The sequence below is a fragment of the Paenibacillus marchantiophytorum genome, from assembly GCF_014640555.1.
Classification (GTDB): Bacteria; Bacillota; Bacilli; order Paenibacillales; family NBRC-103111; genus Paenibacillus_E; species Paenibacillus_E marchantiophytorum.
In genome coordinates, this window is sequence record NZ_BMHE01000006.1 from 173,015 (window position 1) to 230,685 (window position 57,671).

At 43.4% G+C, this 57,671-nt stretch carries 42 protein-coding genes and 2 pseudogenes (2 of these 44 running past the window's edge); 38 read left to right on the forward strand and 6 right to left on the reverse strand.

Annotated features, from left to right (window positions below; genetic code table 11):
* Window positions 1–1,231 carry the 5' portion of a cellulase family glycosylhydrolase gene (locus IEY34_RS08875; protein WP_189010417.1) on the reverse strand. 281 nt of this gene lie to the left of the window's left edge, so only the first 1,231 of its 1,512 coding nucleotides appear in the window; its start codon is at window positions 1,229–1,231; the stop codon falls past the left edge of the window.
* Between the two features lie 314 nt (window positions 1,232–1,545).
* Between IEY34_RS08875 and IEY34_RS08880 the strand changes: the two genes are divergently transcribed.
* The 13 genes and pseudogenes from IEY34_RS08880 to IEY34_RS08940 all read left to right on the forward strand — a co-directional run bounded on the left by IEY34_RS08880 (window position 1,546) and on the right by IEY34_RS08940 (window position 16,357).
* Window positions 1,546–1,914, forward strand: coding sequence for a hypothetical protein (locus tag IEY34_RS08880; RefSeq protein WP_189010419.1), 369 nt, complete (start codon window positions 1,546–1,548; stop codon window positions 1,912–1,914).
* Window positions 1,915–1,963: 49 nt separating this feature from the next.
* On the forward strand, window positions 1,964–3,004 hold the full coding sequence (locus tag IEY34_RS08885; RefSeq protein WP_189010421.1) for an SGNH/GDSL hydrolase family protein: 1,041 nt from the start codon (window positions 1,964–1,966) through the stop codon (window positions 3,002–3,004).
* A gap of 310 nt (window positions 3,005–3,314) precedes the next feature.
* Entirely contained in the window at window positions 3,315–5,003 is a 1,689-nt protein-coding gene (locus IEY34_RS08890; protein ID WP_189010424.1) for an amylo-alpha-1,6-glucosidase, read from the forward strand.
* 135 nt (window positions 5,004–5,138) lie between these two features.
* On the forward strand, window positions 5,139–6,890 hold the full coding sequence (locus IEY34_RS08895) for a cache domain-containing sensor histidine kinase (RefSeq protein ID WP_189010426.1): 1,752 nt from the start codon (window positions 5,139–5,141) through the stop codon (window positions 6,888–6,890).
* Window positions 6,887–8,275 (forward strand): response regulator, encoded by a 1,389-nt coding sequence (locus tag IEY34_RS08900; protein ID WP_189010428.1) that lies wholly within the window; start codon window positions 6,887–6,889, stop codon window positions 8,273–8,275. The genes IEY34_RS08895 and IEY34_RS08900 overlap by 4 nt, the downstream gene beginning before the upstream one ends.
* A gap of 169 nt (window positions 8,276–8,444) precedes the next feature.
* Window positions 8,445–10,202 (forward strand): type 2 periplasmic-binding domain-containing protein, encoded by a 1,758-nt coding sequence (locus tag IEY34_RS08905; RefSeq protein ID WP_189010430.1) that lies wholly within the window; start codon window positions 8,445–8,447, stop codon window positions 10,200–10,202.
* An 87-nt stretch (window positions 10,203–10,289) separates the two neighbouring features.
* The gene (locus tag IEY34_RS08910; RefSeq protein WP_189010432.1) at window positions 10,290–11,186 is read left to right on the forward strand and encodes an ABC transporter permease; all 897 of its coding nucleotides are present in this window, start codon (window positions 10,290–10,292) and stop codon (window positions 11,184–11,186) included.
* Between the two features lie 15 nt (window positions 11,187–11,201).
* The gene (locus tag IEY34_RS08915) at window positions 11,202–12,086 is read left to right on the forward strand and encodes a carbohydrate ABC transporter permease (protein WP_189010434.1); all 885 of its coding nucleotides are present in this window, start codon (window positions 11,202–11,204) and stop codon (window positions 12,084–12,086) included.
* A gap of 104 nt (window positions 12,087–12,190) precedes the next feature.
* Window positions 12,191–12,757 carry a helix-turn-helix domain-containing protein gene (locus IEY34_RS08920; protein WP_189010436.1) on the forward strand — a complete coding sequence of 189 codons (567 nt, stop codon included), beginning with the start codon at window positions 12,191–12,193 and terminating at the stop codon, window positions 12,755–12,757.
* 210 nt (window positions 12,758–12,967) lie between these two features.
* Window positions 12,968–13,114 (forward strand): annotated as a pseudogene (locus tag IEY34_RS08925) (MFS transporter); the annotation flags it as partial.
* A gap of 144 nt (window positions 13,115–13,258) precedes the next feature.
* A complete protein-coding gene (locus tag IEY34_RS08930) occupies window positions 13,259–14,077 on the forward strand; it encodes a MerR family transcriptional regulator (protein WP_189010438.1) in 819 nt (272 codons plus the stop codon).
* 89 nt (window positions 14,078–14,166) lie between these two features.
* Window positions 14,167–15,336 (forward strand): agmatine deiminase family protein, encoded by a 1,170-nt coding sequence (locus IEY34_RS08935; RefSeq protein ID WP_189010440.1) that lies wholly within the window; start codon window positions 14,167–14,169, stop codon window positions 15,334–15,336.
* A 181-nt stretch (window positions 15,337–15,517) separates the two neighbouring features.
* Entirely contained in the window at window positions 15,518–16,357 is an 840-nt protein-coding gene (locus IEY34_RS08940; RefSeq protein ID WP_189010442.1) for a methyltransferase domain-containing protein, read from the forward strand.
* Window positions 16,358–16,365: 8 nt separating this feature from the next.
* Here IEY34_RS08940 and IEY34_RS08945 read toward each other — a convergent pair whose 3' ends face one another.
* Window positions 16,366–21,321: a beta strand repeat-containing protein gene (locus IEY34_RS08945; RefSeq protein WP_189010445.1), complete on the reverse strand. Its 4,956-nt coding sequence runs from the start codon at window positions 21,319–21,321 to the stop codon at window positions 16,366–16,368.
* Between the two features lie 896 nt (window positions 21,322–22,217).
* Between IEY34_RS08945 and IEY34_RS08950 the strand changes: the two genes are divergently transcribed.
* Entirely contained in the window at window positions 22,218–22,640 is a 423-nt protein-coding gene (locus IEY34_RS08950) for a hypothetical protein (protein ID WP_189010447.1), read from the forward strand.
* A gap of 174 nt (window positions 22,641–22,814) precedes the next feature.
* Here IEY34_RS08950 and IEY34_RS36645 read toward each other — a convergent pair.
* Both IEY34_RS36645 and IEY34_RS08960 read right to left on the reverse strand, forming a co-directional pair.
* Window positions 22,815–22,943 (reverse strand): annotated as a pseudogene (locus tag IEY34_RS36645) (transposase); the annotation flags it as partial.
* A 318-nt stretch (window positions 22,944–23,261) separates the two neighbouring features.
* Window positions 23,262–23,837 carry a TetR/AcrR family transcriptional regulator gene (locus IEY34_RS08960; protein ID WP_189010449.1) on the reverse strand — a complete coding sequence of 192 codons (576 nt, stop codon included), beginning with the start codon at window positions 23,835–23,837 and terminating at the stop codon, window positions 23,262–23,264.
* A 146-nt stretch (window positions 23,838–23,983) separates the two neighbouring features.
* Between IEY34_RS08960 and IEY34_RS08965 the strand changes: the two genes are divergently transcribed.
* The 16 genes from IEY34_RS08965 (at window position 23,984) to IEY34_RS09045 (ending at window position 45,543) form a co-directional block, all read left to right on the forward strand.
* The gene (locus IEY34_RS08965; RefSeq protein WP_189010451.1) at window positions 23,984–25,096 is read left to right on the forward strand and encodes an alpha/beta fold hydrolase; all 1,113 of its coding nucleotides are present in this window, start codon (window positions 23,984–23,986) and stop codon (window positions 25,094–25,096) included.
* A 181-nt stretch (window positions 25,097–25,277) separates the two neighbouring features.
* Complete coding sequence (locus IEY34_RS08970; protein ID WP_189010453.1) at window positions 25,278–26,228, forward strand: hypothetical protein; 951 nt, start codon at window positions 25,278–25,280, stop codon at window positions 26,226–26,228.
* Entirely contained in the window at window positions 26,225–26,572 is a 348-nt protein-coding gene (locus IEY34_RS08975) for a helix-turn-helix domain-containing protein (RefSeq protein WP_189010455.1), read from the forward strand. The genes IEY34_RS08970 and IEY34_RS08975 overlap by 4 nt, the downstream gene beginning before the upstream one ends.
* A 141-nt stretch (window positions 26,573–26,713) precedes the next feature.
* Window positions 26,714–27,712, forward strand: coding sequence for a glucosamine inositolphosphorylceramide transferase family protein (locus IEY34_RS08980; RefSeq protein ID WP_189010457.1), 999 nt, complete (start codon window positions 26,714–26,716; stop codon window positions 27,710–27,712).
* Between the two features lie 180 nt (window positions 27,713–27,892).
* Window positions 27,893–28,837, forward strand: a complete 945-nt coding sequence (locus IEY34_RS08985; RefSeq protein WP_189010460.1) for a peptidylprolyl isomerase — start codon at window positions 27,893–27,895, stop codon at window positions 28,835–28,837.
* Between the two features lie 24 nt (window positions 28,838–28,861).
* Window positions 28,862–30,139 carry a hypothetical protein gene (locus IEY34_RS08990; RefSeq protein ID WP_189010462.1) on the forward strand — a complete coding sequence of 426 codons (1,278 nt, stop codon included), beginning with the start codon at window positions 28,862–28,864 and terminating at the stop codon, window positions 30,137–30,139.
* 462 nt (window positions 30,140–30,601) lie between these two features.
* A complete protein-coding gene (locus tag IEY34_RS09000) occupies window positions 30,602–32,401 on the forward strand; it encodes a sensor histidine kinase (RefSeq protein ID WP_189010464.1) in 1,800 nt (599 codons plus the stop codon).
* Window positions 32,394–33,995 (forward strand): response regulator, encoded by a 1,602-nt coding sequence (locus tag IEY34_RS09005; RefSeq protein ID WP_189010466.1) that lies wholly within the window; start codon window positions 32,394–32,396, stop codon window positions 33,993–33,995. The genes IEY34_RS09000 and IEY34_RS09005 overlap by 8 nt, the downstream gene beginning before the upstream one ends.
* A gap of 127 nt (window positions 33,996–34,122) precedes the next feature.
* The gene (locus IEY34_RS09010; protein ID WP_189010475.1) at window positions 34,123–35,496 is read left to right on the forward strand and encodes an ABC transporter substrate-binding protein; all 1,374 of its coding nucleotides are present in this window, start codon (window positions 34,123–34,125) and stop codon (window positions 35,494–35,496) included.
* A 75-nt stretch (window positions 35,497–35,571) separates the two neighbouring features.
* The gene (locus IEY34_RS09015; protein WP_189010477.1) at window positions 35,572–36,456 is read left to right on the forward strand and encodes a carbohydrate ABC transporter permease; all 885 of its coding nucleotides are present in this window, start codon (window positions 35,572–35,574) and stop codon (window positions 36,454–36,456) included.
* A 27-nt stretch (window positions 36,457–36,483) separates the two neighbouring features.
* On the forward strand, window positions 36,484–37,317 hold the full coding sequence (locus IEY34_RS09020) for a carbohydrate ABC transporter permease (RefSeq protein WP_189010479.1): 834 nt from the start codon (window positions 36,484–36,486) through the stop codon (window positions 37,315–37,317).
* Between the two features lie 31 nt (window positions 37,318–37,348).
* Window positions 37,349–39,724, forward strand: coding sequence for a glycoside hydrolase family 95 protein (locus IEY34_RS09025; protein ID WP_189010481.1), 2,376 nt, complete (start codon window positions 37,349–37,351; stop codon window positions 39,722–39,724).
* A 562-nt stretch (window positions 39,725–40,286) separates the two neighbouring features.
* A complete protein-coding gene (locus tag IEY34_RS09030) occupies window positions 40,287–41,561 on the forward strand; it encodes a hypothetical protein (protein ID WP_189010483.1) in 1,275 nt (424 codons plus the stop codon).
* 431 nt (window positions 41,562–41,992) lie between these two features.
* A complete protein-coding gene (locus IEY34_RS09035; RefSeq protein ID WP_373291212.1) occupies window positions 41,993–42,802 on the forward strand; it encodes an ABC transporter permease in 810 nt (269 codons plus the stop codon).
* 24 nt (window positions 42,803–42,826) lie between these two features.
* Complete coding sequence (locus tag IEY34_RS09040) at window positions 42,827–43,738, forward strand: carbohydrate ABC transporter permease (RefSeq protein WP_189010484.1); 912 nt, start codon at window positions 42,827–42,829, stop codon at window positions 43,736–43,738.
* Between the two features lie 122 nt (window positions 43,739–43,860).
* Window positions 43,861–45,543, forward strand: coding sequence for an ABC transporter substrate-binding protein (locus IEY34_RS09045; protein WP_373291202.1), 1,683 nt, complete (start codon window positions 43,861–43,863; stop codon window positions 45,541–45,543).
* Window positions 45,544–45,677: 134 nt separating this feature from the next.
* Here the strand turns inward: IEY34_RS09045 and IEY34_RS09050 are convergent, their stop codons facing one another.
* Together IEY34_RS09050 and IEY34_RS09055 are read right to left on the reverse strand one after the other, a co-directional pair.
* On the reverse strand, window positions 45,678–46,463 hold the full coding sequence (locus IEY34_RS09050; protein WP_189010487.1) for a phytanoyl-CoA dioxygenase family protein: 786 nt from the start codon (window positions 46,461–46,463) through the stop codon (window positions 45,678–45,680).
* A complete protein-coding gene (locus tag IEY34_RS09055; protein ID WP_189010489.1) occupies window positions 46,456–46,746 on the reverse strand; it encodes a hypothetical protein in 291 nt (96 codons plus the stop codon). Before IEY34_RS09055 ends, IEY34_RS09050 begins: the two co-directional genes overlap by 8 nt.
* Window positions 46,747–46,800: 54 nt before the next feature.
* On the opposite strand from IEY34_RS09055, the gene IEY34_RS09060 reads away from it, so the two are divergent.
* From IEY34_RS09060 to lacZ, 8 genes are all read left to right on the forward strand, one after another.
* Complete coding sequence (locus IEY34_RS09060) at window positions 46,801–47,739, forward strand: helix-turn-helix transcriptional regulator (RefSeq protein ID WP_189010491.1); 939 nt, start codon at window positions 46,801–46,803, stop codon at window positions 47,737–47,739.
* 141 nt (window positions 47,740–47,880) lie between these two features.
* The gene (locus IEY34_RS09065; RefSeq protein ID WP_229757539.1) at window positions 47,881–49,935 is read left to right on the forward strand and encodes a methyl-accepting chemotaxis protein; all 2,055 of its coding nucleotides are present in this window, start codon (window positions 47,881–47,883) and stop codon (window positions 49,933–49,935) included.
* A gap of 242 nt (window positions 49,936–50,177) precedes the next feature.
* Window positions 50,178–51,722 carry a response regulator transcription factor gene (locus tag IEY34_RS09070; protein WP_189010493.1) on the forward strand — a complete coding sequence of 515 codons (1,545 nt, stop codon included), beginning with the start codon at window positions 50,178–50,180 and terminating at the stop codon, window positions 51,720–51,722.
* Between the two features lie 20 nt (window positions 51,723–51,742).
* On the forward strand, window positions 51,743–53,521 hold the full coding sequence (locus tag IEY34_RS09075) for a sensor histidine kinase (protein WP_189010495.1): 1,779 nt from the start codon (window positions 51,743–51,745) through the stop codon (window positions 53,519–53,521).
* Between the two features lie 181 nt (window positions 53,522–53,702).
* On the forward strand, window positions 53,703–55,010 hold the full coding sequence (locus IEY34_RS09080) for an ABC transporter substrate-binding protein (protein WP_189010497.1): 1,308 nt from the start codon (window positions 53,703–53,705) through the stop codon (window positions 55,008–55,010).
* 111 nt (window positions 55,011–55,121) lie between these two features.
* Window positions 55,122–56,000: a carbohydrate ABC transporter permease gene (locus IEY34_RS09085; protein ID WP_189010499.1), complete on the forward strand. Its 879-nt coding sequence runs from the start codon at window positions 55,122–55,124 to the stop codon at window positions 55,998–56,000.
* The gene (locus tag IEY34_RS09090; RefSeq protein WP_189010501.1) at window positions 55,997–56,821 is read left to right on the forward strand and encodes a carbohydrate ABC transporter permease; all 825 of its coding nucleotides are present in this window, start codon (window positions 55,997–55,999) and stop codon (window positions 56,819–56,821) included. Before IEY34_RS09085 ends, IEY34_RS09090 begins: the two co-directional genes overlap by 4 nt.
* Window positions 56,822–56,873: 52 nt before the next feature.
* A protein-coding gene (gene lacZ / locus IEY34_RS09095) for a beta-galactosidase, LacZ type (protein WP_189010503.1) crosses the window boundary here: on the forward strand, window positions 56,874–57,671 show its 5' end (the start). It continues 2,253 nt past the right edge of the window; only the first 798 of its 3,051 coding nucleotides appear in the window; its start codon is at window positions 56,874–56,876; its stop codon lies off the right edge, out of view.

The following is a 57,671-nucleotide window of genomic DNA, read 5'->3' on the forward strand; positions in this document are numbered from 1 at the left end:
CTGAACTAATCTTAATGGCTTTGGCTCCGTTCTTAACAATCGACGTGCTAACAGACGCTTGCCCCCAGTTATTCCAATAGGTCAAATTATCTTCAAAGAAACCATTATTCATGATGGGGAAATTGTGTTGGGGTACAGGTGTGCTTAACGAACTTCGGTTATCATCCCAAATCAAGCTGCCCATCCAGGTCAGGTTGGATGGTTTGACGCCATCTGTGCGATTAATTTCGTAACCGCCTCCACTGGTTGATCCTGTAGTCATATTGAAATTATCATCGCCCTCGCTTACCCAATGCCACGCAACTCTGCCGATATGATTCGGAATGGCTACGTTGAGCACAGCCTCCATAGCTAAGGCTGTAGAAGCGTTAGAGCCGCCATACTCCCCAATAATGACAGCCAAATTCTGATTATGTGCTTGTGTCATATAATTGTTCAATCGCGTTGCGCCATTACTCCAATTGTCGTAGGGATGAAGCGAGAAGATAAGATTCGAGTATTTATTCTTCAGATAGGCGCCTTGTGAAATGATGGCACTATCCGAATTCCCGCCAAGATAGCCGTTTGCTTGTCCCCAATTGTGTTCATCGACAACGATAATATTTTGAGCCCCTGCAGCTCGGATAGCACCAATAATGTCATCATGGAAGTTTTTCCATTTGGTGATCGAATCGGCATTTGAATAGCTTCCTAGTCCAGGTTCATTGGCAATATTAAACCAGACATAGGGATTATTTTTATACGTATTCGCAATATTAACCCACCAATCTTTCATCTCCTGCACCGAAGGAATCCGGCTTCCGCCAGAATCATAAGTGACGCTGCTTTCTGCCCAAGTGCCATAGATGTCGTGGTTTTCAATCATGGATACGACGCCTTTGGCTGTAAATGCATTCACAATGGCATTCATATCCATATTGTTGGCCACACCATACTGAGCCATCCGTGGAAAGGTGTTGATACGTACCGTATTGAATTTCCATACATTGGAGATTAAAGTGGCATCTTGTGTTGTTTCACGGGTATAAGGCCATCGCGGACCGTTAACATTCACACCTTTGACGATAAATTCATTGCCGTTTGGATCATTGATCGTGGTGCCATTCACTACGAATTTGCCTGTGCCCGCTGCGTGGGCAGTCGTACTTGTAATCAAAGAGAACGGGACAATCAATAGGGCAGCCAACACCACCAGGATGCTTCTTGCATACGCTTTCAAGCTTGATTTCAATTGAATTTCCTCCTTTAGAATGAAGATCAGATACCAATGAGTTAACGGTAAGACTTACCTCCTTCCGTTGAAGTGATAACCAGCAAATTGGATTGAAGGTTATACCTTTAAAGTAACATAATGGAAGATAATTCATGGTTAGACAATGTGATGCCAATGGTAGGGGAAATGTCTACATTTGATATTGATGTCTGCATGTGGAAGGGGCACTTTCACTCGAATGTCCTACCTTCAGCAATCTGATGTCTCTCTCGGACATTCCAGGTAGCCACCTATAATGGATGTCAGATCATCATGTGAAAAGAGGGTGTACCATGAGTAAAATGTACGTCAATGTTATTCATCGAGGGGATCGCGGTGCCTTGACGAGTCGTGACGATTACTTTGCTTCACATCCTGCGAATGTGATGAGAGCGAAGGCAAATGATGGACCGAATAGTCCGTATATGCGCCGTTTTATCGATCAATGGATTGAGCAGAAGAATTACAATGGCTTCGCCTATTACAGTGTATTTGTTAGCACGCTGTGGGTTGTGCCTGACAATATCTTCGTCGACGCCGTGAATCACTCACGTGCGATGTATATCGATTCCCTGCAATATTTAAAAGAAAAGAGAGAACGTGGCGAAGTCGACTTTGTGACGATGTCCGAGTTTGCCGATGTGTACAATCGCATTCCGTAATGAGAAGTACAAGCTCTACAACAAGTAAAACAAGGAAGGGGTGGCAACGTTGATCTATAATAATCTGGCCTTTCATAATGTGACTGAACTTACCCCGGTCGGCCAAGGCACGGCGGTGCAGCTGTGCCGCATTCCCACGGAATTGCGTCTTCAACTGCACCCATTCGCACATGACTCGGGTCTGAAGACGGGAGGTGTGGAGATTCGGTTCCACATGATAACCGATCGCGTGACCTTACACCTTGAAGTATTGAATGCCGGGCAATTAACGAGCGAGCATACGGTTGCCCAGGTGTATCATGGCACATTTCAGGAAACATCGCCGCGTATTCTTGGCACGCATGTGACAGAAATCGTGATTGAACGCCCTGGTGAACTCGCTTTAATGAAGCAAATCGCGGACGAGGAAAGGCTTGTGTTTGCGCCGGATCTTGTTCGTGTCATATTGCCCTATGAGAGTCAGATTGCATTCGTGCGTGTTGAAGGGGAAACTGAACCGCCAAGAGCATGCAGTGTACCGGACAAACGGCTGCTAGTCTATGGTTCTTCGATCTCGAATGGTGCATCCGCGGTTCGTCCAACGGGTTCATACGCCATGCGAACGGCTGCAGGGCTGCAGGTGGATCTGCTGAATGTATCCTTTGCGGGGGGCGCGATGGTCGATGCTGTGATGGCTGATTATTTGGCTGCATTATCCAACTGGCATGCGGCTTTCATTGAGCTCGGGATTAATATGATTTGGGATGTTGGGCAAGGAAGACCAGGCTCGCCAGACGAATTCCGGGAGCGGGTTGATTACTTCATTTCCCGAGTAGCGGATGCACATCCAGACAAATGGATTTTCTGCACCGATCTTTTCACCTTCAAAGGAGATGTGAGTCAGGGAGAAGATCGACTTGCCTTCCGTTCAGCCGTAGCCGATAAAGTGAAGCAAATGAATAGATCCAAGCTTGTCTATATTCCGGGAACGGACCTATTAACGAGAGCGTCGCTGCTGACATCTGATTTAATTCATCCTTCGGAAGAGGGTTTAATGGAGATTTCAGATCGGTTAATGGACATCATTCGGATGTATGGGTCTTTTGAATAAGCTTGTGACAGGAATTCCCACACTTGAAAGGGATTCACTCCATCCGATACGATGAGTTGTCCCGCTAGACAACGGATGATTCGCAAGAAAGCAAGCAAGGAAGGATGATTGTCATGAGTTTCAACCAAGCTTGCTCCAAATCATATCAGGATTCGATTTATATGCAGGCAAAATAAGCAGATTCCCAAAAATCGAACGATTTTCCACTACATTCGTTCGATTTTGCTACGTTTCAGATGACAATTCCTTCTATACTAAATGTAACTAATTTATGCACGTTCAGAATCGACACATAGAGGGAGGCATCACCATGCAAGTAGATGTGTCCAGAATCGCGTGGAGCTATCCAGGTTCCTACTACGCTTTTTCGCAAATGTCTGCCTATCAGGACGAGCCTGAGGGGCTATATATAAGAACACTTCATAAAGATGTGTATCGTTCACGTATTGCCAGATTTGTTGTGCTTCATCAGGGACAAGTGATTCCCTATCGCGAAGAAGCGACGGCGACGAGTTTATCACTATATTCTGATTTCGGCAGTGTTAAGCTTATTTTCGAAGGCACGAATACCATTCAGTTCTACGGAGAGAACGTAGGGCTGGGTGTGGAGTTTATACGAGCTTCACATGTCGTTCCTGCAGGATATCATCAGTGTGATGTGAACTGTGACGGGCAGCGTGAACGCGTGAGATTAACTATGCTGCAAGGGGAAATGGCTATTGAATCACCGTGGAACCGAGATAACGCTGACTATGTTCATGTTCGATGCGAGGCACGGCCGACCGATTCAAGCTTTGAAGGTGTGTTCGAGCTGTATCGTGACAGCATCGTTTGGCCGGCGAGAACGTATCCTTCCTTCGCAGAGAGTCTTGCTGGCGTGGAAGCGACATTCGCGCATTATCTGGACGCGGCGCCTAAGCTGCCAGAGCACTATAGCGATACAAGAGAATTAGCAGCTTATGTCAATTGGATGAGTGTGGTGAAACCCTATGGACATATCCAAAGACCAACGATGTATGCTTCCAAGAATGGGATGAGCGGGATATGGAGCTGGGATCATTGCTTCCACGCGATGGCTGTAGCGGAGCAGGATCCAAAGCTTGCTTGGCATCAATGGATGACGTTGTTCGATCATCAAGATGCGTTTGGGGCGCTGCCCGATACGATTTCAGACGGGTATATCATTCGAAGCTATGTGAAACCGCCGATTCATGGATTTGCCTTGCAATGGATGATGACCCATACAGACGGTATTACGAAAGACATGCTGGCAGAAGCCTATTCGCCTCTAAGTAAATGGACCCATTTCTGGTTGAAGTATCGGGACAGCGATGACGATGGTATTCCGGAATATCATAATGGCAATGATAGCGGCTGGGATAACAGCACGATTTTCTATGATGGCATTCCACTCGAAAGTCCAGATTTGTCGACCTATTTAATCATTCAAATGGAGACGTTAGCCAAGATCGCCCACCAGCTTGGGAAAGTAGAAGAAGGCAGGCAGTGGACGCAGCAAGCCGATCAATTACTCGCCAACATGTTGGAACACTTCATCGTTGGTGGAGTGCTTCGTGCCAAACGTTCAGGCAGTCATGAGGTCGTCGACAGCAAATCACTCATCATGTTCATTCCGCTCTTGTTAGGCGAACGATTGCCGAAATCAATCCGAGATCGTATGATAGAAGAATTACAAGTAGAAGGAGCATTCCTAACGAAATACGGTCTATCCAGCGAACGCTTGGATAGTGACCGATATGAAGAAGATGGGTACTGGCGAGGGCCAATTTGGGCACCGCCCATGTTCATCCTTTCGCATGCGCTTCGTGAGATTGGCGATATTACTTTTTCGCGTGAGTTGGCTCGAAGATTCTGTGATCTTGTGGCGCTAAGCGGGATGGCGGAGAATTTCCAAGCAGGGACAGGGAAGCCTCTTCGAGATCCGGGTATTGTATGGACGTCGAGCGTATTTTTATTACTTGGCAGTAAATACTTGTGAGATAGGTAGGGAAATCATTTAGGGGATGTCTCCTGGTTATGTGAGCCTTGTTGAGGAAGGACCACGTAGCTGTGAGGCGTCCTTTTGATATTAGGAACGTGTTCCGATTTAGGCGAGAGACTGGGGAAGATACCGATGATAACTAAGTTAGGCAGATTGGCTCATACAAATACACTGAGGTTCAAACTAGTGGTCATTATGATAGCTAATGTATTGATTCCTATCTTGCTCCTGGGGAGTATTTCTTACTATTCGATCTATTCGATCCTTCAGAACAATATTGAGAAGGGTGTTCAAAGTCGAATGAAGGAGATTGTGCATACGATGCAATCTTCGCTCGACAATCTGGGGTATGCTTCCCGCCAGCTTACGCTGGACGGTGACATCGGTGGACGATTAGAGCAGTATATGAATCCTACCCTTCCGAATAATATGAAATCGGACATCCAGAGTGATATCGAATCTCGACTTACCCTGATCAGTTATGCGAATCAAGGGCTTGGCGCGATGTACTATTTCATTCCCGAACAGAAACTGAATCTCTTTGAGACGATGCTCATCAAAAAAAATGTAAATCCGATGGATTTTCCTGTACTTCGCTCGGAACCCGTGACCGTATATCAGGGGCCGCACCCTAGTATGTATTTATACAGTGATAATATGGTTTTTTCCATCATTCAAGAAATGACAGGCAATAAAAACTTGCCGAAAACCTACGTCTATATTGAAACGAACTTCAAAGTGTTTCGTGATTTATTTCCGAAAGATGCCTTCGGTTTTCATGTGAATTACTTGATCACAGATGGTTCGCATCATATTCTCTACAGCGATATGGCGAAGACTTATCCCGTTCATTCGCAGTTGGCCCTAACCGATAATAGGGCGAGCCAAGTGGTCTCCAATCAAGGCCAAAAGCTATTCGCTGAGCGTGGTGAAGGGGATTGGTCCATTGTAGCCGTTGTTAATAAAAGTGATTTATCCAATGAAATTATATCATGGTCTACAAGGTATACGTTGATTGCCATAGGTTCGCTCGCGATTAGCTTAATATTAGCTTGGATGACATGGCGCATTATTCATCAGAAGCTGCATCTGTTGAAAAATGAAATAAAAATGACCGCAGATTTACAATTTGATCGCCCTTATGTGCCTATGAATATTGTGGAATTCGACGAAGTAATCGATCGTTTCTACCTGATGCGCACTAGAATTCGTGATCTGATTATTGAAGTTGAGGAGAAAGAGAAGAATAAACGCAAGCTGGAAGTTCAGAAGCTTAAATATCAAATTAACCCGCACTTCATTCACAATACATTAAATACGATACAGTGGATTGCCAGGATGCATAAGCAGGAGGAAATCGTCAACCTGGTATCCGTTTTCTCTCGCATATTGCACTATAATTTAGGCAAAGAGGGCGACATGGTACAAATTCGCGAAGAAATCAATGCTTTGAAGGATTATGTGGCCTTACAGAAGATTCGATATAACCATCACTTTCAAGTCGATTTTCATATTGATCCGCTGGCAGAAGAACTAATCATTGTCCGATTCTTGATTCAGCCGCTTGTGGAGAATGCGATGTATCATGGGTTTGCGGAAGATGATGGGCAAATTAGTGTTCGCGTCTACAAAGAATCGACAACTTTCTTTATTATAGAAGTCGAAGATAACGGGCAAGGTATGACATTAGAGACCAAAGAGAAGTTATTGTATGCTAACAGCGATGCTCAAAAGAGCGGCTTAGGGATTGGGTTTAATTTTGTAAATCAAACGATTCGCGAATATTTTGGCGAGCAGCATGCCGTTGATATTCAAAGTGAAATCGGTAAGGGAACCTTAATTCGGATTCGATTGCCAATTCTAAGCAGGGGGAAGACAGAATGAGAACATTGATCGTAGATGATGAGCATTTTGTGCGAAAAGGGTTAATACTAACCGTGCCTTGGCAAGATTACGGGTTCGAAATTGTGGGTGAAGCAGAGAACGGGCAGCGAGCGCTGCAGCAGTTGGAATCGCAGCTTATTGACGTCTTGATTACAGACTTAACCATGCCGAAGATGGATGGATTTGAACTTATGAAAGAAGTTCAACATCTTTACCCTCAGATTAAGATTGTTGTATTAACCTGTCATCAAGATTTCCAATATGCGATTGAAGCGATGCAGTATGGCGCAATCGATTATTTGGTGAAAACACAAATCGAAGAAGGCAAAATGGAAGAAGCCTTGGCGAGAATCGAGAAACGGATACGCGAAGACAAGCAGCGGGAGCCTCACAATGCCGTTAAAGGGAAAGAAGAGATCCCACTGGATTTATTCCTATTCCCCCTCGTTACTGGCGCATCGCCAGTCCATATTACCTGGGAAATAAAACCGACGATTATCCCTATGGAACAGGAATGTTATCGCATAACCGAGCATGCTTACAAGTCTTGGCAGGAGATTCATCGCATATGGGAAGCCAACGATTTATACGAAACATGGATACCTATCATCTCTGAATCCGCGGATACGGAAAGCTATTATGCGAGCAAGGATTGGGTGAAAGGCATAATAGAAATGATCTTTTATGCCTATCGGGAGGATCATCCAACACCACTTGTTTTTAATGTTCAACAGTCGATATCAACGAATAAGAAGCTCAAGGATCAGGGGGAAATGGATAAGATTTATCGGCTCTTTCAATCTCTCCATTGGATTTATGATACGAGTTTGTTTCAAACTTGGCTGCAACTGGTTGATGAGCATCAACCAGCATCGAAGGAATTCCGCTTAATGGTCATTGGTTTTTTGAAAGCGATATCTCATCTAACATGGATTCCCCAGAAGATATGGCGAACTAATACGCGATTAGAGGTGATGTGTTGGCATGAATTAAGTACCATGCTGACACAACTAAGGGACGTCCTTCAGACGAGCTCCTTTTCGGAAGAGGCAGCCATCGGCATTTATAAAGCGATTCTCGTCATGCAGAAAGACATCGCGGAGAATTTAAATCAAGAGAACGTTGCTCAGCGAGTGGCGCTAAGTCGAAGCTACTTTGGACAATGTTTCCGTCCTATTGTCGGCGTATCTTTTCATGAGCTTTTGACCGAACTGCGGATTCGTAAAGCGGAAGAATTATTGCTAACAACGCATGATTTTATTTATGCGATCGCGGAGCAAGCGGGCTTTAAGGATGAGAAGTATTTTAGCAAAGTATTCAAGCATCATCGTCAAGTTCTCCCGACCGAATATCGAGACAAGCATCGTCATTCGAACCATAGATAGACAAATGAGTGATTTGAGTAGGAAAAGTGAATGTGATGTGTACATGCGAAGTTGGAATGTCGATCTTTTATCTACCAGAGTACGCCCACTACTCTGATAGGGAATTCGCCAAAAGTAAGTACAATAAAGGTGTAAGAGAAAGATTATGTGACTAGGGGGCAAACGAAACATGAATCGAAGCAACAAGTTTCTTTCCATCGTCTTTGCAAGCAGTATGTTGGTATCCACGGTAGCGTGCTCAACAGATACTAAGAACACGTCTACTGAAAAGCCAAAGGAATCGCCGTCGCAAACTGCTGCTGCAAGTCAAGCAGAACCGATGGCACCTTATAAAGAAACGGTTGAATATTCCGTCGTTCGCAGTATTAATCAGGACCCTAAGTTCCCTGCCGGTGAAAGCTACGAGAAGAACAGCTATCAAGATTATGTAGAGAAAACGTTGAATGTGAAGGGCAAGCTGCTATGGACAGCGCCATCGGACGGTGATCAATACGCTAAGAAATTATCGCTGGATATTGCAAGCAACCGCATTCCTGATATGTTCACCCTGGAAGGCCAGAATAGAGTGAGCATGTTGAATACCCTTGAACAGTGGGACATGATTGAAGATTTGACACCTTATTTTGATAAATATGCTTCGAAAAAAGTGAAAGAGCGATATGGTGCGAACCCTTATGCTTTCGATACCGTTAAAAATGGCGGGAAGATGATGGCAATTCCATATGGCATGGAGAAAGAACAACCGATGCTCGTTTGGGTGCGTGAAGATTGGCGCAAAAAATTGAATCTACCTGAACCGAAGACGGTCGAAGATATTAGACAAATCTCGAAAGCGTTTACGACCCAAGATCCGGATGGCAATGGTAAAAATGATACGTTAGGATTGGTTGCTCAATCGAACAGTATGTACAGCCCTGCCTTTGATTTGCATACGCTGGATGCGATGTATTGGGCGGATAATGCATTTCCGGCCAGTTGGATCAACGATAAAGACGGCAAAGTGAAATACGGTGGTATTCAACCAGAAGCGAAGAAAACACTTGCTACGTTGCGCGATATGTTTAAAGAAGGCTCACTCGATAAGGAATATGGCTTGAAAGATGGCGGTAAAACAACCGAAGACGTGAGTTCCGGTCGCGCAGGCATCGTATTTGAAGCTTGGTATGCTCCTTATTACCCACTGGGGAACACCATTTATAACAATCCCAATGCAGATTGGAAAGCCTATCCGTTGCTCAGCTCAACTGGCAAATTAAATGTTGGCTCGAATCCGAACCCTGGTGGCTATGTAGTTGTGAAAAAAGGCTTTAAACACCCTGAGCTTGCAATTCAGTTGCTCAATCTATCCACCGAGTTCCAAGATAAAACCATCACAGAATTAAATGATTTGAATGCGAAATATGAAACAGCAGGCACGGTAGCTGTTGCTAAACATGCGCAATACTTGGATCTAGCTGTAGATGACCCTGCCTTTATTTATAACCAACAAAAGAAATACAATGATATTTTGGCAGGAAAAGCAGATAAGAGCATCCTTTCAAGCAGAGAAATAGCAGGATTGAACAATATTCAGACTGAATTGAAGAACCCGCTTGAAAACGTACTGAAAACGAATCCTTCTAAAGAAGTGTTGAATACAGCCATTTCTAATCGTGTCGGTTATTTAGCTTACAATAGCGCTATGAAGGTTGTAACGGATAATGAGAAGAATATCGTTGTAACACCGAGTGTATTTGGCGGACAAACGGAAACAATGGTTAAATCATGGACAGATCTTCAAACACTTCAGAAGCAAACGTATCTCAAAATCATTCTAGGTTCCCAACCCATTGATTCTTTCGATGCTTTCGTAACGCAGTGGAATGCACAAGGCGGCGATAAAATTACGAAAGAAGTGCAAGCAGAGATTGATAAACGAAACAAATAAGCTGGTTAGTGGCAACAAGAATGGGGCGCAAACACCGGTTTGCGCCCTTTCTAAAGAAAATGAACGACGAAGAATCGAGGTGTCAACATGAGATGGAAATACGCTTCAACCTATCATTACCTACTAATGTTGATTCCAGGCGTTGCCTTGCTAGCTGTATTTAACATTGCTCCTTTGGGCGGTATTGTTATGGCGTTTCAGCACTACAATCCTGGGAAAGGCATGTGGCACTCCCCTTTTGTAGGTTGGGCCAATTTTAAAGTCATATTCCATAACACAGCAAGTTGGGAAGTATTGCGTAACACGCTCCTTATTTCGATCTCCAAAATTGTTGCAGGATTACTTGTACCTGTTGCCTTTGCACTCTTTTTGAATGAAGTTAGGCTGACAGTTTTTAAACGATTTGTTCAAACGATTGTCTATTTACCTCATTTCTTATCTTGGGTTATCATCGCTGGGATCATTAAAGATATGCTAGCTTCCAATGGATTACTGAACGTGTTATTGATGCACTTAGGCGTTCAAGATCCAATCCTATTCTTGGGAAGTAATTTCTGGTTCCGTCCGATCCTTGTCCTTTCTGACGTCTGGAAAGAATTCGGCTTTGCCGCGATCGTGTACTTAGCCGCGCTGACGAATATTAATCCATCGCTCTATGAGGCTGCTGACATGGATGGCGCTACACGGATGCAGAAAATAAAATATATTAGTCTTCCAGGTATTCAAACGACCGTTGTCCTTCTGGCTACATTAAGTCTGCAAAGCGTGATGAATGCTGGGTTTGACCAAGTGTTCAATCTGTATAATCCCGTCGTTCAACCCACAGGTGATATTATCGATACGTATGTCTATCGGGTGAGCTTCGAACAAGTAAACTACGAAATCGGTACCGCGGTTGGTCTTTTCAAATCCGTAATTAGCTTATTCCTTATCGTTACAGCTTATAAATTAGCATCTAAGTTTGCGGGATATCGCATCTTTTAGCGGGAGGGACACTCAATGACTGCCTCAATAAGAAAGAAATACACGACATTTGACTATGTGGTCATAATGGGCATGATTGTGATTATGCTGCTGTCCATTTCACCTTTACTTCATACCCTCTCGGTTTCCTTGAGTTCTTCGGCCAAAGCGGAGGGAGGACTCGTATCCCTATTTCCAAGAGATATGACGATTCATTCCTATATCAGCATACTGAAGGATAAGCAGTTTTTTAAATCAGCATGGATCTCCATTCAACGAGTTGTGTATACAACGGGGTTAAGCTTCATCATTACCTTATTGCTTGCGTTTCCGCTTTCCCGAACTTCGAAGCAGTTTGCGCTGCGCAATCCTTTCATGTGGCTGCTCATCATTTGTATGTTATTTAATGGGGGACTCGTTCCTTTCTATATGATCGTAAATAAGCTTGGCTTATTCAACAGCATGGCGGCACTTGTCCTTCCTTCTGTCGTTAACGTATTTAATACAATCCTCGTCATCAACTTCTTCCGGAGTATTCCCAAAGAGCTGGAAGAATCAGCGGAGATGGATGGGGCCAATCCTTGGCAGCTCCTGTTCAAAATATTGCTGCCACTGTCCATGCCCGTTCTAGCAACGGTGTCTTTATTCACTATCGTAACAACATGGAATGAGTATTTAAACGGGCTTTTGTTCATTCAAGATTTGAGCCGGATGCCGCTGCAGACGTATTTGCAATCGATCTTCATCCAAATTGATCCGAGCCGGATGTCGAGCCAAGACCTGATCGAAGCCAGCCTTGTGTCCAATAAAACACTAAACGCAGCTAAAATTGTTGTTTCTTTGATTCCAATTATTGCGATCTATCCATTTATGCAAAGATATTTTATTCATGGCATTATGATGGGCTCTGTGAAAGAGTAGGATTCTCTGAGGCTGATTCACCTCTACCAGGACTAGTTGTATGGAAAAGGTTCTAGATAAACAGTATACTAGTTATAACTGTTTCTGGTTGAGGTGAATATCAAATGGATGAAATCGATGATTCAAAACAACTTGTACTTCAAATCGGCGGTGCCATGAAAAAGTACAGAAAAGAAAAAAACATGAGTTTAGAGGACTTAGCGGAATTAACGGGGGTAAGCAAACTTACTCTGGGGAATATCGAACGTGGTGAGACAAATCCAACTTTGGGGATTATATGGAAAATTTCAAAAGGCATATCTTTACCGCTATTGGCTTTGTTCAAATCAGAAGACCCTGTTAGTTTGTATCGGGCAGGCGAAGGACTGCGGTTTTCTAATGATCAAAAAAATTGGACCATTGAACCCGTCTTTAAAAACGCAAGCAGCGATATTGAAATGTGTCGGGCTTACTTGCAGCCGAATAGCTCGTATCACCCTGAAGGTCATCATGTGAATACAACTGAAATCGCGACAGTAATGACGGGTTCCATTGAAATTCAAGTCAATGGAGAGATTTACACATTGAATCAATATGATACGATCAGTTTTCGTGCAGATTGTCCTCACTCTTATACCAATCATACGAATAGCGAAACAGTGCTCCATATATCCTTAAAGTATGGTTTCTAAAAGTGACAAATTCCACTTCTTACATACAACTCCGAATTCCATGGCGGGAATTTAGAGTTGTATTTTTTTGGTATTCTAATACATCGTAAAATACTTATTGGTAAAATAATATATTATAATATACTTTTATCATTCACGCGGATGTTATACGATAATTTTCAATCAGCAAGAAACAATACTACGTATGATTTCAGGAAGGAGTAATGAAGAATGCCGAACAAACAAAATAAAAAAGCTGTACCATCCTCTATAGGGCTGATAATTCTCGGCTATTTTGTTATTGCAGCTAATTTACGTGCTCCCTTGACCTCAGTCGGTCTTTTAGCGAGTCTCATCAGGGATGACGTTCGTATTTCAAAGGGATTTCCCCAATTAAGAAATCAAACGAAGCAAATAACCACGACGAGTCAGCAGATGGCTGTGAATGCTAATTTGGATTGAATGTCGTCAAGTCCTATCGTATATTAGAAAAACAAAATACGACAAGAAGGAGAGATAAATATGTACACAATCAGCAGATTTTCTAAGCTTTGCAAAATGAGTACGCGCATGCTGCGACACTATGACAAGGAACAACTCTTGAAGCCCATACATGTAGATGCGACGAACGGTTACAGATATTATGATAAAGATCAATTAGAAATGGCATTGCAAATCAAGAAGTTGAGAGAATATAAGTTCTCCCTACCGGAAATTAGAGAGATTTTTCAGACAGCAGATGAGAAATCTTTGAACGAATGGATGCTATTGAAGATACAGGAGCTATCCAACGAGATAAATTCACATCGCGAGATTATCGCAGATATGCAAGGGATAATCGACCAGGAAGCGGATATGATACATAGAGAAGGAAGAATTTATGATGTTTTGTTCGGAAAAAGAAGCGAGATCCCTATTTTAAGCCAAAGATTACGTATTAACATTGCGGATATGGACCATTATATAGATTCTTTGTATATAGAAGCGAAGGATAATCATATTCAGCTGCTTGGTGCTCCATCTGCTATCTTTTGGGATGAAGAGTTCACTTCTGAAGAATGCGACATTGAATTGATGATCCCGATCAGTCAGGGACATGAACTAGATGCTGGAAGTCAGTGGCAAATCCAGCGACTGCCAGATAAGCTGATTGCTACTACATTACATATGGGGAGTTACGACTATATTGGCTATGCACATACGGCTATTGAGGAATGGATAGCGTGCAACGATTACGTCTTGGATGGCCCGCCTTACGAAACATATTTGAAGAGCTTGGAGTGTGACTGTTCTCTGGAGGAGTATGTGACACAAGTCTGTTTTCCAATCATGAAAAAGTAAATTCATGCCCCCCCTTGACCTTAACACAATGTCAAAGCTTAACCTATATCAGCAGCTAGAAAGCAATACGCACAGAAGGAGATTACAGAATGAAGAAAATAATGACATTGTGTTCAGGGGTGGTAGTAGTGGCTGGAATTATGATGGGGTGTACGCCGCCTCTTGCCAAAGAAGATCAGAAAGCGAATAAACAAAGCCTGAATAAGCAAAGTGAAAAGAAGCAACTCACAGGCAAATATACCATGCCTGAAGAGCATAGCAAACATGAAGGCACATGGTTGCAATGGCCGCATAATTACACCTATGGTAAAGGCCATAAAGAAAACCTGGAAGCGATTTGGATTGAAATGACATTAGCTTTAAGTAAAGGCGAGAACGTCTATATTATGGCTTATGATAAGAAAGAAAAGGACTATATATATGACCTTTTGCATGATGAAGGTGTAGATATTTCAAAAATAGACTTCTATATCGTCCCTACTGACGATGTATGGGCAAGAGATACAGCACCTATTTTTGTATACGACAAAGACAACAATTTGAAACTCATGGACTGGGGATTTAATGGCTGGGGTAAGAAAACTCCATTCAAGGAAGACGCATTAATTTCAACTCAGCTTAGTAAGCAGCTAGGTATGGAACGAATTGATCTCAATGAAGTCGTGCTGGAAGGCGGCGCATTTGAGCTGGATGGTAATGGGACATTCTTATCGACACGCAGTGCCGTAACAAATAAGAATAGAAATCCTAATTTATCTGAGGCCCAGATTAATGAGTATATCAAAGAAAACCTTGGCGCTACTAACTTTATTTGGTTAGATGGTGTACCTAATTCGGATATTACAGATTTCCATATTGATGGCTTTGCCAAATTCTATGATAAGACTACGTTGATTACTATGAAAAAAGAAGACTTAGAGGAATGGGGTGTCAGTAATAAGGACATTACAACTCTATTGAATGCGAATGATGTATCTAACAATCCTTATAAGTATATGTACTTACCCATTACCCAAAAGAATGTCGTTCTAGAAAGTGGAAAAAAATTGGACTATAGAGGTTCATATATTAACTACTATATTGGGAATACCGTTGTATTAGTACCGAACTACAATGATTCTCATGATAAGATAGCTAACGAGTCCATCCAAAAATTATACCCTGACCGTATAGTTATTGGAATTGATGTCAGAGAGCTTTATCAAGATGGCGGTATGATTCAATGTGTTACCCAACAACAACCTGTTAGCTTAAAGTGAGTTGCCTTATTTCTTGTTCATAACGGTTTGCAAATCTTTGGAGAGCTGTTCAAGCGAAATCATGACATTAAACCCGGTATCAGATACAGACAATAAATAGTTACGGGGCAGAATGCTTATACCATTTGTAGGACAATGAATATAATAAATGAAATAAATGAATTCGAAAGAAGTGAAGGCATTGAGAATAGAGCTTCTGTACGGGAAGAATGTGTTTCCTAAAGGTAACATTGAAGAAGGTGAATCAGTTAACTTTGTTGATGGGAAATATGATTCGAATAGGCCACTTCCTTTACAAGATCACTCGGTGAACTTTACCATGGCTTCCCACTGTTTGCAGTATGTTGACAACTTACAAACCGTGATGGAAGAGATCTATCGTGTTAGTTGCCACAAAGCGATCGTATGTATAGTTGCTCCCTATGCTCATGTAACTTCACACATGGTGAATCCAAGATTTAAACAACAATTCAACGAGCATCTGCCTAGATATTGGACGACATATCCTGAATCAGTTCTGGATCCCGATGAGTTCATGTTATCCAGTCAGGCAAACTGGTCATTGATGGAACCCGAAGATCAAGATTCACCTTATGATTTCCGTTTGATTCGAATTGAATTCTTTTATTTCCCGCAATATGGAAGTTTGTATGAAGAAATTGAACTTAAGCTGCTTAGACAGTCTCAATTGAATGTAGCTTATCAAATCATGTATCATCTTGTTGTGGTTAAGCAGCCGATATCTATGGAAGAGTTGGCTTTATTAGCAACGGGAGAGCTGGAGGAACCTAATTTTGTAATAAATCAAAGAACTTCCAACCAAGAGAGGGAGGACAATGAAAGATTGTTTGAGCTGCCTTTTTTACCTGGCAGGAAAGAAACGGAGCACATCATGCCTACACCCGATCCTCCTAAACAGAAGTCCTTAAGCAAAAAAAGGGCCTCCATGAAGGGGGTTGTCAAAAAACAAACGCCAGCTTCAAGAAGGCCATTGAAAAAAAGACGATCGAGCTTGCATTAGAATGCGATTTATTCTTCTGACTCCGTTACAGAAATTATTGTTTTGTTGGACGCTAGGGAGCTAGGAATCTTTGTACCCTCATAAAGCAAGAATTGAAAAGACAGAATCGCTTGGTTTACAAGCTTCTGGCTTGCTGGAAGTTTATTCACGATGACATTAAATTGAAGGGTAACTGTGGATCCAACTGCAATTGTGCCAAGTGCCAAGCCAAGTTCAACATCCACATTTTCAAGATAAGTGTGATTAACGGTAATACTATTTGGGAGTAAAGTGGATTCAGCCTGAAGTATATCTGTAAGCAAGGTATCTATGAGGGGCAGTTGGCTTGTGTTTTGTATGGTAATGTTGTATCCCAATATACTCCCTACTTCTACTGAGAATTCATTCTGTATGATACTCTTTCTAATTGCAATAGGTGGTGTGCGGACTGGAATACGGACAGGGTTGGATTGAGTAGTTTCACTCGTGCCACCCTGGACCGGTGTATAGACAGCTATTGCCTGATTCATAATGAAGCCTGAAGTCGGCGTACTAATGACAAGCACCTGAAAAGTTATCGTGGTAGTTTGCCCTGGTGCAAGTGCAGCAATGATTATACCTGAAGCTGGATTCATATTCGGAGCAGAAACTCCTCCAATAGTTACACTGTTCGTTACGAATCGAGTCCCTTGTGGAATTGGATCTGTCACATTAATTAGGTTTGTGGTTGCTTCACTATTGGCTATGTTTATTGTGTAAGTAATAATTTCCCCTAGAGAGGCTTGTTGTTTATCTGCTTGTTTAGTAACGATTATATCCGGATCGATGACAGGAACAGTGACTACATTTGAAACAGTGGTACCAGTGAGGACTCGGCCATCTGGCGGTTGATATGTGAAGTTTCCTGTAGCTTGATTGACTAGATTAGTGTTGCTTATAGAAGATGTAACTTGGACTGAGAATATAACAAGAATTGTAGTGCCTGGTTGTATATTTCCTAATGGGATGCCAGCAGCAGGATCTGCTTCTGAAAAGGAGATTCCATTAACAATAACACTGCCGGCTGCAAAGGTGGAACCTGTGGGTATTGGATCAGTCAGAGTCACATTTGCTGCAATATTTCCTTTATTTGTAACATTGAAATGATATTGTACAATACCTCCAATCTGTGTAGTGGAGCTGGAAGATGATTTAACGATCACAATTGCCGGTAAGTAAACAGGCGTGTTAAAGATATTGGACAAGGCGACAGCTGTAAAAACGCCTGAGGTGAAGTTGACAATAGCTTGATTAGAAAGAATAAGCGAGACAGGCAGAGGCGGAATGCTGTCCGAAACTTTAACTTGAAAAACAACTGTTGCGGCGTCGAATGCGTCAATTTCGCCTACGGCAATGCCAGCAGCAGGGTCAGCACTTGGGAGTGCTACCCCGTTCAGTTCGGCGCTGCCTGGTATAAACAGAGTGCCAGAGGGGACGAAGTCTGTGAGAATTATGTTGGTAATCGGTGTGGGTTCATTATTTTGGATTAGAATGGAATAAGTTATTGAATCATTGGCAACAGCATCAATAGCATCGGTGGATTTAGTCACGGTAATAATATTGTCTGCGTTAACAGGTATCGTTACGGTATTGGAAGTAACCGACCCAGGAATAACACGCCCATCCGGAGGATTGAAGGTGTAATTTGCTGTTGCTTGATTGGTTAATAGTGGAGGATTAGGCAAATCAATTACTCTGGTTACGAAGGTCACCGTAATTGGGAAGCCGGGCTGTACAGTACCGATATGAATGCCGGTAACTGGATTCGCTCCACTCCAGTGATTACCATTGATGAGAACGCTGTTTGGAATGAAGGTTTGACCATTTGGCAAAGGATCGGTTAAAATCACATCCGCATTAAAATTGCCTGTATTGGAAACTGTGATGAAGTAGGTAATTAAATCTCCGACCGTTGCAGCAGCTTGAGATGCCGATTTGACAGATCTGATGTAGGGTTGATACACCCTTATATTAACAATATTGGATAAAGATATATCATTGAACGTTCCAGAAGTAAAGCTTACGCTAGCCTGATTGGTTAAAAAAAAGCGACTCGGTATTGGTGGGGACAAGCTCGTGACACTGACTTGGAATGAAAGGATAGACTGGCCGTTTGCAGGAATTGTACCAATACTTACTCCTTTGGAAGGATCAGCACCAGACACTGCAATGCCGTCCACGATTACACTCCCAGGAATAAATACAGAACCTGCAGGGATAGGGTCAGTTAAGATGACAGATGTTACAGGATCTTCATCATTATTTAGGATACTCAGAGTATAGGTTATGATATCGCCTTCCACGGCATCTGTGGCATTAGCGACTTTATTTACAGTTAAGTTAGGAGCTGAGATAGGTATGATGACTTCGTTAGAGGGTGACGTACCTGGAATAATGCGTCCGTCAGGCGGCGTAAAGGTATAGGAGGTTATACCTTGATTGGAAATTTGCTGTGTCAAGGGAAGTGTGTTGACAGTAACCTGAAACTCTACTTGTATGACACCACCGGGTACAAGTGATCCGAGTGGAATACCAATGCTGGGATCAGCGGCAGGTTGGGATATGTTATTTATAAGTACGCTGCCAGGGACGAAGGAGGCATTGGGGTCGATGGTATCCGTTAATGTTGCTAGAGCAGCAATATTTCCGGTGTTTCGAACCGTGAATTGATAGTTAATTGTTTGACCAACAACAGTAAATGAGGGAGCGACGGTTTTCACAGTTGTAATAATAGGCTGATACACAGGAATGACCAATGGTTCCGAGAATGATGAAACCTCAAACGGGCCACTGGTAAAGGTAAGCTCTGCTTGATCTGTCAATTGTGGAGGATTCGGTAATGCAACAACAATTGTGCTAAATGTTATCGTGTCTGAGGCTCCTGGTGCCAGTGTGCCGATTTGGACTCCGATGGAGGGGTCGGCAGCAGGCTGAACGACACCGTTAAGGGTCAAGCTTCCTGAAATAAATACAGAGCCAGGAGAAATAGCGTCGTAAAAAATGAGATTGTTTGCATTTTCTGAATCAGCATTGGTTACAACGACGGTATACGTTATTGTGTCTCCAACGATGGCATCAGGCACATTTGCCGTCTTGGCAACATGGATTTCAGGCGTCGAAACGGGAATATAAACAGGATTCGACGTTGCAGAGCCTTGGATGATGCGTTCGTCCGGCAGCTGAGCAGTAAAAGTGGTTGTGCTTTGATTGGTGAGAATAAATCCTCTGGGAATTCCAACGACAATGACTTGGAACGTCACGGTTACCGAATTATCAGGTGAAATATTGCCAACTGAAATACCCGTTTCCGGGCTAGCCGCGGGCTCAGAAAGTCCATTCACTGTCACACTTCCTGTTACAAAGTTAGAACCAGCAGGTATCGAATCTGTAACGGTCGTAAAGGCATCGATATTGCCTGTATTCAAAACTGTCAATGTGTACGTAACCGTATCTCCAATTAAGGCGTTGGCACTGTTTGCACTTTTGGTGATGGTTACACTAGGTTGGTAAATAGGGATAACGACAGCGTTAGACGGCACCATATTCGTGATGACTGGACCCCCAGGGACGGTAGGAGCCGTATAGCCAATCTTGGCCTGATCGAATAGGCGAGGAGGGACGGGAAGAGAGGTGACCTCTACCTGAAAGGTGACTGTAACCATTGTATTCGCTGCAATAACATTCAAGAATACGCCCGTGGTTGGGTCACTATCTGGTTGTGCAATGCCATCGACCGTCACGCTGTTCATAATAAACGTACTGCCATCCGGTATGTTGTCAAAAAACATGACGCTTGTTGCGTCAGAAAGAGAAGTATTTTCCACATCGACGGTGTAGGTAATTGTGTCCCCTACTATCGCTTCTGCATGGTCGGAATTTTTGATCACGGTGATAGCTGGCATATTAATGGCAACTTGAATCGCATTTGAATTGACCAGATAACCGTCGCCGGACGTTGTTAAAGTCAAAACGGCGGATGTTTGCGTATTTACTAATGTACTGCTAATGTCTACATTGGTAATATCCCAGCCTTGGCGTCCGCCTACAATATTGGTCCCTGGTGTTCCATTAATCTGATTTCGATTCCCGAAGGTGCCTAAGGTATTTAACGTTCCGTCGTCACCATTAATTTGAGAGGCAAAGAAATTAGTTGAGAAGTTGTTGGGACCAGAAAGTGCAGTTTGCGAAGAGGAGGTTGGGCCAAATAACGCTTGATCCCCTGATTTGTTAGCATCCCCTTCCTGAGCTCCGAACAATGCTCTCCCGGACAAAGGCCCTGTAAACGGGGTAGCAAAGCCATTAACAACTACGGACACAGGACCTGAGGTAGACCGAATGACATCCGCGGTGACTCGGAGCGACAGATTTCTCAGAGGAAGCGATGCATTCTGATATACAACGCCGAGAGTCCAACCTGCATTATTCGAAGTTGGGTCTGGAATGGATAAAGTACCTACGACCCCACCTGTCGTATACGTTCCAGCTCCTCCAGCAAAGACTAAATCAGTTACGTCTGCGGATCGTACATAAGCAAAAGTATTAGGAAATCCGGAGGCCGTGGACAGTAGTACCTCAAAGGAGGTGGTGGGATCAGGAAGAACAGCATTCGAACCAGCAGGAGAGATGAAATTGACGGCATCATTAATAAAGGCAGAATTATCTTCTCCATTATCAATATAGGTCCCGCCCCATATTAGCTCGGCATAAAGAACGGTACTTCCAGTTGGGAAACTGAGAACCGCCGAAGAACTATTGTTCTGAAACACATTGGTTGTACCTGGAGGGTATGAACCGAATTGCTGTGTGATGTCGGTCGTGATATAGCCGCCAATACTATCCACAACGCCAGGTACGCCCGTTGTTCCTGAGCGGCTGAGACCCAGTGTATTTCCCGTAAAAGTTACTGCTCCGTTTTCATTAATGACATACCTTTCAATAAAGGCCAAGGATTTGTCCCACCTTTCTTTCAAGACTATATTTACATATGGCATATGTATTAGGAATGAGGAAATATATGTGCAGAAACCTCCACTATAATTGCTCTAATAAATCTACGAGTGATATCTAAGGGTCTTTATCCTCTACAGAACGGCTAGAGCCTGCGTCTCGTAACATATTAAGTCACCTTTTTTACTTATATGCTGATAAGGAGAGGAGATAACCTAATAACTCATATTAATTTCCCTTATGCGGGTATGGCTAACAAAACAAGCAAGGAAGTATTGAGTAATGTGTTCAATCACATTACGGTAGGAATTAAACCTTCGCGCATATACTTGACTGGGTAATAAAGGCTTAGCGTTGAAATGGTTCGCCAGTTTATTCATTATTACTGCCAGTCTCTTTTATGCTCTTTCATATTATAAGATAGACTCTCTCGAGAGGTTAGCTTGATAAGCAGCATTTAATTGCAACAGGAATTCAGATAAAATATCGAATTACATAGAATGGTGGTAAGATAAGTAATTATCAGCTCTTACATGATAAAGGAGATAGAACGAAGTTGTCCGCAGCGGTCGCACATTTGCGTTAGAGTGCGATTTTCTTGGATGATCTGTTTCGGATTCGGAACAAGAGACAAGTGAGTATATGACACACCAGTTGGAAGTGGCCGACAACCAATGATGCAGACAAATTTTGGTTACATCAAAAAACAGTATATAAAGTGAGATCGTTATTCATGATTATGGTACTAAAACTGTAATAATACTAGCTAAGACTGACAATACCATTATTACAGTGTATAAAGATACATCGACTAATGATTCTGCCAATAGAATAAAAGCTGGCAGGTGGAATTTTGGATCTTGGATGTTTAAATAGGAAAAGGTGGCAACCTAAAATGGCTGTTGTTTATCTTAGAGGTCGTGAAAATACAACCGAAATTGATATTCATTTTGAGTTTTTGTACCATATTCCTGGAGAGTATGAGGGAAGTAGAATTCGTGTTACTTTCTACAGAAATAAACTAGTTGAAAGAACTATTGATATGGGTTGGACAAATATTGTTCTCTTTCGCTTCATTAATTTGATGAAAAATTTTCCATTAGAAAAACCAAATGGAAACTATCATCACTTCGAAAAACATCTTGAATTTCACTGGATTTATGAGTACAGTACTGATTTATACTTGCTGGTTCTTGAAGATCAAGGTATATTGTTTCCATTAAAAACTAGCAAAAGTGAGCTAGTAAAGTTTGGACATGCACTTGAAAAGGCAGTAAAATTAGCTCCAAATCTAGACAGTTTTACAGATCTTGAGTAATAGGTTTTTTCTAAATAAATACCAAACAGCCTTTTTGTGATAATTGCGAGAAGGTTGTTTAGTGTAGCTGCCAAAGCATTACGTCCATTATTTAATAGTCTCCACTGCCCGGCTTCTGCCGACAATCTTGTCCTCAATTTGTGTGATTGAATTGATACATAAAATCATTCGCACACGATTCTCTACGAGATTCAGTCCCGCTAACCGTATGATCTGTTGTCCGTGGTCATAGCTGTTAATATCCCCAACTTCAGCAAGGAAACCGGCAATGGTAACAACGCCTACTCCTGGGATACTCAGCATTTCAGCCGTTCCAGGAATGGTACTATCCCGTTTCGAACGAGATTTGCAATGACTTTGGCATCCTTGTAGTCGCTTTTTACTTGTGTGCTGTCCTCGAGTTCCTTGCTTTTGTTCACATGGTGAGGATTGACGAGAAGCAATATATTCCTTCATTCTGTACGCAATCCTTACCGAGCTCAGTTCCACGAAAATCTACGGCCCGTGCGACATGAAGCCGCTTGGCAATAGCTACGCCGACAACGAGCGTTTTTTTCGGTAATTCTTGAAATACGTTGATTTTGCCAATTACGACACTTGCCATTTGCGGAAAAAAATAAATTAACCTTTGTATAAGTCAGTCTTTAACTGGTTAAAGATATAATCTTGCATTTGATTTGAAAGAAGAATTATATTCGTATCTTTACCGTTTCGCAAAACCCAATGAAGAAACACCATTGAGTTAGCGGCATATAATTCTGCCAAATACGCCAGTGCGATCGAACTTGAATACATCTGGTGATTTAAATAATCCAAGCACGTAGTATACAAAATTTTTTCGAATTCTTTATGTAAATCAGCTGATATGACATGAACTGTTAACAAGGTTGAAATCTCGGACTTGTGATTGATCATATTATCTGTTACTAGTTCTATAGCATTTGCCACCTTACCATCAACCATGGAATTAAAACGCTGTTCAATCTCATATTTAAATTCCGAAGCATACTGTTTCACTTTTTTTTCTAACAAGTCGTACTTATCCAAGTAATGACTATAAAAAGTAGAACGTCCTATAAGAGATTGATCACAAATTTTTTTGATAGTTATATCTTTAAAATCAATTTGCTTGAGTAATTCAATGAGTCCTCGTTCGATAGCTAATTTTGTTTTATAAACTCGGATATCTTCATTCATGTAACCACTTGCTCCTTATGTGTAAGTTTTCGAACACTTCATGCTCAGTATGTAAGATATCTTACATATCAGACTATTTTATTTATATTTTAAGCGGTAAATATGATTTATAGTAATCACATACCTAAATCGAAGGAGGAATAAATATGTTTAAACAATATGTGAATAATGAACAGTTCAATCTTCAAATTAATCGTTTTATTAATGATTATTATCAAGAAGATAATCGAGCAGACGCTGATTTGGAAATCATGATACCGAAATTAAACGATACTAATAGCTGGTATAAAACTTGGCTTGATTTTGCAAAGAAACGCGAAGATAGCAAGGACTATGACTTAGCCTCAGTCTACTATCAAGCCGCAGAATTTTATCTTGCATCCACAGACCCCAATAAAGAAAAAATGTATCAAAAATATAGAGAAACATTCTATAAAGGCTTTACTGATTTTGATTATGAATCTTACAAGATTCCCTATGAAGACTCCAATCTTCCTGCTGTAAAATTATTGACACCTGGAGCTACGAAAACATTACTTGTCTTTGGTGGTTATGATTCATACATGGAAGAGATGCTTAAAATGATGAAATTCATAAAAGGTATTGATTACAATATGATTGTATTTGATGGTCCAGGCCAAGGAACTGCATTAAAAAACGGTCTTACATTCATTCACAACTGGGAAAAACCAGTATCAACTATAATTGATTATTTCAAATTAGAACGTGTAAGCCTTATAGGTGCTTCTTGGGGAGGATATTTAGCAATGCGAGCCGCAGCTTTCGAAAAGAGAATAGATAAAGTGGTTGCCTTTAACATATTCTATAGTGGCTTAGATGCTTTGAAAATGGGCATGCCCGAAGAAACGTATCTTAGTATCATGCAACTAGTCGATAATAATGAAGTTGAGAAAGTTAATTCATTACTTGGAAAGATGATGTCTGACAATATTGATTTAAATTGGAAGATTGAAAAGGGTATGGAGAACACTGGTGATTCAACACCTTTTGATCTAATTAAAAGCTTTGAAAAGCACACAATGAATGGTATTGGACCCTTCATTAACCAAGATGTTCTTTTATTAGCTGGACAAGATGATCAATATGTACCTATTAGTCGACTAGCACAAATTCAACAAGAATTAACGAATGCTGCTTCTATTATAACCAAAGTATTTACGAAAGAAACGGGTGGTGAACAGCACTGTCAAGCAGGTCATCGGGAATTAGCATTTAATGAAATGAAGAAATTCTTATAATATTTCAAGCTAAAATAGGCTTACTCCTGCTAATCTAGGAGTAAGCCTATAAGTATGAAAGCTTTAAACATACATATCTTGCAATCACTTTGACTGCTGCTGGATCTGGCTGATGGACATTTTTATTGAAAAACGTAAAAATTAAGCTATGATTAGAAGAACTCATATAAAAGAGGTAGGTATGAATAAGACTAAATTTCTGGGGCCCAAAGTATACTTATTGATTTTTCCCGCGATTGCGCTAGTGATTGTTTCACAATGCATAACCTTTCCGGCAAAATTCAACTGGCTATTAGTCATATTCCTGATATCCATAGCCATAATCGAACGGATCTATATGCACCTTTTCAACAAGCTTTGGCTGCCTTATTTTATTATCGTGATCGGCCTCATTATTTTTGCCAAACATTCGATTCTATATAGCTTCTTCTACCTTGTGCCGGATGCGGTAATCATTTGGTTGAAAAGAAAGGTTAGCATTTGGTATGATTTGCTGCCGTCCCTGTCAATAAGCTTGATTACGATTGTCGTGGGCAATTCTTTTTACAATTGGACATCCCACTCCTACATCAGCCGCCTTGAGACTTTATTGCTGCTTTTTGTGATAAATTGGGTGCTCGCTTACTTTTTCTCATTTTTTGAATCCGGCAAGCTGACCACATCGCCAGTAGTTTCAACCTTCATACCGTCTTGGTTCGAAATCGGTGTCATTTTTCCTTATTTGGCCGTATTTAATTATTTTAGTTACCCGGTCGTCATGTCTGCTTTTCTGGCTTATTTAATCGTTGTTAAAGTCTGTCATTCGCGAAGGATGCAAGTTAACGAGACACATGTTAGGCAGCTAATATCTCTCATCGGCACCAAACTTCAGTTACAGATCTTATTGATGGATTTGGGTTCCATAAAGGGTGTATATTATCCAAACAAACGCTTAATTGTCATTGATCATAAATTAGATTATCCGGAGCAACTAGATACGCTGGTGCACGAATGGATTCATTGTGAGTTAAGAAAATACAAAAAGTCTCCACTTTTTCTTGAAGAAATTTGGGTCACGATATTAGAAGCAGTAATAAGTTGGTACTATGTATTCAATCTAAAAAGAATCTTTACGGCAGGAGGATACAAATGAGTGAGCGACTAGGTACAGAATTAAGACGTCTACGTAAAAAGAAAGGATTAACCTTAGAAGAAGCAGCTTCTGCGGCAGGAATAACACTACAATATATGAGTCTACTTGAAAAAGGGCTAAGAAAGTCGGCCTCATTCGAAATCATGACTAACATTTCAAAGTTCTACGGAATTCCGTTGGACTACTTCGCTCAATTTATTGATGATGAGCAGAATGAGGTTCGTAACTTGAGCGAAACCGAACTTGAAATATGGAGTGCTATTAACAATAAAGTAACGGATGAAATCTATTACAAGAAGGGAGACTTGCTAGCCGATTGGCTTCGCTCATTTTTTCGAAAATAAGGAAGAAACGCTTTCTTTACTCAGATGTGTCACGATATTCAACTTTAGAGGAAAAAAAGAAAATAAATTCATCAATAGTTGAAAATTACTTGGGAGAACTTTATAATTTAGGATAACCCGTTCTTCTGAGGAGGCAGCTTGTTGAATCTTAACAAAAAAATAGAGCTTGCAGTTTGGTCGATCAAGATCATAAAAAGTGATACGATCTTTCCAAAACGAGCTAACGCGTTTGATCTCACTTACCCTACTCTTCAGTGCACGGATGTCACCGATGTTGAAGCAGAGTTTGTAGCGGACCCATTCTTAGTTGCGTATGGTTCGACATATTATGTATTCTTTGAAGTGTTGAATAAACAATCTGAGCGCGGTGAAATTGCAGTTGCTGTGAGCACGGACGGGGAAGAATGGCACTATGAGCGAGTTGTCCTCAAAGAGAATTTTCACTTATCCTATCCTTACATATTTGCACATGAGAATGACTATTATATGTTACCAGAGTCGTCGGATGCAGGTGGCGTATTTTTGTATAGAGCCACGCAATTCCCATATAGCTGGGAGAAGGGGAAACAGCTATTATCTGGCCCATATGTGGACCCGACTCTTTTCTATTATAACGAGAAGTGGTGGATATTCGTTGGCAGCAAAGATGGAAGGAACCTTTATTTGTTCTATTCTAACCGAATAGACGGAGAGTGGGTTGGACATACGCAAAATCCTATTATTAGAAATGATTTACATATATCCAGGCCCGCTGGTAGAGTTTTTTCTCATGATGGGGAAATTTATCGATTTACGCAAGATGGAGTTCCATCGTACGGAAAGATGGTTAAAGCTGCACGAATCAAAAAGCTGAATGAGACAGAGTATGAAGAGGAAATCATTGAGCCTTGCATGCTAACTGGATCCGAATTGGAGGGAAGCTGGCGTAAGGATGGCATGCATCATATCGATCATCTTCAAATGAAGGATAATAAGTGGCTTATCGCAGTTGATGGCCATTTCATGAAAGAACAAAACTATCTTATTTGGAAGATTAAACGCTTTATTAATAGACCTTTCTATAGCTCTTATAAACTGTCTCGTACTATTATACGAAGCATGAGACGTATTAGGTTGTTCATAAGTCACAAGGTAAAGTGATCATGTATAAGAAAGACTCCGAGCGTGAAGCGCTCGGAGTCTTTTCTCACTGCCTGAAGAGCTTACCATGTGAAGGCCACAGCAGCTAGAACCAATTAGTCCCGTAAATTCCGTATACATGCCTGTTATTAACCTTCTCAATCAAAAGGCTGCTTTCTATAATTTAATTGAGGTGAGAGGATGAAAAGTCGATGGCTCCGGTTCATTTTGGCGATATGTCTGGGCGTTGCAACATTAGTTATGGCAGGGCTTTTATTGGCTTCGGGATCTGCTGAAGAAGAGGGGATTACGCACTATCAAGGTGGAACGATTACCAGAACCGAGCATTCAACTTATCTATCTATTATGCAATTCTACACGCCAGGAATTTCGCAGAAACTGAATCAGGACAAATTTCAGCAATCAGCCTTACGTGAACATGTCGCTTCCAATATTTTGGCAGCAAGGGGGAGAGCAATTACACAAGACAGTCAACAGGCTTTGGCTGAACAACAATGGAACGAATTTAAGAAATCGTACAGCGACAGTTTTAGCTACAGCGGTGTTTCCGTAGAAGAGAGGCTTCGGGACTTAGCGTTGACCGAGCGGGAAATGATCAGCTACATTGAAGATCAAATTTATGGCAGGTCGTATTTTAAAAGTAAGGTAACGGAGGAAGCGCTGCAGAAGGATTATCAACTTAATGAGGCTGAGCATAACTTTGATACGTATGATATTCGTCAAATCTACCTTTCTTTTACAGCCAACGGTTCCAAAATCGCGGATAAATCAGAGACGTTGCTCCACGCAAATGAAATTGTCCGCCAGTGGAAGGCGGGGGCAGACTTCACAGATCTGGCTAAACGGTACTCGGATGATCCAAGTGTAGCGCAAAATGGCGGATTTTATCAGCAATCCCCCATCTATACGCTGGATTCCGATATCAAGGACGAGATTGTACGCCTTGATTTACATACGGTGAGCGAGCCTCTCTTAGCCGAAAGCGGGTATTATATGGTTCAAGTGGAAGGCAAGCATACGCAATCTTACGAGGAAGCCAGAGAATCGCTCAGAGACAGCTACGTGCAGAAAGCTTATACAGCATTCATGACCGATGAGCTGCCCAAATTCTTTTCTTTAAACTGAAATCTTATAGCCGGAGGTTAATATATGAAAAAACAATCACTGCTTATTATTGCAACGCTTGCTGTAAGTTTATTCACGATTCCGATGACGAGTTTCGCAGCCAATCCTCAGATGACCGTAGATTTGGGAACCTCAACCGGGGCGCCGCTTCATGGGGCCAACGGATTTCTTTATGGTTTGAAAGACGATGCAACGCCTGCCGATTCGATGCTTACTGGACTAAACAGCCTGGATATGACAGGTCAAATGGCGCCTGGGGGCTTACAGCATGCTGGAGGGGATGCTTTTGTCGTTGCAGACAAGTGGTTCAGAACCGGCGGGAAATTCGTGCAAATCTACATGCAGGATATTTATAAGGAATGGCCTTACCCAACCCGTAATATGACGGATTATTTAGCCAAGGTCACGACGATGGCCAATCAGGTGAAAAGCAATCCGAACCGCAGCAAATTTTTGTATGTGCCCTTCAACGAGCCGGATTGGATTTGGTATGGAACATCAGGCACCAACTTGACCAATTTCAAAAACGACTGGAAAACAGTCTATCAAAAGATTCGCTCTATCGATGCCACCGCCAAAATCGTAGGTCCGAACTTTGAACACTATAACAGTACTGCTTTCCGCGACTTTTTCACCTTTGCCAAGGCCAATAATGTACTGCCGGATTACACGAGCTGGCATGAACTCGATGATACGGTGAGTACCTGGTATACGAGTTATAACGATTATAGACAAATCGAAAGCGATCTCGGCCTCTCACCGCTGCCAATTACGATTAATGAATATGGCAAGCAAACCGGTGAACTCGGAATTCCCGGGAAACTGATTCAATATATGGCCCGATTCGAAAATAGTAAAGTGCATGCGGGATTAGCTTACTGGCAGCCAGAAGGCCGCTTGGATGAGTTATTGACCCCGACTTACCAGAAAGCTGGAGCTTGGTATATGTATCAATGGTATGGCGGCTTTACAGGCAATACGATTAAAGTGACGCCTCCAAGTCAGAATGGCGCTATGCAGGGTGTGGGCTTCTACGACAGCGGCCGCAAACTATCTGCGACGATATTCGGCGGGGGCAGCGGCAGTCTGGATTTGAAGTTGACGGGGATCCCAGCGGCTTTGCAGACGGACGGCAAAACGACGATCGAAGTTTGGGGAATTGATAATTCGAATGGCGCAACATCCTCAGGCACCTATCGCTTGTCGCGCGCCGCTTATTCTGTTGTGAATAATGCGGTGACCCTCACGGTAAACGATTTGAACGCGTCTTCGGCTTACCAAATCGTGATGCTGCCTCAATAAAGGGCAGTACGGATTTGTCGGGTGACAGTTTGGAGTCTTTGAGGGAAGGGAAACGATGAGAATGGCTGCCTTCTTCGGAGCGGTTTCCTGGAGGCATCGAGGAGGTTATGGCCTATATTCGCTCCAAAGGGATGATACCTGGACTTTGGCTGGAGATTGAAGTCATGGGAATTAACTGCGAATTGGCAGGGAAATTGCCTGATGAGAAAGACCGGAGCAGAACACTGCTACGGTCTTTTTGTTTTGCAAATTGACAGCTCTCATGGATATATCGTTCATGCGGGCGCCATGTGCGACGTTACTTGGGTTCCGGGAATCGGCAGGGCGCCTTTAGCAATCGTCTACGATGTAGGACCGGTTTATTTATGCCGGAAGGAAGTCCCGATAATTCCCTGTGAATGCCTGTTAATTACCTTTGAAGATGTATTAGAATAGGAGTAATTCCTTGTAGGAGGTGGCTGATTGAAAAACCTGTTATTCAAATATAAAAATATGGTCATACGCCAAAAAATTATCATTGTTTTTCTGCCGATCGTGGTCCTGCCCCTCCTGGTTGTTGTATTTACCTCCAACTCTATTTTCTCGGTATCGAACATTCAGAAAACGAAAGTCAATATTTCGGGGGAATCCAGTATCATCGTGACGCGTATTCAAAGCATTTATAATAACGGTGAAACGAGCGCACGGGTACTCATCAAAAATATTAACAATATTTATCATGAGTTGAATACGGACGGCACGCTCTTATTCAACAGTGTGAAATTGCGAAATCAATTGTTGAATGAATTTGACTTCAATCTGCGGGCTTTTAAAGATATCGAATCCATTATTTTCATCGATGCGCATGATAACTTCTTCGTATCCGATAACCGTCTGGAGAACAATGCCAAACTGGCTCTCCAGAGTGACATGGTAAAGCTGCTCAGACAAGATGGCATTCCCAATAACGAGTGGTTTCCGATGCAAACCCGGAATTATTTGGTCATCGACGAGAAGTCGCCTGTTCTGACAATCGGCAAAAGAGTAGTTGATATCGATACGGGACAAACACTGGGTTGTTTGATTCTCAATATCAAAGAATCGACGATTTCATCCATTTTTCCTGATGCGTCATTAAAGGGGGAAGAGGGCTACTATATCGCGAGCGGGGAAGGCCTCATTGTATCTACCAAAGTAGGACATAATTTACTTCAACCGATTCAGAATGCTGCTCTGAGAAATTGGCTGAACAGCGGTACGGACGGGGCTTCCGTTAATCTGAAGTTGAACCGCGAATCTTATTTGCTGATGCAGAAGCGCATACCAGAGCTGGACTGGGTACTGTACAAACAGATGCTCGTTCATAACCTGAATAAAGAGACGTATACCAACTCAATCACGATCTTCATTGTCGGTGTGTTGTGCATTCTGATAGCGTTGATCGGATCTTTCCTGTTGTCAAGACATATTGCCAAACCGATTATACTACTGACTAAAGTAGCGAAGCATATTCGAGAAGGCAATTTGCACGTCACAAGCTCCATTGACACGATGGACGAAGTGGGGATATTGGCCAAAACGTTCAATGACATGATCGGAACGATCAATGATCTCTTGCATAAGGTGACGGCGGAACAGAAGAAGAAACGGGAATATGAGTTTGCCTTGATGCAAGCGCAAATTAAGCCGCATTTTTTCTATAATGCTCTGGATTTGATATTTGTATTGTGTGAGCGGGGCAAAACGGAATTAGCCGCCGATACAACGAAAGCGCTCGCGGATTTCTACCGCGTCTCGCTCAGCCAAGGCAAAGAAATCATTCCCATTGGGGAAGAGCTGAAGAATGCCGAAGATTATCTGTTCATTCAGAAAACCAGATATTCTGATATTCTTGAATGTCGATGGGACATTGATGAGGATATCAAACAATTCCCCATCATGAAATTAGCGATTCAGCCTCTGATTGAGAATGCGATTTATCATGGTCTAAAGCCGAAGCTGAGTCCGGGGCTAATTCGGATTACAGGGTTCATGGACAACGAACATATTATTCTCAAGGTGATGGACAACGGGATAGGCATCGCTGCACATAAATTGCAGCAAATCAAAGAGAATTTGAATGCGCTGTCAACGATGAAATCATTTGGTTTAAGAAGCGTGAATGAGCGGCTCAAATTGTATTTCGGCGAGAACTATGGCATCCAGATTGAGTCTTCACTTGGCACAGGTACGGAAATTACCTTAACGATTCCTTCAAAGAAAGAGGGTTGGTTTCATGATTAGAGTCTTAATCGCCGACGATGAGCCTGAATTTAGAGATTATATGGTGCATCTGGTTGACTGGGCCAGCTTCGGTTTTGAGATTTGCGGTCAAGCACGAACAGGTGTTGAAGCTGTTGAACTGGCTGTCAGCATGAATCCGCAGATCGCGCTGCTGGACATTAATATGCCCGCCATGGATGGCATTGCCGCAGCGGAGAAATTGAAACAGTTGAACAGCGACATATGCATTGCGCTGGTTACAGGATACAGCGAATTCGACTATGCGCGCAGGGCGATTAAGCTCGGCGTAGAGGATTACGTGCTTAAGCCTTTTCGGCGGGATGAGCTGCTGGCTGCGATGCTCAAGTTCAAATTAATCATCCAGAAGAAAGAAGAAGATGCCGCGCAAGCGAAGGACGATGCTTTTTTTGCCAAAGAGCGCTTGTTGAATGCATTGATAACAGACGGCTTTGAAACGGTTGAAGAAGAATTTCTGCGTTTCTTTCGCCGCTTGGGCGTGGCCGTCGATGCCAACTATTACGTCGTTGCATCCATCGAAATTGATCAATTGTTTCAATTATGGCTTAAACCCCACGATATTTCGCTATGGCGATTTGCGGTAGCTAATGTACTCGGCGATCTGGATCCGCCAGGGAATCATCACTTGATTTTTAATGGTCCGGAAGGAAGAATTATTTCGATTCATTGCTATAGCAGCGAGGATGCACTGCGCGCCGCTAATCATGAGATTTATGAGCAGCTTTGCGCCTATGCCAAAAAGTTTTTCCGCTTCACGGTAACGATCGGCATATCCAATGCCGCCAATCATTTAAGGGGCATACGCAATGCTTATTTCGAAACGGCGATTGCGCTGCAAAATAAGCTGACAGTGGGAATAGGCAGGCACATTGCCTATCGTTCCATGCAAGATAGCGCAGGAGGATTCGGTTACTACCCGATGAAACTGAATGAGCAAGTACTGTCTGCACTGCGCAGGAACGAAGCAGATGAACTCAAGGAAGCGCTTGAGCAAATCAAAGCTTACATCGTCAGCCATCCGACGTCCGCCGATCTCACGTATGCGATGATCATGAGTCTGGTGTCCATATGTTTGTCTCATATTACGGAATTGAGGGGAGACATTCTCCACATACTCGGCGAAGATTTCCGTCCTTTCCAGCATATCAAAAAAGTGACCTCGCTTGACGAATCGTTCACTTGGCTCACTTTCATCTTTACGGAAACGATTCGTCACTTCCGCGTACAGAAGATGTCGCGGCTGCAGAAGATTGTGAAGGATGTACAGGCTTATATCGCCATCCATTATGAGGATAGTGAAATGAGCGTGGAGCAAATCTCGCACCATTTTCACCTGGATTCCAGTTATATTCGTAAAGCCTTTGCCAGAGAACTGAGTACGACAGTTACCGAATATATGACGCAAGTCCGAATGAAGCAAGCCAGGCAGTTCATGGATACGGCGGATATGAAGCTGCAAGAATTATCCGAACGTGTAGGCTATACGGACGCCGGTTATTTCAGCAAAGTGTTCAAGAAACAGTTCGGTCTATCCCCCAGCGAATATGCGGGCAAGAAAGAGCATGTAGATAAATAGACGGTTGGCTCGAAAACTACCGATAGTAGCCTGTTAATTCCCTTCAAGCCTTGGTTTGGGCATCTTATAATAGGAACAAGACATAGCGCTATGTTCAAAACTCACTTACTTGCCAAGGGGGATCTATATGCAAATCAATAAAACAAGAGTTTCATCTGTGATAGTAATGGCCGGCACGTTGTTAACCGCGACGGCATGCGGCAATTCCACATCGACCAATCCATCCACGAGTACGCCGGCGGCCTCTGCGAATGCAGCATCAAGTACTTCGGCTAGTACCGCAAAAGCGAGTTCAGAACAAGTGACTTATAAATTGATGACGCACTACTCCAATGATAGTGAGAAGCAGCCCGTTGACTTAGCCATTGCTGAAGTAAAGAAGCAATTTCCGAATGTCACGATTGCACCAGAAGCGATGGCGAACGATAACGGGGAACAATTGAAAACCCGCATTGCTACCGGTGATCTTCCAGATATCGTGGATATCAACGGCCAAACGCTTCCCAATGTAGTGAAGTCCGGCAGCATCCTCACGTTGGATTCCTTCTATGCCGCTAACCCGGCTTATGTGGATAAATTAGCCAAGAATATCGTGGATAATCAATTGAAGTATACGGACGGACATATCTACACGTTCCCAAGAACCGGACCTTCCGTGGATGTCCTTTTCTATAATAAGAAAATATTCGAGCAAAACGGTGTAAAAGTACCAACCAATTATCCGGAGCTGCTCACGGCTGTGAAAGCGTTCAATGCGAAAGGCATTGTGCCGATTACGTCATTCGCCAAACAAGCTTGGCCGATAGGAGCCTTCTTCGATATTTTCGCGATGAGAGCCAATCCGGAAGGCATGATGGCCTTCTCCAAAGGGACAGCGAAAGCTTCTGATCCGGGATACACGGACGCCATTAACAAAATGGCGGAATTAATTAAAGAAGGCGTTTTCCAAAAAGGCGCGGTAACGGCTGATTACGATACGGCAAGAGCTTTATTCTATAGTGGAAAAGCGGCAATGCTGATTAACGGTGAGTGGGAAATTTCGGATTCCGTTAAAAATCTCGGGGATGACACGGTAGATTTCCTGGACGTATTCCCGGTGACGGACCCTGGCAAAGAAGATGCGAATAAAATGGCCTTGCCTGGCGGATTCGAAATGAACGGTTTCGCCGTTTCCAAGAATGCCAAGAACTCCGAATTGGCCGTAAAAGTTGCGGCAGCCTTCACACAGGCGTATCAGGAAGTTTCCTTCAAAACGACGGGAAGCACGATGACAACAATCAAAACGGATGGCATCACACCTGATAAGCCTCTACCGAAGATGGCTGTCAAACTGTTGAAAGTGAAAGGTCAGTATATTACCAAATCTCAAGTTGAGCATTCTCTTCCGAATCAAAAATTTGCCGCTGCTTTCGGGGAAGAACTGCAAAAATTCGTAGCTGGCGAACCTGCTTCGCTGTTCATCAGCAATACGGACAAAATGATTGAGAAATATAAAGAGTAAGCGATTCAAAGAAACACGCCCCATGAAGGTGGGGCGTGTTTCCTAACAAACGAATGATAAGGTGTTGAGATATAGATGAATACATTGCGCGCCAATTATAAAGCTGTGTTCTTATTCACATTTCCGGCTTTAGCTCTATTCACCGTCATTGTTGTGTATCCATTGATACAGATTTTTTATAAAAGCATGTTTGAGTGGGATGGCATTACGACAGGAAAATTTCTGTTTCTGGACAACTATAAAAATTTGATGCAGGACAGCATTTTCTTTACCGCGATTAAAAATGGTCTTATCTTTGCTTCTATTCTGACCGTTTTCCAGCTCGGACTGGGCACGGTTTTGGCTTTGGCATTGATGAATAAAAAGATGGTCGGGAGAAACCTGTTAAGAAGAGTTTATTTTCTTCCGGTTGTTTTATCCGTGGCCGTCGTATGCCAGTTATGGATCTCCATGTATAATCCGATGTACGGTCTAATCAATAAGCTGTTTGAGCTTCTGCATCTGTCCTATCGGCAGGATTGGCTTTCCAGTCCCGGCTTATCCTCAATCATTGCGGTAACTTTCGTCAGCTCCTGGCAGTATCTTGGCTACCAGTTTGCGCTTATCTATGCCGGCGCCAAATCCATTCCAGAACAATATTTCGAGGCTGCCAAGATTGATGGCGCGTCAACGTTCAAAACCCATTTGAAAGTGACCATTCCACTTTTGGCCGAAACATACAAGATGTGTCTGATTTTCGCCTTGGTCGGAGGTCTCAATGCTTTTGCCCATATGCAAATTATGACCAAGGGCGGTCCCGGAACAGCCACCTATACGTTGACGTATCTCATGTACCGGTCGGCTTTTGTGGTGAATGACTTCGGATACGGTTGTGCTGTTGCCGTTATGCTCGTCTTGGAATGTTTGCTTGTTACCATCGTTGTGAACCGGTTAGTCGCCAGAGACAGAATCAGTTATTAGGATAGAGACGAGAATTGAGGTAAAACCATGCTGAGACTTCAAGGCAAACAAGTACTGTTTAATTCGTTCCTCTGGATATACGGAATCATTTCCCTGTATCCGATTTTGTATATGCTGTTTTATTCCCTGAAAAATAATAATGAGATTTTCTTTTCGAATCCGCTGGGGATTCCGCTTCATTTCCGCTTCGAAAATTACACGAAAGCCGTCTCGGCCTTTAATGTCGTTGAACTATTTAAAAATAGCGTCATCGTTTCGGTTATTTCCATTGCTTGTATTCTGGTTCTATCTCTGGGATTTGCTTATGCGACGGCTCGCATCAGTTGGCGTTTCCGCAATGTTGCCTATACCTATCTCATGCTGGGCTTGTTCATTCCTGTTCAGGTCATTATGATTCCGCTTGCCATACTGGTCAAGGATATCGGCTTTGCCAATACGTATTTCTCCTTGATCGTGCCCTACACGGCTTTTAATTTGGCCTTCTCCACGCTGATTTTTTATGGCTATTTCCGTACAATACCAATTGAAATTGAAGAGTCCGCGTACATGGATGGCGCCAGTATTTATCGCACCTTCGCGCAGATTATTGTTCCTTTGGTGAAGCCTTCGATAGCCACGGTGACGATCTTTGCTTTTCTAAACATATGGAATGAATATCCGATGGCGCTGATTCTCGTCACGAATGCGCATCTCAAGACGCTGCCAACCGGACTGATTTCCTTCGTCGGACAGTTCTCAACCGATTGGGGGGCGATGGGCGCAGCCATGGTCTTGTCAAGCCTTCCGACCATCATCGTTTACCTTCTGCTAAGCGAACAGGTAGAGAAAGCACTAACGGTAGGCTCTGCCGTTAAAGGCTGATAACAACAACGATACAAAGGAGACTTCTCATATGGAACTGCGTTACGATAAACCGGCCTATGCTTGGACCGAAGCGCTGCCTTTGGGCAACAGCCGGCTGGGAGCCATGGTTTTTGGCGGTGTAGAAACCGAACATCTTCAACTGAATGAGGAGACGCTTTGGTCGGGAGGACCGGGGAACCGACATAATCCCAAGGCCATTCAAGTGCTGCCGGAAGTCAGGAAGCTGCTGCACGACGGACATTACTCACAAGCGAATCTTCTCGCCAAGGACATGATGGGTCCATACACGCAATCCTATCTGCCTTTAGGAGATTTGTTCATCTCCATGGAGCACGGCAATCTGCATCAATCGTACAGCAGAACGCTGGATCTTGCGGAGGGGATTGCCAAGGTAGCCTATCGGATCGGCCGTGTGCAGTATCAGCGTGAGATGTTTATTTCCCATCCTGATCAAGTTATTGTCATTCGTCTAACGGCTGACAGCCCAGGCAAGCTGTTTCTCCAAGCCAAGCTGCAAAGTCCGTTAAGATATGAAACGGCTTCAGATGAATCAGACTGGATAATAAACGGATATGCGCCCGAGCGTGTGGACCCCAGTTACTATGACACCGATCAGCCTGTTGTTTACGGCGATCCTGCGACAACGGACACGACGAAATTTCAGGCACGTTTAACCGCGGTGCATGAGGATGGCAGGCTTTTCATCGATTCGGCAGGCGTGCATATTCACGGTGCCACAACGGTGACACTATTCGTTAGTGCAGCTACAAGTTTTCAAGGCTATGACCGTTCGCCGGGACTTGCCGGGAAAGATCCTTCCCTAACGGCTAAGCAAGCGCTGACGCAAGCTGCTCAGTTGACTTACGCTGCACTGCGCGCTCGTCATGTAGAGGATTACCAGCGTCTATACAACAGAGTCGAGCTCAATCTGGGACCTACCATTTCGCCGGCTTCCATGCCAACCAATCATCGTATCACAGCATACGGCGCTCAGGATGCAGGGCTCGTCGAATTGTTGTTTCAGTATGGACGTTATTTAATGATCGCCAGTTCGCGGCCAGGATCGCAGCCGGCCAACTTGCAAGGGATCTGGAATAAGGAAACAAGACCCCCATGGAGCAGCAACTGGACACTGAATATTAATGCTCAGATGAATTATTGGCCGGCAGAATCCTGTAATTTGGCTGAATGCCATGAGCCGTTCCTGGATCTTATTGAGCGGCTTTCTGTGAACGGACAGGAGACAGCCCGATTGCATTATGGCATTAATGGCTGGACGGTTCATCACAACACGGACATTTGGTGCCAAACAGCCCCTGTTGGCGACTACGGACATGGGGATCCGGTGTGGGCGCTGTGGCCGATGGGCGGAGTCTGGCTCTCCCAACATCTATGGGAGCATTATGCGTTCGGCGGTGATCGTGATTTTCTTCGCGAGCGGGCCTATCCCGTCATGAAAGGGGCGGCACTCTTTTGTTTGGAATGGCTGATCGAGGATGAACATGGCACGCTTATCACATCACCCTCCACTTCACCGGAGCATAAATTCGTTACTCCCGAAGGATTAGCGGGGATTAGTACCGCTTCCACGATGGATATGGCGTTGATCTGGGATTTGTTGACGAATTGTTTGGAGGCCTCCGCTATCCTGCAGGACGATGAGGATTTTCACCAACGCATCGCGGAAGTGCGAAACCGTCTGAGTCCCATGCAAATCGGCCAATATGGGCAGCTGCAGGAATGGTCGCAGGATTTCCAGGACGAAGACGTGCACCATCGTCATGTTTCCCATTTATTCGGTGTCTTTCCGGGACGTCAATTGACCGAAGCGGAAACTCCCGCTTTTTTTGCAGCGGCAAGGCAATCCTTGGAGCGGCGCGGAGATGGCGGGACAGGGTGGAGTCTGGGGTGGAAAATTGCGCTATGGGCGCGTTTCGGAGACGGAAATCGGGCGCTCGGCCTGATTACCAATTTGTTGCAGCTTGTTGAAGGCGATGAGGAAAATTATCATGTTGGAGGGGTCTATGCCAATTTGTTCGACGCGCATCCTCCTTTTCAAATTGACGGCAATTTTGCACTCACGGCCGGCATTGCCGAGATGTTGATGCAGTCTTATCAAGGATATCTGCATTTGCTTCCGGCATTGCCAGATGCCTGGCATACAGGCAGCGTGAAGGGACTTCGGGCTAGGGGAGGCTTTGAAGTCAACTTAATTTGGGTGAACGGTCAAGTGACGCACGTGGACATCCTTTCAAACCTTGGAGGCTTATGTCGCCTGCGTTCCTCTTCCTTGCTGCAGGTGAATGGCAGTGACGGTAACGTTATTCAATCTGTAACGAAAAACGGGATTATGGAATTCCCCACTGTGTCAGGCGGGAGATATGTGATTGTGGACAAAGAGTAGGCGATGCGCCTGCTCTTTTTTTTGCCACGCCAGAATTGATATGTTTTCGGGTTTGGAGGGAGAGGAGTTAGCCGGGCTGCCACGCACGGAGGGAACTACAGGACGCTATTATAGCAAAAAGTATCATTTATGCGAGTCAGAGGGAACTCCGGTCTGCTATTTTGTTGTTTTTCCGGGAATTCAGCTCTTCTCGTGAAAATAGGGTACTGCAGTTCCGCTATTGCCCAAGAATACCCCCTTTTTGCCTAATTAGCGCCCTGCAGTTCCCTTACCAGAATTTGCCGCTATGGAGATGCTCATCTCTCAAAGCGGCTTTTCTTTGTTGGCGTAGACAGTCGGATGGATGCATCTGGAAATTTTGTCCTGTTTACTTCCTCCCTTTGCCCGTTAATTACCTTCAGTCGAATTGGATGCATCTCTATACTAAGGAGGAAGATAGTTGATTGGTAGCGTTTGCAAAAAATGTTCATGAAATTCGGCAAATGCCGGAAGGGAGGTGAGGAAAGCCGAAAGGGCCAAGAAGCAATACGTAGTGAACAAATAATCAATCGGAGGTAATTTCATGAAAAAAAGCATGGGTATTGCGTTAACGTTAACTGCAGCACTATTGTTTGTCCTCCCGTCGCAAAGCTTTGCGGCAAACCCGACAATGACCGTTAATGTGGGGCAGTCGACTGGAGCTCCTCTTCATGGCGCGACAGGCTTTCTTTATGGCTTAAAGGATAGTACAACACTGAATGATTCATTGCTGAAAGATTTGAACAGTCTGGACATGACAGGTCAAATGGCTCCTGGGGGTCTGCAGCATGCCGAAGGCGACGCCTTTAAAGTATCCGATCAATGGTTCAGAACCGGCGGGAAATATGTTCAGATTTATATGCAGGATATTTATAAGGAATGGCCTTATCCATCCCGCAATATGACCGATTATTTAGCCAAGGTGACAACCATTGCAAATCAGGTTAAGAATCACAAAGATCGTTCCAAATTCCTTTATGTGCCGTTCAATGAGCCCGATTGGATCTGGTACGGGACGTCAGGAACCAAACTGAATGATTTTAAAAACGACTGGAAAACGGTTTACCAAAAAATTCGTTCCATTGATTCCAGCGCCAAAATCGTCGGACCTAACTTTGAGCATTACAACAGCGCTGCTTACCGTGACTTCTACACATTTGCCAAAGCGAACAATGTGCTGCCCAACTACACAAGCTGGCATGAGTTGGATGATACCGTCAATACCTGGTACAACAGCTACAACGATTACCGCAATATCGAAAATGACTTAGGCATTTCGGATCTGCCAATTACGATCAATGAGTATGCCAAATCGTCGGGCGAACTCGGCGTTCCGGGGAAATTAATTCAGTACATGGCAAGGTTTGAAAATAGCAAAGTGCACGCTGGATTAGCTTTCTGGCAGCCGGAAGGAAGGCTCGATGAACTGTTAACAGCCAGTTATCAGAAATCAGGAGCCTGGTATATGTATCAGTGGTACGGAGGATTCACAGGAAATACCATTGCCGTTACGCCTCCAAGTCAGAATGGAGCCATGCAAGGCGTCGGATTCTACGATAGCGGCAGGAAGCTTTCCGCCACGATTTTCGGAGGGGGCAGCGGCAGTCTGGACATCAATTTGACGAATATTCCGTCAGCGCTTCAAACTGGCGGCAAAACGACCATTGAAGTTTGGGGAATCGACAACTCCAATGGGGGAACTTCATCCGGAACTTACAGATTATCTAGAACGGCGTATACCGTATCCAATGGATCTGTAAAGATTACAGTCAATAATTTGAATGCTCAATCTGCGTATCAAATTGTCATGCTTCCCTAGTGCCTGAATAAAGCAGGATATAAAATTGGAGCCTCGCTGGCTGGTCAGCGGGCTCCAATTTTTTTGTTGATTTTAATGCGTAGAGATGAACATAATTTGTCCTGATTATTACAGATGATTGCCTGTTTTTCACCTTCTTTCCGAACCAATGGATTCTTATAATTAGGATTATTACACAGTAGTTGTCACTTTCATAATTAAAAAGTAAGCGCTTCCTTTTTGTTTTGACGCTCTGACAGTCCACATCAATTAGGTAAGGGGGATTTACTCTGCGTACAACAACTTCTGTTAAATCGGCGCAAATAGCTGCAACCGAGGCCAAGAAATCGGTGATAGGATCAGTTGCAAGGAAGAGTGTAAGAAGACATTGGCAGCTCTATTTGCTCGTAATTCCACCTGTTGTGTATTTCCTTATTTTTAAATATGTGCCGATGGCGAACGCTGTGCTCGCTTTCAAAAACTACAACGTCATCAAGGGTATTTGGGGAAGCCCATGGGTTGGGACGAAGTATTTCGAACTGTTTCTGAATAATCCAGCTTTTATGATGTTGATCAAGAACACGCTTGCCATTTCATTCTATCAACTCGCCGTTAGTTTCCCCTTTCCCATTCTATTAGCTCTTGCACTGAACGAAGTGAAAAACATGGCTTTTAAGAAAACGGTCCAAATGGTGACGTATGCTCCTTATTTTATCTCAACAGTTGTTATGGTTTCCATCGTTATGCTGTTTCTGTCTCCAAGACTCGGGATTATCAACACTATTGCGAATGCGATGGGGTTTGAATCCATTAATTATTTGGGTGAATCGGGGATGTTCCGGTCGATCTATGTGTTCTCGGATGTGTGGCAGACAATGGGCTATTCAGCCGTCATCTATTTGGCCGCCTTGGCGGGCATCGATCCATCGCTCTATGAAGCAGCCAAAGTGGACGGCGCCTCGCGAATCCAGAAAATCCTTCATGTCGATTTGCCTGGTATTATGCCTACCGCCGTTATTATTCTTATTCTGAGTGTAGGCAATATCATGGCCGTCGGCTTCGAGAAAATGTACTTGCTTCAGAATCCGCTTAATCTAGCGACGTCAGAAATCATTTCCACTTACGTGTATAAAATGGGTCTATTGAATGCCAATTACAGTTTTGCTACGGCAGTCGGCTTGTTCAATTCTGTTATCAATTTAATTTTATTGGTAGTTGTCAATGGCATCGCTAAGCGGACATCCAGCAACAGCCTATGGTAGAGGGTGAGAAAGGGAGGGGATCCAATGATTGCTGCTCAAATTTCTAAGCGAAGTAAACTGAAAGAATCGACAGGAGATCGCATTTTCCTAGGTGTAACATACCTGTTCTTAAGTGTCATCCTTATCGCTGTGTTATATCCACTTGTGTATATTTTCAGTTCTTCGCTAAGCAGTCCCGCAGCGGTTTCATCTGGAAAGGTATGGCTGTGGCCCGTAGATCCAACCTTTGACGGTTATTTAGCTGTTTTGAAAAACAGCCAAGTGATTACCGGCTATGGTAATTCGTTTTTCTATACGTTCTGCGGAACACTAATCAGCGTTCTACTAACGATAATGATCGCTTATCCGCTGTCCAGAAGGACTTTTTTTGGACGCAGCCCCCTAATGATCTTCATTACTTTAACGATGCTGTTCTCAGGTGGGCTGATCCCGACGTATTTGGTTGTCAAGTCCATGGGAATGATCGACTCCCGTTGGGCGCTGCTCATTCCGAATGCCATCTGGGTTTGGCAAGTTATCATTGCGCGAACGTTCTTCCAGATGTCCATTCCAGAAGAATTGGCGGAAGCTGCGGAAATTGACGGATGCAGTGATATCGAGTTTATACTGCGTGTGGTACTCCCGCTTTCGAAGCCAATTCTCGCTGTGCTCGCGCTGATGTATGCCGTCGGCCAGTGGAATGCCTATTTCGATGCTTTAATTTATTTGAAAACACAGGAACTTTACCCTTTACAGCTTATTCTCCGAAGTATTCTCATCCTGAATAACGCCACAACGAGCAACTTAGACGCAAGTGACATGGTTAAGCGCCAGCAAATGACGAATTTGATGAAATATTCGCTCATCATAGTCGCAAGTTTGCCTGTGCTGGTCATCTATCCATTCGTTCAACGATTTTTCGTGAAGGGAATGCTGATCGGTTCAGTCAAAGGATAGCAGGGTTTGCACAGATCTGGTAGCCGTTCATTCTTTTAAGGGGGGATTTCTATGTAGGGTGAGCTTGTACCTAGAAAGTTGAAAGCGCTTCAATAAAAAGGAACAAAAAGGAGAGGTGTCTTTTGAGAAAAATAGGGATTAGTGTCATTGCAAGTGTGCTCTTATTCAGTATGGTGTTAGCAGGATGTACGTCCTCAAAAAGTGAGGATAAGACAGCGGTCAGCCCACAAGGCGGTACTTCTACGGCAGCTGCTACGGCTACAGCATCCAATAAACCGCTTACGATTAAGGTATTTGCCCAACAAGACAAGGATACGGATTTGAAAACGAACAAGTTCACCAAGAGCATCGAGAGCAAGTTCAACATTCAATTCAACTGGACAACGGTACCTTTTGATGGAGCGGCGGAGAAGAGACAAATCTCACTTGCTTCTGGCGACTATCCGGATCTGTATTTACTCATACCGTGGGTTGATCGTTTCTCTCAGACAGACCTCTTGAAATATGGCCAACAAGGCGTCATCGTTCCATTGAATGATTTAATCGATAAATATGGTCCGAATATCAAAAAAGCGCTCGATAGCAACAAATACTACAAAGCGATGAATACGGCTCCGGATGGTAAAATTTACGGGCTGACGGGGCTGAATGAGTGCTTCCACTGTTCGTATCCAAACAAAATGTGGTTGAACACCAAATGGTTAGATAAGCTGAATCTGACGATGCCGAAGACACCACAGGATTTCAAAAAGGTACTGCAAGCCTTCAAAACGAAGGATCCGAATGGCAATGGAAAAGCAGATGAAGTGCCGCTTAGCGGTTCCACAGAGCCGTATGGCGTGCACGTTATACCGTATTTCATGAACGGCTTTATCTATGACGATGACCGAACATATCTGCTTATGAAAGATGGCAAAGTTGACACGGCTGCCAATAAACCGGAATGGAAAGATGGCTTGGCTTTTGTTAAATCCATGTATAGCGAAGGGTTAATTGATCCTGGCGCTTTCACGCAAAATGCCGAAGCTTTCAAAAAAATCGGCGATAATGCCGGTACGCAAATTCTGGGCGCAGGCGCAGGTATGCATCCGTGGATTTTCGCGGAAATGTCGGCAACTGCACCGTATGTGAAGGACTACAATCCTGTTCCACCATTACAAGGTCCGAATGCCAGCTTTGCAACTTACAATTATCCTATTGATCCAGGGGCAACGTTCGTTCTTACGAATAAATCGAGCAAAGATGTGCAAATCGCTGCGGTCAAAATGCTGGATTACCTCTACACACAAGAGGGTGCGATTAATGGTATCTTCGGGGAGGAAGGCAAGAGCTGGCGCAAACCAAAAGACGGCGATGTTGCACTGAACGATCAGATCAAACCGTTGTATGCAACGATTCCACTGGCCACAGGCGAAACACCGCGCAATGACTTGTGGGGTCCGATGGCGCAGTACAATCAATATAAAGCGCTGCGTGACGCCGAAGTCCAAGACACGAACATTTATGGATCTGGGTATGAGCGTCGACTGTTCCAAGCCACGAAGCTTTATGAAGGTAAAGAACCGAAGGAAGTGTTTCCACATTGGGCACTATGGGTCGAGCCGTCTCGTGCGGATGAAGTCAGCTTGATGCAAACGAACATCAAGGACTACATTGATAAGAGTGCCCTTCAATTCGTAACCGGTGCGAAGAGCCTCGATAAGGATTGGGATGCGTATGTGAAGGGGCTCGATGCCTTGAATATCAAGCGTTATATTGAGCTTATGCAGCAATCATTCGATTCTTCGACAATCAATAAGAAATAGGTAGAAATGCACGTGCAGGGCTGTCCCAAAAGGTGAAAAACCTGTAGGGGCAGCTCTCATTTATTAGGTGATCGAAACGCAAAAGCACCAACCTACGCGCATATAATTGCGCTTGGTTGGTGCCTCCTGTTATTCTACAAGCCCATACGGCCCAAGACCTTCTCAAAGGAAAAATCAACGTGGTCATCGCCACAGAGAAACCGATACAACTTGGCTGCTGCGATCTGATTCAACCTGGCATCATTTCCGACCCAGGCATGCATGTTTCTGAAAACTTGCGCGACTTCCGGTCCTTTGTAATCATCTGTATTGAATAAGCTGCGTTGCTGCTGACCGGGGCGCAACCGCAATTTAAACACGTAACGCGTGTCATCCGTGTAATTCGGCTGCGCGCAATGCCAGATGGCATGATGGAGGAACCCGATTGTACCGGCTTTTGACTCTAATTTGCGTTGGCCGATAATATTTTTGTACCGGCCAATACTGGATGTGTTAACCCCGTTATGCAGATGCGACCCAGGGAGTATCAAAGTGGGACCCATGATCGCGGGTGTGTCATGAGAGAAATAAAAAGCCTGGATATCGAAGCCGAAAGGCCGCGTATCGATGACGGAATCTGCATGATATTCTTGGGCTTTGTGATATTGCGGACGAACCACGTGCAGCGCAGAATGATCATAAACAGGTGCTTGGCCGACTAGACTTTGAAGGATGCCCTTCACCTGCGGCAGCTCGAAAACTTCACGAATCACCGAAGATTCCTGCCAATAGTGACCGCGACCCTGCCAGTTTTGCTGCTCTGCATGAACAGCTTCATTTAATTCTTGAGGAACTAAATCCGCTATTTGCAAAAATCCATTCACGGCGAACTCAGCCATTTGCTTAGCGGTCAGGAGATGGGATTTCTCGACATTACTCATCGATGTTCACCTTTCTTTCCAAGATATATTCATACGGCATATGCCCCAGCTCGTGTTGGAGTCCTGGCTGATAATTAGGCAAAGCAGGAAGTTGCAACACATGCCAGCCCTCCTGCATGGCTTCCAAAACCGATTCATATGGCGGTGTTGCCTCATCACCCGTGTTCATTTGAAGCGTACCCTTCGCCTTCGCGCCGTCATATAAAGCCCAGCCCACAACGTTGGATTCTAAGCTGGGATGCGCCAGATGCAGGATGATAATTTGTTGCCGCAAGCTACTCATCGTATCGCCTTCCTTTTCTCTTGACTTCATTTCAAGCATACAATAGGAAGCTCAATGAATCGTTATGTAATGGTAAGAGAACTTTGCGTAATCGTAAGATTAAGAATCAGAGGTGATGAACCGAACATGGACGCTATCTACAGACAAATGCTGCATACCTATTTGAATTCAGCACAACTGCAGTTCTATGTCGCTCACTATGGCAAAGTAAAGGCCGATTGGCAGTATCATATCCCACAGCCGGAAATCAATCGCATGTACTATTTTGAAGAAGGTGCAGGAACAATCCGTATTCGCAACCAAACGTATTCCCCCCAGCCAGGGCAATTGTTCCTCTTGCCTGCTAACGTATCCATTGAATTATCTACGGAGAAATCGAATACGTTTCGCAAATATTTTTGCCATTTTGCATTAACCGTCGGAGAAGTTCATTTGTTTCAAATGTTTCAGGTTCCGCACTTTGTTGATGTTATCGATCGAACATGGTTGGATGAGCGCTTCCGCAAGCTGATTTCGCTATCCGAGAGTCAATCGGTATCATCTCCCTTACAAAGTAAATCGGTGCTCTACGAGATACTCACGTATTTTCTTGATACGGCCTTGATTCAAGGCGTAGAAGAAAACTGGCGGATAGATTCTGTGGCAGCTGACGCAACGAACATGCATACAGTGCTGACCTACATCGATGAGCACCTGTCGGATCGAATTAAAATTGAAGATCTCGCCAAGCAGCTGCATTTTCATCCCAAATATTTTATTCAACAATTTAAAGCGAGTATGGGGATATCGCCCATTACCTATATCACCAAGAAACGGATGGAAAAAGCGCAAGAGTGGCTTATGATCGGTGACATATCGATAACGGAAATAGCCGACCAGGTAGGGATGGATCTGCCTTATTTTTCCCACTCCTTCCGCAAGCTGATTGGCCTGTCTCCCACCGAATATCGCCAGTATTGGCGTTCAATTATTCGAAATAAAGTTTCACTATAAAATATTAATTTAAAATAAAATAACAAAATTTGAAGGAATCTGTCGAATCGCGGCGAATCATTAAACCAACTAATTACGTATGTCTTTTTTTTCCACAGAGTTGGGAGGCATGCCAATAGAAACTAATGGTGGGTGAGCGACTTGAAAGATGTCCTAAAGAAGTCTATTTCTTCATTCAAACAGCTTGAAAATCCAGTGAAATCGGTAGGGATGAAGCTGTTCCTGATGTTTTTCGCCAGCATCTTGTTTTTCGTCATGGTTGTCGGTGCCATTTCTTACTTCGTTTCGAAAGACGTGATTAAGAACAATATGGCTGATTCCAGTCTACAGACGGTAACGCAAGCGGGGCAAAAGCTTGATTTCCTCTATCAAAATTTTGAAGATTTGACCCTGCAAGTGATGTACAATGATGATTTGCAGAAGCTATTGGAAAAAATGGCAAAACTCGATCCCCTATCGTACAACGCTGCGGATACCAGTCGTCAACTGACGGAAAAATTGAATTTTGTCGCATTTTCCAACAAAGCCATCAAAACACTTCGCATTTACAGTTCGGATGGCAAGCTCCTTGTCGGGACAGGTGGTGGAGGCTATGAATCCGATGCGAGTGTTAGTGCTACCGCTTGGTTCAAGCAGATTAACGAAGCAGGCGGTAAAACGGCTTGGCTCGATAGTAAATCGAAAGGATATTCGATTGATTCCACCAGCACATTCGGGATTGGACGCATCATTAGTAATGCAACATCAGCCGTAATGATCGTAGAGTTTAGCACGGATATTTTGAAAAGCGAATTAGGTACAATGACGCTGGGTGAGAACAGCTCCGTTGTCATTACGAACAGCAGCAACACAAACATCGCGACACCTGATATGACTGAAATAGAAAAAACAGCTGACATCCAGCTGACGAAAGAGCAGCTTGAAGAGGACCAAAATTCGTTTACGACGAAAGATGATCATCTCGTTGCCTATTATAGGTCGCCGATTTCCGGCTGGAATCTGATCGGAGACGTTCCAGTAAGCTCTATGGTCATAAAGGCTAAAAAGATTTTCAACTATACGCTGATCGTTGCGTTTTTTGCAGCTATTGCAGCTCTTATGATTGGTCTGTTCGTTGTGCGCATGATCGGAAAACCACTGATTAATTTGCGTAACCTTATGCAGCAAGGGGCTATGGGTAAGCTAACCGTACGCTCGAATTACACAATGAAGGATGAAATCGGTCAATTGGGCACTAGCTTCGATATCATGATGGAGAAAATCACGTTATTAGTTCAACAAACGAGCACTTCTGCCCAGCAAGTACTCGAAACGGCGGCTGAACTGACGAATTCCTCCAAGACAACAGCAAATGCTGCCCGAGAAATTGCACTCGCTACCGAAGAAATATCAGGCGGCGCCGCCGGTTTGGCCACAGAGTCAGAGCGCGGTAATGAGCTGACGCATCATATTGGCCTGCAAATGAAAAACGTGATTGAGGCGAACTTTGAAATGGGCACAGCGGCAACGGATGTTCAAAGTTCTAGTGAACTAGGCACGAAGTACATGGCTGAACTTATTGATAAAACGAGTCTGACGGAAGAAATGATCCGCTCCATGGTGAATAAGGTCGACAACTTAAAAGACAGCACAAGATCGATCCGCCAAATTCTTGATGTACTGAACAATATGACGAAGCAGACGAATATCTTATCATTAAATGCTACAATTGAAGCCGCGCGTGCGGGTACAGCCGGTAAAGGATTCATGGTTGTTGCTGATGAAATTCGTAAACTCGCGGATCAATCGAAACAGTCTATCTATGTCGTTGGCCAAATTACAGAAAAAATTCAAGTTGAAATCAACGAGACGGTGAAAGTACTGTCCACGGCAACACCAATCTTCAAACAACAAATTCAAGCGGTGAAAGAAGCGGATACCATTTTCAAACAAGTCACGGCACACATGGGTGGCTTTATCGTACAACTCAGCACGGTCAGCGATTCCATTAGTACGCTGGAGCAGTCGCAAGAAGTATTATCCGATGCGATGATGAACGTCAGCGCAGTTGCCGAGGAGTCGCTTGCTACCTCCCAAGAGGTAGCTTCTTTAAGCACAGAACAGCTCAGCATTAGCAATGGCTTGGTCAAGCTGTCGGAACAGTTGGACCAACTATCCAATTCGCTTAACGAGACGTTATCTAAATTCGAAGTTTAAGTATTTCATTATGGCGAGCGGAATTATAATTTAAACTACTTTACGATGAACTATCGTAAGGTAGTTTTCTTTTTATCCTCAAGGTAGTAATCACAAGAATCGTAGCTGTGTAATTAAGCATTCGGGAAGGAAGTTGATTTATTCTTGTTAAAGTGAACAATTAAATTTACAATGTGACAGAGATTGATACATCATTCAAACTAAAAGTGGGAACCTATGTATAATCGGTAAAGGAGTTAGTCATGGAGACGTATTGCAAGTTATTAATTGTTGATGATGAGATGCTGGTGCGTCAAGGAATCAGGCATCTTCTCGATTGGGAAAGCGAAGGCTTCCACATTGTTGGCGAGGCTTCTAACGGTAAGGATGCGCTTGAGATGGTTAAATCATTCCAACCTAACATGATTCTGACGGATATTGTTATGCCGGTTATGAGTGGGGAAGAATTGGTAAGAGTTGTGAAGGGACTATATCCGGAAATTGAAATTGTGGTTCTCAGCAGCTATGGTGAATTTGAGTATGTGCGCTCTACGTTTCAGCACGGTGTAGCCGATTATTTATTAAAGCCTAAATTGGATGCGAATTCGCTGTTAGCCGTTTTAAAAAAGACCGTTCAGGGAATGCCAGCCTTCCGACATATGGACTTTACGAATGAAAAAGGACAGTCCGTCGACTATGTGTTGGACAAGCTGATTTCAGGTTATGCCATGGAGCTTGAGGGTGCGGAGATCAACACTCATTTGCCATATCCTTATTTCATTTTATTAGTTGTAGATATGCAAGATAGCACATCCTCGATGAAAAGAAATGAGGAATGGATCGAGGCATTTCTAAAAGGTATGGTTCAGGATGTTAAGCAGCCTGTTGTCATTCACCGTCTGTCACATCAAGATAGCCACATCCGTTTTTTGCTGAATACAGCGGATGCTGGCAGACTGGATGTCATCCATTTGGCTGAGCAATTGGTGGAATCTGGTGTGAGAGCGGGCTTATCCTTCTATGCAGCACTCAGTAAAAATTTCACGCAAATCGAAGAACTTCATGACGTGTATACGCATGATATTCTCAAAGTGTTGGATCACCGGTTCTTTTTATCGGATCAACAACTGTTTTTTGCTGATGAATTGATGGAAGTGGTCGGCAATGGCGATACGTTTGATTCGGAGGCGTTTACCTCGGAGCTGAATCATCAAGAATTTCATTTAGCTTTTCAACGTCTCAGCGGGTATGTCGACTCCATGCCTGATAGGCTTGATACAGATATGTTTGAGTTTAAATCTTTTTTAGGACACAGCCTATTCAATATTATTGTCACGCTGCTGCATTTTCACTTTGAGGCTCGCACGCTTGATGAAGCGAAGTATGAGTATTTTCGTGCCATTCATGAGGCCAAACATATTGGGGAAGTGAGCGCTCTTTTAGCCAAGTTTCTGAATGAGGCAACTGACTGTGTAACAGGAAATAAAACAAATTCTCCGGGCATACAGAAGATTTTGATGTATCTGGATGAGCATTTTGCTGAACCGCTTACGCTGACTGAAGTAGCCAAACAGTTTCATTTCAACCCTTCGTATCTGTCCAATTATTTTACCATTCATAATAAAGAAGGTTTTAATGAGTATTTGAATCGTATTCGGATTGAACATGCTTGTGAATTATTAAGGGATAGCGCGCAATTTACGATTTCAGAAATTAGCTCTCTTGTTGGATATTCCGATCATAGTTACTTCACGAAAGTGTTTCGTAAACTGATGGGGACTTCACCTAGCCATTATCGAAAAAAATAAAGACGAAAGGAATCAAGCATATGAGGGTATGGCTAAGAAGGATCTCTGATCAAAGTTTGTTTAGTAAATTGTTTCTAGTTATGGTTCTTAGCATAATTACGGTTACGGTGGCCACTTCCTGGGTTACCGTGCAAATGTCGGAGGAGCTTTTTGTTAAAACATTCAGTATCACGAATTCCAAAATCATTGAGCAAATTAAAAGCGGTCTTGAATCCATTCATTATTCTAATGTAAATATTATCATTAACACCGCGCAAAGTGGTGCGATTAAGCGTTTTTTGACCGAAAGAGATGTCGATTCGGAAACCAACTCCGTAGTGACATTTGACATGAGCGAGCAGATGAAGCGAATCCAGTCCGGTATTGGAGCTAAGAGCATTGGGATGATCATTTCGGGTATAAATGGAAAAAACTACACGAGATACAATACCTACTGGTCGGGTACTTCAGCGGATTTAGAACGAAATCCGATTACACAGGAGTCGCGGAACCAGCCGGGACGCTTGTTGTATAGCTATTTGGGTGAAGGAACGCCAGGTTCTGGGGATCAAGGATTAGTAGCCGCCAAAACGATGACTGATCCTGTTAGTAAAGAGTGGTATGGGACGCTTTATATCATCATGAAAGAAAGCGTTTTAAGATCGATTTACGCAAGTTTTACAAGTGATGGGAATGACGTGATGATCTTGGATCGTCAAGGTCTAATCGTTTCCAGCAATCGAGCCGAGTTGATCGGGACAACATCGAAAGAGCTTCTAGATAGTGCTCAGAAGATTCGGCAGCAGGGTCTGGTCAAGGATGAAATGAAGCTCGCCGATAAGGATGTCATTGTATTGGCTGATGATTTGACTTTGTACGATTTTTACATTATGAATGTCATCGATAAGAAGGTGACACTCGGTCAGATGCTCAACCGAAAATCGCTTTTCTTCATTGTTGCGGGAATCGTGGCTATTGCTGTGCTCATTGTGTATGTGATCACGCGGAGGTTGATGCTGTCGTTAAGAAGGCTTGTTAAGAAAATGTCTACGGTTACGAAAACGAATTTCAACAATTATATGGCGGTTACGGGTACCTATGAGACAAGGGAGCTTAGTCGCTCCTTCAATTTTATGCTCGACGAGTTGAACGACTATATCTCCCAGCTTGTGGATACGCAGAAGGAGCAGCGCAAGGCAGAATTAGCCGCGCTGCAGCAGCAGATTAACCCGCATTTTCTATATAATACGCTGGCTTCCGTTAACATCCTCGTTCAGCGAGGGAGCCAAGAGACCGCCACGCAAACGATTCATGCACTCATTTCTCTCCTGCAGAATACCATCAGCAATGTCAAAGAAACGATTCCCGTTGTGCAAGAGTTGGTGAATTTAAAGCATTATGTGTTCATTAATCAGATTCGTTATGGCCAAGGGATTAAAGTCGATTACTTTGTTTCACCGGACTGCATGCCTGCGCAAGTACCTAAGTTGATGCTGCAACCTTTCATCGAGAATGCTTTTTTTCATGCTTTTAATAAGAAAGGCACTGGCTATATTTACGTCATCATCACGAAAGAAAAAGATACGCTGCTTTGTGAAGTGGTTGACAATGGAGATGGCATGGAACTTACGAACGAAGCGGATGAGATACCGAATCCCACAAGTGCGAGGCAATTGTTCACAGGGATTGGCATTCGCAATGTGAATGATCGCCTGGTTCTGTTGTACGGAGAACAGTATGGGGTAACCATAACTAGCACCTTAGGACAAGGGACGAAAATATCTATATGCCTTCCATGGCGCACAGAACAGTACACATAGAAGAATAAAAATCTAAAAATAATGCAAAATATAAAAATATTACAAATGACAGGTAGAGGAAGGGATATCAGATACAATAAAAACGCTAATTTCAGTAAATTTCGTTCTAACAAGACGATTTGCCCAAATGATATTATCTATAAGTAAGCACTTACAAATTCAAATCATCAAGGGGGACCACATGAAGAAGAAAATTTCAACGGTTTTACTTGCAAGTTTTTTGCTTTTGACGGCATGTTCAAGTAATTCGTCTGACACATCATCAACGACCACGCCTAGCGGCGGTGCGAAGACCACGAGTAAGGAAATTACAGTTTGGGCATGGGATAAGAACTTTAATATTGCAGCAATGAACCTAGCGAAAGATGCCTATGCCAAGGATCATCCTGATGTGAAAATCAATGTTGTTGAATATGCGCAAGATGACATTATTCAAAAGATGAATACGGGTTTGAACTCCGGTTCAAAGTCCGGTCTGCCGAATGTTGTATTAATTGAAGATTATCGTGCACAAAGCTTCTTGAAAACATATCCAGATGCATTTGCAGATATGTCCGCATCCATTAAGGCATCGGATTTCGCTGAATACAAGTTGGGTCCAACAAGTTTGAACGGCAAACAATACGGTGTACCCTTTGATTCCGGCGTAACAGGACTATATGTGCGCAGAGATTATTTGGAACAAGCAGGATATAAGGTCGATGATCTGAAAAATATAGACTGGCAGAAATTCATTGAAGTCGGTAAAGCTGTTAAAGCAAAAACAGGTAAAGATTTGCTGACGCAGGATCCCAATGATCTTGGTTTAGTTCGTATGATGATTCAATCCGCTGGCGCTTGGTATCTGAAAAGTGATGGCACCACACCGGACCTCAAAGACAACCCAGTATTGAAAGAAGCTTTCGAGACATACAAAGAAATCATGAACGCGAATATTGTGAAAATCAACTCGGATTGGAACTCCTTCCTTGCTGGTTTCAACAGCGGTGCTGTTGCTTCTGTTCCAACAGGTAACTGGATTACGCCATCCATTAAATCACAAGCAGATCAATCGGGTAAATGGGCAGTTGTTCCTTTTCCTAAGTTGAAAAACACAGCTAGTTCTGTGAACGCATCCAACCTTGGGGGAAGCTCCTGGTATGTATTGAACAGTGATGGTAAAGATACGGCTGCTGATTTCCTTGCAAAAACGCTTGGTTCTGATGTGAATTTGTATCAAAAATTAGTTACAGACGTAGGGGTTGTTGGTACTTATAAACCTGCTGCGCAAGGTGAAGCCTATACGAAAGCCGACGATTTCTTCGGAGGTCAAAAGGTGATTTCTGATTTCGCAACATGGACGGCTCAAATTCCAAAAGTCAACTATGGTCTGCATACGTATGCGATTGAAGATATTCTCAAAGTTGAGATGCAAAACTACCTGAAGGGCAAAGACATCGCGAAAGTATTCAGTGATGCACAATCCCAAGCAGAATCCCAACTTAAATAAGTTTCTCTTCCCATTAACCTTATGAACGCTGACCTCTGAATTGCGAAATATGCAAAGAAGAGGACAGCGTTTCAATTTTTAATCGCTATGAATAGGAAGGATTTGGATCTAATGAACTACTCGATACGTAGCCGTGCAAAGCTTACGGGATGGATGTTTATCGCTATTGCCGTATTAATGATATGTTTGTTTTACTTTTATCCTATGATTCAGGCATTGCTGCTTTCCTTTAAAACAGGTGCGGGTGCTAATCTACATTTCAACGGGATCAGCAACTATAAGCGGCTCTTGAGCGATAAGACATTCATCACTGCTGTTAAGAATACGTTTATCTATTTGATTATCCAGGTGCCGGTCATGATCATTCTGTCCATGATGATTTCCGTCTTGTTGAATGACAGCAAGCTTCGTTTCAAAGGTTTTTTCCGTACAGCTATTTTCTTGCCTTGCGTGACTTCACTTGTTGCCTACTCCGTTGTTTTCAAATATTTGTTTGGCAACGATGGTTTGATTAATATGGCTTTAATTAAGATTCACTTGATTGGACAGCCTATTGCATGGATTTCCGATCCTTTCTGGGCGAAAATTACGATTATCCTTGCCATAACATGGCGCTGGACAGGATATAATATGATTTTTTTCCTTTCCGCATTGCAAAACATTGATAGCTCTATTTATGAAGCAGCCCGTATTGACGGAGCCTCTCCGATCAAACAGTTTTTCTTTATTACGTTTCCAATGCTTAAGCCAATTGTTCTCTTCACGTCCATTACCTCGACGATTGGTACGTTGCAATTGTTCGATGAGATTATGAATATTACGAAGGGTGGCCCAGGTAATGCTACCCTCTCCATATCGCAGTACATCTACAATCTTTCCTTTAAATACACACCTGATTTTGGCTATGCGGCAACGGTTTCCTATTCGGTTGTAGTCATGATCATTGTGTTATCTGTCCTTCAAATCAAATTGGCAGGTGATAAAAAATGATAGCTTTAAGACGTACAATCATCTATGTCTTCCTTTTTGCTGTGGCTGTAATATCCATTTTTCCATTCCTATGGATGGTCATTAGTTCCACGAATCTGTCTGTGGACGTTACGCAGGGCCGAATGTTACCAGGAGCGCATTTCATGGACAACTTTCATAAATTAACAGACTCCATTAATCTCGTTCCTGCACTCTGGAATTCATTGAAGATCTCGTTAACTACAACCCTTTTGGCTTTATTGGTTGCTTCGCTGGCTGGCTATGCTTTTGAAATCTATCAGAGCAAAGCCAAAGATATCGTGTTTAATTTATTGCTTGTCTCCATGATGATTCCGTTCGCGGCGTTGATGGTTCCGCTTTACCAGATGTTTTCCAGCATAACGCGTACAGTTCCATTTATCGGGATCAACACGATGAACGCGGTTGTCCTTCCGACATTTACGACAGCGTTTCTCATTTTCTTCTTCCGTCAAAGCACGAAAATGTTTGCGAAGGAGCTTCTGGAAGCTGGGCGTATTGATGGATTGACGGAATTAGGATTGTTTTTCCGTGTCTATATGCCGACTATGAAAACAACGTATTCAGCTGCCGCTATCATTACTTTTATGTCTAGCTGGAACAATTACTTGTGGCCGCTTATTGTCTTGCAAACACCGGAGAAACGAACAATTCCTTTGTTGATTTCCAATTTGGGTTCGAGTTATGCGCCGGATTTTGGGGTGATCATGACCGCTATTGTCATCTCAACACTGCCGACAGCGCTCGTATTTTTCTTAATGCAAAAACAATTTGTTGCGGGTATGGTAGGATCTGTAAAATAGTGTACAATTCGAAGGCCCTTCTCGGGTCTTATTTTTCGGGAGGCATAGATCAATGAAACATTCGGTACCAAGCCTTGATTGGCTTCAAGATGTATGTGTATTCAAAGTGAACCGGCTGGAAGCCCATTCTGATCATCGTTATTATCATTCCATGGCGTCCGCGGAGGCGAGTGCACCGATGGACATGCGGCATAGCTTGAACGGACGCTGGCAGTTCAGCTATGCGGTTAACCCCGCAAGTCGTGTGCAGCCTTTTTATCAGATGGAGTATAACTGCAGCGCTTGGGAGCATATCCAGGTGCCTGGTCATATCCAGCTTCAAGGCTGGGGAGACCCGCAATATGTCAACACGATGTATCCGTGGGATGGTGTAGAGGCGCTTCGTCCTCCGCACATTTCGCAAGAGCATAATCCAGTTGGCAGCTATGTGAAAAATTTTGAACTGCCGGATACGATGACTGGCAAGCCCATCTATATTTCCTTTCAAGGTGTGGAATCGGCCTTCTATGTCTGGCTTAATGGCGAATTTATTGGTTACAGCGAAGACAGCTTTACGCCTGCCGAATTTGACTTAACGCCCCATATTCGAGAAGGAGAGAATAAACTGGCTGTTGAGGTTTATCAGCGCAGCACAGGAAGCTGGCTGGAAGATCAGGATTTCTGGCGGTTATCGGGTATTTTCCGCGATGTCTATTTGTACACAGTACCTAAGGTGCATGTATGGGATATGCGTGTGAAGGCAGATTTGGACGATGCCTATGAGCAAGGGCTGCTTGAGATTGAACTCAAGCTTCGCAATGAACATATGGAAACCGTCCGTGCTAAACTTGAACTGAAGGATGCTGAGGGG

What these genes read in the sequence shown, in the direction of transcription:
- IEY34_RS08880 (WP_189010419.1), top strand. Translation starts at nt 1,546, where the DNA reads ATGAGTAAAATGTACGTCAATGTTATTCATCGAGGGGATCGCGGTGCC.
- IEY34_RS08890 (WP_189010424.1), top strand. Translation starts at nt 3,315, where the DNA reads ATGCAAGTAGATGTGTCCAGAATCGCGTGGAGCTATCCAGGTTCCTAC.
- IEY34_RS08895 (WP_189010426.1), top strand. Translation starts at nt 5,139, where the DNA reads ATGATAACTAAGTTAGGCAGATTGGCTCATACAAATACACTGAGGTTC.
- IEY34_RS08900 (WP_189010428.1), top strand. Translation starts at nt 6,887, where the DNA reads ATGAGAACATTGATCGTAGATGATGAGCATTTTGTGCGAAAAGGGTTA.
- IEY34_RS08905 (WP_189010430.1), top strand. Translation starts at nt 8,445, where the DNA reads ATGAATCGAAGCAACAAGTTTCTTTCCATCGTCTTTGCAAGCAGTATG.
- IEY34_RS08910 (WP_189010432.1), top strand. Translation starts at nt 10,290, where the DNA reads ATGAGATGGAAATACGCTTCAACCTATCATTACCTACTAATGTTGATT.
- IEY34_RS08915 (WP_189010434.1), top strand. Translation starts at nt 11,202, where the DNA reads ATGACTGCCTCAATAAGAAAGAAATACACGACATTTGACTATGTGGTC.
- IEY34_RS08920 (WP_189010436.1), top strand. Translation starts at nt 12,191, where the DNA reads ATGGATGAAATCGATGATTCAAAACAACTTGTACTTCAAATCGGCGGT.
- IEY34_RS08930 (WP_189010438.1), top strand. Translation starts at nt 13,259, where the DNA reads ATGTACACAATCAGCAGATTTTCTAAGCTTTGCAAAATGAGTACGCGC.
- IEY34_RS08935 (WP_189010440.1), top strand. Translation starts at nt 14,167, where the DNA reads ATGAAGAAAATAATGACATTGTGTTCAGGGGTGGTAGTAGTGGCTGGA.
- IEY34_RS08950 (WP_189010447.1), top strand. Translation starts at nt 22,218, where the DNA reads ATGGCTGTTGTTTATCTTAGAGGTCGTGAAAATACAACCGAAATTGAT.
- IEY34_RS08960 (WP_189010449.1), bottom strand. Translation starts at nt 23,837, where the DNA reads ATGAATGAAGATATCCGAGTTTATAAAACAAAATTAGCTATCGAACGA.
- IEY34_RS08965 (WP_189010451.1), top strand. Translation starts at nt 23,984, where the DNA reads ATGTTTAAACAATATGTGAATAATGAACAGTTCAATCTTCAAATTAAT.
- IEY34_RS08970 (WP_189010453.1), top strand. Translation starts at nt 25,278, where the DNA reads ATGAATAAGACTAAATTTCTGGGGCCCAAAGTATACTTATTGATTTTT.
- IEY34_RS08975 (WP_189010455.1), top strand. Translation starts at nt 26,225, where the DNA reads ATGAGTGAGCGACTAGGTACAGAATTAAGACGTCTACGTAAAAAGAAA.
- IEY34_RS08985 (WP_189010460.1), top strand. Translation starts at nt 27,893, where the DNA reads ATGAAAAGTCGATGGCTCCGGTTCATTTTGGCGATATGTCTGGGCGTT.
- IEY34_RS08990 (WP_189010462.1), top strand. Translation starts at nt 28,862, where the DNA reads ATGAAAAAACAATCACTGCTTATTATTGCAACGCTTGCTGTAAGTTTA.
- IEY34_RS09005 (WP_189010466.1), top strand. Translation starts at nt 32,394, where the DNA reads ATGATTAGAGTCTTAATCGCCGACGATGAGCCTGAATTTAGAGATTAT.
- IEY34_RS09010 (WP_189010475.1), top strand. Translation starts at nt 34,123, where the DNA reads ATGCAAATCAATAAAACAAGAGTTTCATCTGTGATAGTAATGGCCGGC.
- IEY34_RS09015 (WP_189010477.1), top strand. Translation starts at nt 35,572, where the DNA reads ATGAATACATTGCGCGCCAATTATAAAGCTGTGTTCTTATTCACATTT.
- IEY34_RS09020 (WP_189010479.1), top strand. Translation starts at nt 36,484, where the DNA reads ATGCTGAGACTTCAAGGCAAACAAGTACTGTTTAATTCGTTCCTCTGG.
- IEY34_RS09025 (WP_189010481.1), top strand. Translation starts at nt 37,349, where the DNA reads ATGGAACTGCGTTACGATAAACCGGCCTATGCTTGGACCGAAGCGCTG.
- IEY34_RS09030 (WP_189010483.1), top strand. Translation starts at nt 40,287, where the DNA reads ATGAAAAAAAGCATGGGTATTGCGTTAACGTTAACTGCAGCACTATTG.
- IEY34_RS09035 (WP_373291212.1), top strand. Translation starts at nt 41,993, where the DNA reads ATGGCGAACGCTGTGCTCGCTTTCAAAAACTACAACGTCATCAAGGGT.
- IEY34_RS09040 (WP_189010484.1), top strand. Translation starts at nt 42,827, where the DNA reads ATGATTGCTGCTCAAATTTCTAAGCGAAGTAAACTGAAAGAATCGACA.
- IEY34_RS09050 (WP_189010487.1), bottom strand. Translation starts at nt 46,463, where the DNA reads ATGAGTAATGTCGAGAAATCCCATCTCCTGACCGCTAAGCAAATGGCT.
- IEY34_RS09055 (WP_189010489.1), bottom strand. Translation starts at nt 46,746, where the DNA reads ATGAGTAGCTTGCGGCAACAAATTATCATCCTGCATCTGGCGCATCCC.
- IEY34_RS09060 (WP_189010491.1), top strand. Translation starts at nt 46,801, where the DNA reads ATGAATCGTTATGTAATGGTAAGAGAACTTTGCGTAATCGTAAGATTA.
- IEY34_RS09070 (WP_189010493.1), top strand. Translation starts at nt 50,178, where the DNA reads ATGGAGACGTATTGCAAGTTATTAATTGTTGATGATGAGATGCTGGTG.
- IEY34_RS09075 (WP_189010495.1), top strand. Translation starts at nt 51,743, where the DNA reads ATGAGGGTATGGCTAAGAAGGATCTCTGATCAAAGTTTGTTTAGTAAA.
- IEY34_RS09080 (WP_189010497.1), top strand. Translation starts at nt 53,703, where the DNA reads ATGAAGAAGAAAATTTCAACGGTTTTACTTGCAAGTTTTTTGCTTTTG.
- IEY34_RS09085 (WP_189010499.1), top strand. Translation starts at nt 55,122, where the DNA reads ATGAACTACTCGATACGTAGCCGTGCAAAGCTTACGGGATGGATGTTT.
- IEY34_RS09090 (WP_189010501.1), top strand. Translation starts at nt 55,997, where the DNA reads ATGATAGCTTTAAGACGTACAATCATCTATGTCTTCCTTTTTGCTGTG.